Origin of the sequence: Streptomyces sp. NPDC029526 (assembly GCF_040637405.1) — a bacterium.
In the GTDB taxonomy this organism is placed as follows: Bacteria; Actinomycetota; Actinomycetes; order Streptomycetales; family Streptomycetaceae; genus Streptomyces.
The window spans coordinates 1-54458 of sequence record NZ_JBEZWE010000020.1; the positions used below are offsets into that span (position 1 = coordinate 1).

Annotated in this window: 58 protein-coding genes, 1 pseudogene and 1 CRISPR repeat array (1 of these 60 running past the window's edge); of the genes and pseudogenes, 24 read left to right on the forward strand and 35 right to left on the reverse strand. The window is 69.3% G+C overall.

Annotated features, from left to right (window positions below):
• The first annotated feature begins 530 nt into the window (after positions 1-530).
• The gene (locus AB0F01_RS27495) at positions 531-3059 is read left to right on the forward strand and encodes a Helicase associated domain protein (protein WP_362101138.1); all 2529 of its coding nucleotides are present in this window, start codon (positions 531-533) and stop codon (positions 3057-3059) included.
• Between the two features lie 59 nt (positions 3060-3118).
• Positions 3119-4183: a CRISPR direct-repeat array (repeat unit 29 nt; unit sequence CGGAACACCCCCGCGTCGGCGGGGAGGAC).
• Between the two features lie 944 nt (positions 4184-5127).
• Entirely contained in the window at positions 5128-5388 is a 261-nt protein-coding gene (locus tag AB0F01_RS27500; protein WP_192232483.1) for a hypothetical protein, read from the forward strand.
• A gap of 14 nt (positions 5389-5402) precedes the next feature.
• On the opposite strand, the gene AB0F01_RS27505 is transcribed toward AB0F01_RS27500, so the two are convergent.
• Entirely contained in the window at positions 5403-7244 is a 1842-nt protein-coding gene (locus tag AB0F01_RS27505; RefSeq protein WP_362101141.1) for a DEAD/DEAH box helicase family protein, read from the reverse strand.
• An 877-nt stretch (positions 7245-8121) separates the two neighbouring features.
• Here AB0F01_RS27505 and AB0F01_RS27510 point away from each other — a divergent pair.
• A complete protein-coding gene (locus AB0F01_RS27510; protein ID WP_318653232.1) occupies positions 8122-8895 on the forward strand; it encodes a hypothetical protein in 774 nt (257 codons plus the stop codon).
• Positions 8896-8952: 57 nt separating this feature from the next.
• On the opposite strand, the gene AB0F01_RS27515 is transcribed toward AB0F01_RS27510, so the two are convergent.
• From AB0F01_RS27515 to AB0F01_RS27525, 3 genes are read right to left on the reverse strand one after another with little or no spacing between them, the layout of a single operon-like run.
• Positions 8953-9771: a hypothetical protein gene (locus AB0F01_RS27515; RefSeq protein WP_192232485.1), complete on the reverse strand. Its 819-nt coding sequence runs from the start codon at positions 9769-9771 to the stop codon at positions 8953-8955.
• A complete protein-coding gene (locus tag AB0F01_RS27520; protein ID WP_362101145.1) occupies positions 9768-10670 on the reverse strand; it encodes a sigma-70 family RNA polymerase sigma factor in 903 nt (300 codons plus the stop codon). The genes AB0F01_RS27515 and AB0F01_RS27520 overlap by 4 nt, the downstream gene beginning before the upstream one ends.
• Positions 10667-10894, reverse strand: coding sequence for a hypothetical protein (locus tag AB0F01_RS27525; RefSeq protein WP_192232603.1), 228 nt, complete (start codon positions 10892-10894; stop codon positions 10667-10669). Before AB0F01_RS27525 ends, AB0F01_RS27520 begins: the two co-directional genes overlap by 4 nt.
• Before the next feature lie 1060 nt (positions 10895-11954).
• On the opposite strand from AB0F01_RS27525, the gene AB0F01_RS27530 reads away from it, so the two are divergent.
• Positions 11955-12416, forward strand: coding sequence for a hypothetical protein (locus AB0F01_RS27530; RefSeq protein WP_362101201.1), 462 nt, complete (start codon positions 11955-11957; stop codon positions 12414-12416).
• Here the strand turns inward: AB0F01_RS27530 and AB0F01_RS27535 are convergent.
• Both AB0F01_RS27535 and AB0F01_RS27540 read right to left on the reverse strand, forming a co-directional pair.
• On the reverse strand, positions 12361-13602 hold the full coding sequence (locus AB0F01_RS27535) for an MFS transporter (RefSeq protein ID WP_192232602.1): 1242 nt from the start codon (positions 13600-13602) through the stop codon (positions 12361-12363). The two genes, AB0F01_RS27530 and AB0F01_RS27535, sit on opposite strands and share 56 nt — an antisense overlap.
• A complete protein-coding gene (locus AB0F01_RS27540; RefSeq protein WP_192232601.1) occupies positions 13599-15005 on the reverse strand; it encodes an NAD(P)-binding domain-containing protein in 1407 nt (468 codons plus the stop codon). The genes AB0F01_RS27535 and AB0F01_RS27540 overlap by 4 nt, the downstream gene beginning before the upstream one ends.
• A gap of 109 nt (positions 15006-15114) precedes the next feature.
• Here AB0F01_RS27540 and AB0F01_RS27545 point away from each other — a divergent pair, with 109 nt between their 5' ends.
• The 3 genes and pseudogenes from AB0F01_RS27545 to AB0F01_RS27555 form a co-directional block, all read left to right on the forward strand.
• A complete protein-coding gene (locus AB0F01_RS27545; protein WP_192232600.1) occupies positions 15115-16176 on the forward strand; it encodes an NAD(P)/FAD-dependent oxidoreductase in 1062 nt (353 codons plus the stop codon).
• A gap of 41 nt (positions 16177-16217) precedes the next feature.
• Entirely contained in the window at positions 16218-16589 is a 372-nt protein-coding gene (locus AB0F01_RS27550; RefSeq protein ID WP_192232599.1) for a metalloregulator ArsR/SmtB family transcription factor, read from the forward strand.
• 23 nt (positions 16590-16612) lie between these two features.
• Positions 16613-16895, forward strand: a pseudogene (locus tag AB0F01_RS27555) (N-acetyltransferase); the annotation flags it as partial.
• 10 nt (positions 16896-16905) lie between these two features.
• Here AB0F01_RS27555 and AB0F01_RS27560 read toward each other — a convergent pair.
• The 5 genes from AB0F01_RS27560 to merB form a co-directional block, all read right to left on the reverse strand.
• Positions 16906-17853: a bile acid:sodium symporter gene (locus tag AB0F01_RS27560; RefSeq protein ID WP_192232604.1), complete on the reverse strand. Its 948-nt coding sequence runs from the start codon at positions 17851-17853 to the stop codon at positions 16906-16908.
• 100 nt (positions 17854-17953) lie between these two features.
• A complete protein-coding gene (locus tag AB0F01_RS27565; RefSeq protein WP_225611377.1) occupies positions 17954-18265 on the reverse strand; it encodes a hypothetical protein in 312 nt (103 codons plus the stop codon).
• Complete coding sequence (locus tag AB0F01_RS27570; protein ID WP_362101150.1) at positions 18246-18692, reverse strand: MerR family transcriptional regulator; 447 nt, start codon at positions 18690-18692, stop codon at positions 18246-18248. Before AB0F01_RS27570 ends, AB0F01_RS27565 begins: the two co-directional genes overlap by 20 nt.
• Positions 18689-19030, reverse strand: a complete 342-nt coding sequence (locus AB0F01_RS27575; RefSeq protein WP_192230469.1) for a hypothetical protein — start codon at positions 19028-19030, stop codon at positions 18689-18691. The genes AB0F01_RS27570 and AB0F01_RS27575 overlap by 4 nt, the downstream gene beginning before the upstream one ends.
• Before the next feature lie 102 nt (positions 19031-19132).
• Positions 19133-20110, reverse strand: coding sequence for an organomercurial lyase (gene merB, locus AB0F01_RS27580; RefSeq protein ID WP_192230468.1), 978 nt, complete (start codon positions 20108-20110; stop codon positions 19133-19135).
• Positions 20111-20200: 90 nt separating this feature from the next.
• On the opposite strand from merB, the gene AB0F01_RS27585 reads away from it, so the two are divergent.
• Positions 20201-20626 (forward strand): heavy metal-responsive transcriptional regulator, encoded by a 426-nt coding sequence (locus AB0F01_RS27585; protein WP_192230467.1) that lies wholly within the window; start codon positions 20201-20203, stop codon positions 20624-20626.
• Here AB0F01_RS27585 and AB0F01_RS27590 read toward each other — a convergent pair.
• From AB0F01_RS27590 to AB0F01_RS27605, 4 genes are all read right to left on the reverse strand, one after another.
• Positions 20586-20888: a hypothetical protein gene (locus AB0F01_RS27590; protein WP_225610751.1), complete on the reverse strand. Its 303-nt coding sequence runs from the start codon at positions 20886-20888 to the stop codon at positions 20586-20588. The genes AB0F01_RS27585 and AB0F01_RS27590 overlap by 41 nt on opposite strands.
• A 341-nt stretch (positions 20889-21229) precedes the next feature.
• Positions 21230-22291, reverse strand: coding sequence for an ArsO family NAD(P)H-dependent flavin-containing monooxygenase (locus tag AB0F01_RS27595; RefSeq protein ID WP_192230466.1), 1062 nt, complete (start codon positions 22289-22291; stop codon positions 21230-21232).
• The gene (arsB, locus tag AB0F01_RS27600) at positions 22288-23382 is read right to left on the reverse strand and encodes an ACR3 family arsenite efflux transporter (protein WP_192230465.1); all 1095 of its coding nucleotides are present in this window, start codon (positions 23380-23382) and stop codon (positions 22288-22290) included. The genes AB0F01_RS27595 and arsB overlap by 4 nt, the downstream gene beginning before the upstream one ends.
• Positions 23379-23687, reverse strand: coding sequence for a metalloregulator ArsR/SmtB family transcription factor (locus AB0F01_RS27605; protein WP_192230464.1), 309 nt, complete (start codon positions 23685-23687; stop codon positions 23379-23381). The genes arsB and AB0F01_RS27605 overlap by 4 nt, the downstream gene beginning before the upstream one ends.
• An 88-nt stretch (positions 23688-23775) precedes the next feature.
• Here AB0F01_RS27605 and AB0F01_RS27610 point away from each other — a divergent pair, with 88 nt between their 5' ends.
• The 4 genes from AB0F01_RS27610 (at position 23776) to AB0F01_RS27625 (ending at position 26600) form a co-directional block, all read left to right on the forward strand.
• Entirely contained in the window at positions 23776-24189 is a 414-nt protein-coding gene (locus tag AB0F01_RS27610) for an arsenate reductase ArsC (RefSeq protein WP_192230463.1), read from the forward strand.
• Positions 24186-25166, forward strand: a complete 981-nt coding sequence (trxB, locus tag AB0F01_RS27615) for a thioredoxin-disulfide reductase (RefSeq protein WP_192230462.1) — start codon at positions 24186-24188, stop codon at positions 25164-25166. The genes AB0F01_RS27610 and trxB overlap by 4 nt, the downstream gene beginning before the upstream one ends.
• Before the next feature lie 30 nt (positions 25167-25196).
• The gene (trxA, locus tag AB0F01_RS27620; RefSeq protein ID WP_192230461.1) at positions 25197-25520 is read left to right on the forward strand and encodes a thioredoxin; all 324 of its coding nucleotides are present in this window, start codon (positions 25197-25199) and stop codon (positions 25518-25520) included.
• Between the two features lie 462 nt (positions 25521-25982).
• Complete coding sequence (locus AB0F01_RS27625; protein ID WP_318653143.1) at positions 25983-26600, forward strand: HNH endonuclease family protein; 618 nt, start codon at positions 25983-25985, stop codon at positions 26598-26600.
• 21 nt (positions 26601-26621) lie between these two features.
• Here the strand turns inward: AB0F01_RS27625 and AB0F01_RS27630 are convergent, their stop codons facing one another.
• Together AB0F01_RS27630 and AB0F01_RS27635 are read right to left on the reverse strand one after the other, a co-directional pair.
• Entirely contained in the window at positions 26622-26852 is a 231-nt protein-coding gene (locus AB0F01_RS27630) for a DUF6207 family protein (RefSeq protein ID WP_225610750.1), read from the reverse strand.
• Positions 26853-26970: 118 nt separating this feature from the next.
• Complete coding sequence (locus AB0F01_RS27635; RefSeq protein ID WP_192230458.1) at positions 26971-27306, reverse strand: hypothetical protein; 336 nt, start codon at positions 27304-27306, stop codon at positions 26971-26973.
• Between AB0F01_RS27635 and AB0F01_RS27640 the strand changes: the two genes are divergently transcribed.
• Positions 27305-27751 carry a hypothetical protein gene (locus AB0F01_RS27640; protein ID WP_362101159.1) on the forward strand — a complete coding sequence of 149 codons (447 nt, stop codon included), beginning with the start codon at positions 27305-27307 and terminating at the stop codon, positions 27749-27751. The two genes, AB0F01_RS27635 and AB0F01_RS27640, sit on opposite strands and share 2 nt — an antisense overlap.
• A gap of 365 nt (positions 27752-28116) precedes the next feature.
• Here AB0F01_RS27640 and AB0F01_RS27645 read toward each other — a convergent pair whose 3' ends face one another.
• From AB0F01_RS27645 to AB0F01_RS27660, 4 genes are all read right to left on the reverse strand, one after another.
• Entirely contained in the window at positions 28117-28872 is a 756-nt protein-coding gene (locus AB0F01_RS27645; protein WP_192230456.1) for a cytochrome c biogenesis protein CcdA, read from the reverse strand.
• 3 nt (positions 28873-28875) lie between these two features.
• Positions 28876-29016 (reverse strand): hypothetical protein, encoded by a 141-nt coding sequence (locus tag AB0F01_RS27650; RefSeq protein WP_205076654.1) that lies wholly within the window; start codon positions 29014-29016, stop codon positions 28876-28878.
• A gap of 282 nt (positions 29017-29298) precedes the next feature.
• Positions 29299-30879, reverse strand: coding sequence for a multicopper oxidase family protein (locus tag AB0F01_RS27655; RefSeq protein ID WP_192230454.1), 1581 nt, complete (start codon positions 30877-30879; stop codon positions 29299-29301).
• Positions 30880-30960: 81 nt separating this feature from the next.
• Positions 30961-31341 carry a DUF6153 family protein gene (locus tag AB0F01_RS27660; RefSeq protein ID WP_239473550.1) on the reverse strand — a complete coding sequence of 127 codons (381 nt, stop codon included), beginning with the start codon at positions 31339-31341 and terminating at the stop codon, positions 30961-30963.
• A 419-nt stretch (positions 31342-31760) separates the two neighbouring features.
• On the opposite strand from AB0F01_RS27660, the gene AB0F01_RS27665 reads away from it, so the two are divergent.
• Together AB0F01_RS27665 and AB0F01_RS27670 are read left to right on the forward strand one after the other, a co-directional pair.
• On the forward strand, positions 31761-32150 hold the full coding sequence (locus tag AB0F01_RS27665; RefSeq protein WP_192230453.1) for a four-helix bundle copper-binding protein: 390 nt from the start codon (positions 31761-31763) through the stop codon (positions 32148-32150).
• Positions 32151-32469: 319 nt separating this feature from the next.
• Positions 32470-33348 (forward strand): F510_1955 family glycosylhydrolase, encoded by an 879-nt coding sequence (locus tag AB0F01_RS27670; protein ID WP_192230452.1) that lies wholly within the window; start codon positions 32470-32472, stop codon positions 33346-33348.
• Positions 33349-33451: 103 nt separating this feature from the next.
• On the opposite strand, the gene AB0F01_RS27675 is transcribed toward AB0F01_RS27670, so the two are convergent.
• On the reverse strand, positions 33452-34372 hold the full coding sequence (locus AB0F01_RS27675; protein WP_192230451.1) for a M56 family metallopeptidase: 921 nt from the start codon (positions 34370-34372) through the stop codon (positions 33452-33454).
• Positions 34369-34737 carry a BlaI/MecI/CopY family transcriptional regulator gene (locus tag AB0F01_RS27680; RefSeq protein ID WP_192230450.1) on the reverse strand — a complete coding sequence of 123 codons (369 nt, stop codon included), beginning with the start codon at positions 34735-34737 and terminating at the stop codon, positions 34369-34371. Before AB0F01_RS27680 ends, AB0F01_RS27675 begins: the two co-directional genes overlap by 4 nt.
• A 379-nt stretch (positions 34738-35116) precedes the next feature.
• On the opposite strand from AB0F01_RS27680, the gene AB0F01_RS27685 reads away from it, so the two are divergent.
• A complete protein-coding gene (locus AB0F01_RS27685) occupies positions 35117-36157 on the forward strand; it encodes an NlpC/P60 family protein (protein ID WP_192230449.1) in 1041 nt (346 codons plus the stop codon).
• Positions 36158-36288: 131 nt separating this feature from the next.
• Here AB0F01_RS27685 and AB0F01_RS27690 read toward each other — a convergent pair whose 3' ends face one another.
• From AB0F01_RS27690 to AB0F01_RS27705, 4 genes are all read right to left on the reverse strand, one after another.
• Complete coding sequence (locus tag AB0F01_RS27690) at positions 36289-37170, reverse strand: F510_1955 family glycosylhydrolase (protein ID WP_205076652.1); 882 nt, start codon at positions 37168-37170, stop codon at positions 36289-36291.
• Positions 37171-37253: 83 nt separating this feature from the next.
• Positions 37254-37892 carry a DUF305 domain-containing protein gene (locus AB0F01_RS27695; RefSeq protein WP_192235785.1) on the reverse strand — a complete coding sequence of 213 codons (639 nt, stop codon included), beginning with the start codon at positions 37890-37892 and terminating at the stop codon, positions 37254-37256.
• Between the two features lie 119 nt (positions 37893-38011).
• Complete coding sequence (locus tag AB0F01_RS27700; RefSeq protein ID WP_192235783.1) at positions 38012-38413, reverse strand: DUF6153 family protein; 402 nt, start codon at positions 38411-38413, stop codon at positions 38012-38014.
• Positions 38414-38900: 487 nt separating this feature from the next.
• The gene (locus AB0F01_RS27705) at positions 38901-40895 is read right to left on the reverse strand and encodes a heavy metal translocating P-type ATPase (protein WP_205076651.1); all 1995 of its coding nucleotides are present in this window, start codon (positions 40893-40895) and stop codon (positions 38901-38903) included.
• Positions 40896-40943: 48 nt separating this feature from the next.
• Between AB0F01_RS27705 and AB0F01_RS27710 the strand changes: the two genes are divergently transcribed.
• From AB0F01_RS27710 to AB0F01_RS27735, 6 genes are all read left to right on the forward strand, one after another.
• Complete coding sequence (locus AB0F01_RS27710; protein WP_362101169.1) at positions 40944-41225, forward strand: hypothetical protein; 282 nt, start codon at positions 40944-40946, stop codon at positions 41223-41225.
• Positions 41226-41728: 503 nt separating this feature from the next.
• Positions 41729-42040, forward strand: coding sequence for a hypothetical protein (locus tag AB0F01_RS27715; RefSeq protein ID WP_362101172.1), 312 nt, complete (start codon positions 41729-41731; stop codon positions 42038-42040).
• Between the two features lie 116 nt (positions 42041-42156).
• Entirely contained in the window at positions 42157-43311 is a 1155-nt protein-coding gene (locus AB0F01_RS27720; RefSeq protein WP_192229450.1) for a PLP-dependent cysteine synthase family protein, read from the forward strand.
• On the forward strand, positions 43308-44567 hold the full coding sequence (locus tag AB0F01_RS27725; RefSeq protein WP_192229451.1) for an MFS transporter: 1260 nt from the start codon (positions 43308-43310) through the stop codon (positions 44565-44567). Before AB0F01_RS27720 ends, AB0F01_RS27725 begins: the two co-directional genes overlap by 4 nt.
• A gap of 679 nt (positions 44568-45246) precedes the next feature.
• Positions 45247-45903 carry a DUF3105 domain-containing protein gene (locus AB0F01_RS27730; protein ID WP_192229452.1) on the forward strand — a complete coding sequence of 219 codons (657 nt, stop codon included), beginning with the start codon at positions 45247-45249 and terminating at the stop codon, positions 45901-45903.
• A 131-nt stretch (positions 45904-46034) separates the two neighbouring features.
• Positions 46035-46589, forward strand: coding sequence for a DUF305 domain-containing protein (locus AB0F01_RS27735; RefSeq protein ID WP_192229482.1), 555 nt, complete (start codon positions 46035-46037; stop codon positions 46587-46589).
• Positions 46590-47545: 956 nt separating this feature from the next.
• Here AB0F01_RS27735 and AB0F01_RS27740 read toward each other — a convergent pair.
• From AB0F01_RS27740 to AB0F01_RS27760, 5 genes are all read right to left on the reverse strand, one after another.
• The gene (locus tag AB0F01_RS27740; RefSeq protein ID WP_318653057.1) at positions 47546-48466 is read right to left on the reverse strand and encodes a nucleotidyl transferase AbiEii/AbiGii toxin family protein; all 921 of its coding nucleotides are present in this window, start codon (positions 48464-48466) and stop codon (positions 47546-47548) included.
• Positions 48467-48529: 63 nt separating this feature from the next.
• Positions 48530-49741, reverse strand: coding sequence for a type IV toxin-antitoxin system AbiEi family antitoxin domain-containing protein (locus AB0F01_RS27745; RefSeq protein WP_225610484.1), 1212 nt, complete (start codon positions 49739-49741; stop codon positions 48530-48532).
• Between the two features lie 92 nt (positions 49742-49833).
• Positions 49834-50082: a hypothetical protein gene (locus AB0F01_RS27750; protein ID WP_192229453.1), complete on the reverse strand. Its 249-nt coding sequence runs from the start codon at positions 50080-50082 to the stop codon at positions 49834-49836.
• A gap of 382 nt (positions 50083-50464) precedes the next feature.
• Positions 50465-50626, reverse strand: coding sequence for a hypothetical protein (locus AB0F01_RS27755; RefSeq protein WP_225610485.1), 162 nt, complete (start codon positions 50624-50626; stop codon positions 50465-50467).
• Between the two features lie 130 nt (positions 50627-50756).
• A complete protein-coding gene (locus AB0F01_RS27760) occupies positions 50757-50954 on the reverse strand; it encodes a hypothetical protein (protein ID WP_225610501.1) in 198 nt (65 codons plus the stop codon).
• Here AB0F01_RS27760 and AB0F01_RS27765 point away from each other — a divergent pair.
• Both AB0F01_RS27765 and AB0F01_RS27770 read left to right on the forward strand, forming a co-directional pair.
• Entirely contained in the window at positions 50866-51165 is a 300-nt protein-coding gene (locus tag AB0F01_RS27765; RefSeq protein ID WP_318653058.1) for a helicase associated domain-containing protein, read from the forward strand. The two genes, AB0F01_RS27760 and AB0F01_RS27765, sit on opposite strands and share 89 nt — an antisense overlap.
• The gene (locus AB0F01_RS27770) at positions 51162-51560 is read left to right on the forward strand and encodes a hypothetical protein (RefSeq protein ID WP_192229454.1); all 399 of its coding nucleotides are present in this window, start codon (positions 51162-51164) and stop codon (positions 51558-51560) included. Before AB0F01_RS27765 ends, AB0F01_RS27770 begins: the two co-directional genes overlap by 4 nt.
• Positions 51561-51865: 305 nt before the next feature.
• Here the strand turns inward: AB0F01_RS27770 and AB0F01_RS27775 are convergent, their stop codons facing one another.
• The 3 genes from AB0F01_RS27775 to AB0F01_RS27785 form a co-directional block, all read right to left on the reverse strand.
• Positions 51866-52816: a hypothetical protein gene (locus AB0F01_RS27775; RefSeq protein ID WP_362101179.1), complete on the reverse strand. Its 951-nt coding sequence runs from the start codon at positions 52814-52816 to the stop codon at positions 51866-51868.
• A 343-nt stretch (positions 52817-53159) separates the two neighbouring features.
• Positions 53160-53573, reverse strand: coding sequence for a hypothetical protein (locus tag AB0F01_RS27780; protein ID WP_192229456.1), 414 nt, complete (start codon positions 53571-53573; stop codon positions 53160-53162).
• Positions 53574-53657: 84 nt separating this feature from the next.
• Positions 53658-54458, reverse strand: the 3' portion of a protein-coding gene (locus AB0F01_RS27785; RefSeq protein WP_192229457.1) for a DUF6192 family protein. 69 nt of this gene lie beyond the right edge of the window; 801 of the gene's 870 nt are visible here — the last part of the coding sequence; its start codon lies beyond the right edge, outside the window; the stop codon is at positions 53658-53660.

A 54458-nucleotide genomic window follows, 5' to 3' on the forward strand; every position in this document is an offset into this window, starting at 1 on the left:
ACCCGCTCCGCGTGTTTTATGAAATGCGCTTCGCGCCTTTCATGTATTCACGCTTCGCGTGAATACGGATTTCCGCTGCGCTCCAATCCTTGGCGGTCCGGTTCCGCTGCGCTTCACCGGCCCGGGGCATCCGCTGCGCTCCTGCCCTATCGGCTGCGCCGGGCAGCAGCAAGCGGGGCGGGTGGCGGTGCATCAAGTCTGCTAACAGGTAGGATCCCGAACCAACCAGCACCACCGGCCAGAGGCCGGCCCACCCCCGGAACCACCACCAGGAGCAGGACGGCTGAGGCGGAGAAACCCCCGTGCAGGCCAACCGTCAGACGACCTACCGGGCGGCCTGCGCCCCAAATCCGCCACGCTGGCAAGGGTACCACTCGGACACGCCAGCACGAGCAGAAACCGGCCATCCGCCAACTGGATCAGAGATACATGAGGCGTCCGCCCCACGCATGATGCATCATGCGATTGCATCGGGTAGATTTCCGAACGAACACTCACTTCCTGATGAACCTGGAGAAAGGTTCCTGGTCATGGCCGAAAAAATCAAACTCCGCCCGCATCAGGAAGAGGCCGTGGAAGCCATTGTGTCCGGGCTCCATATCGGTCCGGGACAGCGGATCCCTGACGGTGGATTGCGCGGTCAGGTGCACGCCGCGTGCGGTACGGGAAAAACCTTCATCGCCGCCGCCGCTGCGCACCGTATTGCGCCTCATGGCCGTGTTCTGGTTCTGGTTCCGACTCTGGCTCTGCTTTCGCAGACGGTGCAGGAGTGGCGGGCGTTCGGACATTCGGGTCCGATGGTGGCGGTGTGCTCGATCGAGGACGATCCGCAGCTGTATTCGCTGGGGGTGCCGTCCACGACCAGCGCGCCGCAGCTGGCGCTGCACTGGGGCAAGGGGCCGGTGACGGTGTTCGCCACCTACGCCTCCCTGCCGGTTCTGATCGAGGCTCACGAGGGTTTGTACGGGCTCCCCATGGACGTGTGGGACCTGGTGGCAGTCGATGAGGCGCACCGGACCAGTGGGCATCTGGGGAAGGCGTGGGCGGCTGTGCATGATCAGGAGCTGGTGCCGGCGATGCGGCGGTTGTATCTGACGGCGACTCCGCGGATCTGGATGGAGCGGCCCCCGCGGCGTCGTTGGGAGCGTGAGGTCGAGGGGGCGGTGGCGCCGCGTGACCCGTTGCCGGAGGAGATGGCTTGTTCGATGGACGATGAGGCCATTTACGGGCCTGTTCTGTGGGCGATGGCGTTGTCGGAGGCGATCTCGCGGGGGCTGCTGGCGCGGTACCAGATCGTGGTGGTGGAACTGCGTGACCCTTCGCTTCCCTTGCAGAAGCTGTACGGCGAGGAGCGGTACGAGGAGCATGTGCGCGGTGAGCGGCTGGCGGTGCTTCAGGCCGCGTTGCTGGAGACGATGTGCGAGCACCGGCTGAGCCGGTGCATCACTTTCCACCACCGGACCATCGAGGCTCGTGCTTTCGCCGAGGGGCTCCCCCGTGTGGTGCGCCAGTTGCACGCCAGTGATCCGGAGCGGCACCCGAAGGCGGTGTGGTCGGGGTGGTTGTCGGGCGAGCAGGACCAGGAGGTGCGTGGCGAGCGGTTGCGGGTGTTCGGGGCGCGGGCGGGTCGTGCGGTGATGTCGAATTGCCGGGTTTTGGGTGAGGGCGTGGATGTGCCGAGCGTGGATTCGGTTGCGTTGATCGATCCGAAGGGGTCGGCGGTGGATATCGTCCAGGCCATTGGGCGCGCGTTGCGTCAGAAGCCGGATCAGGGGAAATTGGCGACGCTGATCGTGCCGATTTTCCTGGGTGAGGGTGAGACACCGGAGGATATGCCGTATTCGGCTTCTTATCGTCCGTTGGTGAGGGTGTTGTCCGGGTTGCGGGCGCATGATGAGCGTGCGGTGGAAATGCTGGCGGCGCCGCAGGAAAACTTGAATCGCAGCGAGCCGGTGCCGTCGTGGCTCGGTGAGGCGCCGGAGGGTGACGATGGTGAGGAGAACCGGCTGCTGCTGCGGTTCGGGACCCGTCGCGACCCGTCGCTCGTCGCCCGGTTCGTCAAGTACCAGCTGATCGAGCCGGAGCACGCCAACTGGAAGGCCGGTCACCGTGCGGCGGTCGCCTACCGCCAGCGCGAAGGCCACCTGGACGTCCCCTACAACCATGTCGAGGGCGGTCCGGCGGGTGCGCCGGCCGCGTTCAGGGGTGGTGGTTTCCCGCTCGGGCGGTGGCTGTCGGATCAGCGGCGGGCCATGCGTGCGGGGCGGCTGGCTGTCGAGCGGGCCGAGGATCTGGAGGAGCTGGGGATCGTGTGGGAGCCGGCCGATGAGGCGTGGGAGGAGAACCTGGGAGCGGCCCGTGCGTACTTCGATGTCTATGGCACGCTCGCGGCTCCGGTGACGGCGGCGATCCTGGACAGGCCGGTGGGGCAGTGGCTGGCCAACGCCCGCAAGAAGGGCGGGCTGGGCAAGGACCCGCAGCGGGCGGCCCGGCGGGCGGCGCTGCTGGCGGCGATCGATCCGGACTGGAAGCCCGACTGGCCGGTGGACTGGCAGCGCCACTACGCCACGCTGAAGAACCTGGTGGACGACGGTGTCGATCTCGCGTCGGTGCAACCGGGGACGGTCGTGCACGGCATGGACGTCGGCCGGTGGCTGGCCACCCAGCGGCAGGACTGGCCGCTCCTGAGCCACGGGCAACGCGACCGACTCGCCCGGCTGGGTGTAGAGCCGGCCGAGCAGACCGCACCGGCACAGGCAGGACCAGGAGACGCGGCGGCGGGCAGACGCCCGTCTGGGGGCCGTTCAGCGGCCTTCGCGCGGGGTGTTGCGGCGCTGGCGCAGTTCAAGGCTCGCACGGGCTCTCTGACGCCCTCCAGGGGGCATGAGGAGACCGTGGTGGTCGACGGCGTGGAACACGTCGTGAAACTGGGGGTGTTTCTGTCCAACCACAAGAGCCGCCGGACCAGGCTCACTGCGGACAAGCTGGCCGCACTCGCCGCCCTCGGACTCGACTGGGCCACCCCACCAACGGAACAGACGCCACACACAGCCACGTGACCGGACACCCCCGTCGGCAAGGAGCACGTGCGCCACATGACCAGCCGGTGCCCGTCGAAAGAAACACCCCCACGTCGGCGAAGAGGACCGACGGCGGCGGTCGGGTTGGTCATGGTGGTCCGGAACACCCCCGCGTCGGCGAGGAGGACCGCGACCTGGAGATCCACCAGAACCCCGAGGCCGGAACACCCCCGCGTCGGCGGAGAGGACTCCCCTAGACGTGCCGTGACGTACCGTGCATCGGAACACCCCCGCGTCGGCGGGGAGGACGTCGTTCAGGACGTGCTGGAGGAGTCCGGCCGCGGAACACCCCCGCGTCGGCGGGGAGGACCCGGTCCACAGGCCCCGCACCACGTCGCGGCCCGGAACACCCCCGCGTCGGCGGGGAGGACTCATGCAGCGTGGCCCGGGTGCCGAACCAGTCCGGAACACCCCCGCGTCGGCAGGGAGGACGACGCGCCACGGTAGGCGAGTTCCCGGAGCTGCGGAACACCCCCGCGTCGGCGGGGAGGACCTCGCCGGGCAAGCCACCCACGGCACGGAGGACGGAACACCCCCGCGTCGGCGGGGAGGACGATGACCCCAGCTTCGAGGTCCCCGTAGGTCTCGGAACACCCCCGCGTCGGCGGGGAGGACGGCGCCAGCAGCAGTACACCAACACGAACCGGCGGAACACCCCCGCGTCGGCGGGGAGGACGCGCAGCGCACGCTCGACCGCAGGCCAGGCGTCGGAACACCCCCGCGTCGGCGGGGAGGACGGATGCTGATAGACGCCCTTGATGCCCGGATACGGAACACCCCCGCGTCGGCGGGGAGGACCTCACCTCCGACCACCGCAAGATCCTCCGCAGCGGAACACCCCCGCGTCGGCGGGGAGGACATCCGGTCCAGGGCGGACGCGAACCCTTCCGCCGGAACACCCCCGCGTCGGCGGGGAGGACACCGGCACCGCCGACGACGACCCGGCCGAACCCGGAACACCCCCGCGTCGGCGGGGAGGACCCATACAGGCAGTCGATGGAGACGACGTCCTGCGGAACGCCCCCGCGTCGGCGGGGAGGACTCTCGGGCGATCCCCCGCGTCGCCCGAGAAGACGGAACACCCCCACGTCGGCGGGGAGGACCAGGGCGAACGTCGCGGTGCAACGCCGGCCTACAAACCGATGTCGTCGCGCCTCACGATGTAGTGCCGTTCCACGCGACCGACCGGACCGATGAGAGTGTCCTCTCCAACGAGTTGCCATTCCATCCAGTAGGTTCCGCCGCCATGATGTTCACCGCGGCAGGAGCAGGTGCAGTCGTCACCGGCTGCTGTCTGGCACTTGCGGTCGCATCGCTCCGTCGTAGAGAACTCAAGGTAGACGTGAGCCTCTCCGAACCGGTTGGCGAGAGCCGTCGTGAGCGTCCTCAGGTGCGGCTTCGCTATCTCCCACCGCCCGGGGCGCACCGTGTTATTCCATTCCGGACGAATACGATCGCCCAGCTCGCCGTGCAGCCATGCCCGATTGGTGGCGCCGAATGGCATCCGCATCCATAGGCGCATCTGGTCGTAACCGCGGCGTACCCAAGGTTCTCTCACAGTCTAATTCCCTTCGATACGAGGTCTTCCTAATTGCGCCAAATGGCAGACCTTTTCCGCATGCCGCATGCCGCATGCCGCATTGTTCACGATTTCTTAACCAGACATGGCTCACCAGCGCTTGCGTCGAGAAGCGCGTGCCTGCATTTGGAGAATTCGACGAGGTGAGGCACCGTCAGTAATCTAAATATCGGTAAGCAGCTTAATAAGCTCGCGAAGATGCGTTTCACTAAGGTTCTTCTTCAGGCTGCGCGCACATGCTTCTGGACGGGTTGCCGGGACTGAGAATGTTTTTGTCCGGAACCCCGCTTCGACCATTGCCGCATTTGCACTCAATTCACCCGAGATGACTTTCCTGTAAATCTCTGGCGCGTCTCTGTGTAGGCGTTTTAGCGCAGCTTGATGAGCCTTACTGAGCTGCCGCACTTCGTGACTGTCGCCTGCTGCGGCACTAGTGTTCGGGTCAGGGTTCTGCGTGTCTCTAAGGGCATGCTCGAACAGTTCACGAGCCACTGGGTCGTTAGCAACTATCCTCCGAACCAGTGCGACGTCTGCTCCCAGCCCCGCCGTTGGCGGGGCGAGGACAAAGTCCAAGAATTTCTCATGCCTGATGAGTTCACCTCGCGGAGTGGTGAACTCACGCCATGCCTCTTCCTGGAGGACACGAGTGAGGAGCGGGGGAACGTCTGCAAGACCGTTACTGAGGGAGCGAACGCCGCTACCGAGAGCATGGACAAGGACAGCGTTTGATTTCGGTGACTGTGTCATGCGCTTTGCAACCACTTATCGAGAATCAGGAGCCGCTTCTCCAGCGTTGCCAGCGTGGCCTGGTCGATCTTCCTCTCCTGGCATTCGCGGTTCAGTTCGGCGTGGATGTGACTATGGGGCTTACGAGTCAGGCGGCTGAGTCGTCCCACCTTCCGTGCGATGAGTTCGCGGAGTTCCTTCTTGCGCTCGGAGCGGGTCTGTTGAACAGGCGGCTCGGGGGCCGCCCCGGGCTGGGCGGATCCGCCGCTCAGCCGGAGGAGCCGAGCGATAGCAGAGGGCTCTGTCCCTACCGGAAGGCCAGCCTGCTGGCCCAGACGACGGGCATGGAGCAGCTCGGCTTCCTCGAAAGCCTCGCCGCTGTTGATCGTGAAGGCGTGGGCGGCTGCGGATGATCCAAGGACCTCGGTTGTCCTCGGCAGCATCCGAGGGTCGCTTTCGCCTTCTGCCATCTCACGGCGGACCTTGCTCTCCTCGTCGGCGAGGACAGCATCAACCGTGCGCTCGATTCCCGCTGCGATGGTCAGCAGTTGCGCAATGGACGGGATGAAGACGCGGGCACACATCTCATCCTCATCTCCCTGCTTGCGCACGCATCGGCCGACGACCTGGCGGAAAAACATCTCGGTACGGACGCGGGTGGCATAGACGATGACGCCAAGCCGGGGGATGTCCACGCCCTCGGAAACCATCTGGACGGCCACGATCCAGCGAGTGTCGCTGCGGGCGAAGTCGTCGATGACTTTGGAAGCGGCTGGATCATCGGAGACCGCGATCTTCACGTCCTCTCCGGTCTGATGCCGGAGAATATCTGCATAGGCATGCGCGGAGGCCTGGTCTGTCGCGACGACAAGCCCTCCGCAGTCGGGCTTGTCCTGGCGCATCAGAGTCAGTTCCTCATGCGCCCGCCTCAAGACCGAAGGGATCCACTGGCCGCCCGGGTCGAGGGCGGTCTTCAGTGCCGCAGCGATAGTGCTAGCGTCCGCCTCGGAGAGCCTTTGCGACATGGGGTGCTCGGAGGCGAAGCGCCAGCGTGCTTCACCATCCATGGCGGGGAAGGCTACCGGGCGCACGACCTCCTGGTCCTGCAGCGCCATACCGTAGTCGTAATTGATGTCTGCCACGACGCGACGGTCGGGACCGTAGTTGAGGAATGGGATGGGCTTGCCGTCGCTGCGGAAGGGCGTGCCCGACAGGGACAGACGGCGGTGGGCGTTCGAGAAGGCTTCGGAGAGCGCAGTTCCCCAGGCTAGGTGTTCGGCTTCGCCGGCGTGGTGGATTTCGTCGAAGATGACCAGCGATGGTCGGCGGGGGTTGCAGGAGAGCTTGCGCCACAGCAGCGGGTTTGCCGCCACGGACTGGTAGGTCGCAACGATGCCGTCGAAGTCGCTCGCCTTCTCCTGGCTGCGGTTGACGAACTCGGAGTCGAGCTGGATGCCTTCCCTGGCCGCAGCCCGGGCCCACTGGCCTCGCAGGTGGGCGGTAGGGACGATGACGAAGACGTTGGTGATCTCACTTCGGTCGATCATGGACTTCGCGGCAAGGATGGCGAACGTGGTCTTGCCCGCGCCGGGCGTAGCCACCGCGAGGAAGTCGTTCTGGGTGCCCAGGAACTTGCGGAGTCCGTCTTCCTGCCACTTACGAAGCCTCACGCCGTTGGAGCCCTTCTTGAGGTTGCAGGACGGGCATGCCGCCTGCCCGTTGAAGATGTCTGTGCGTCCGCCCTTGGACCAGGGCACTTCGTGATCGGCGTGCCATCCGGGCTGAAGCTCGGCGCCGCACATGGTGCAGCAACCGTCTGCGGCCAGGAACAGCGCTGTTCGTTCTGCCGCGGTGTACAAACGCTTCGGATCTCGGGCAGCGGGCAACGGCACCTCCGTCCACACAGATGGCCTAACCCGGCCATCGTCGACAGAATGCCACGTACCACTGACAACCCATGCTCGATCAACACCAATTGACGTCGATCCTTCGGCCCCCATCGGCTCTGGGGAGGGGCGCTGGCGGTCCACGTGCGTCAGCTGCCCTGCCTGCTTCCTCCCCCGGATGCTGCAACGGCATCACCGCGGCCGTTCTGGTCCTTCACCACGCGTCAGCGTGAGGTTGGTCGTACCGGCAACCGGGCGGTACGGCCTTCTCGCAGCCCTCATCCTGGGTGAAGCCGTCGAGCGCGCCGCCTCGCCCGGTCGGGGCGTCACCGCAGAATGGTGGACGAACACGGGGCAGCGCGTACGGCGTCCAGGCGGCGGCGTTGACCTCCGACAGCGCGTCAAGCCGGGGCCCGGCGGCCGCCCAGAGCGGCTGTGCGCGGTACCGGACCGGGTCGAGCCCCACCAGGTCCGCGCACGGCCTGGTCTTGATCTGGGGGACGCGCACTTCTCACGCGCTGGTGGTGCGGGTCATGCTTTGGGTGGCTGCCTGTATCGGGTGTCAGTGACCGGTGACGGTGCCGTCCAGAAGCGGGTTCAGGAACGCCTGGGCTGCCTGGGTGGCTTCGGCGAAAGGGCGGCAACCTTGCAGGCCGAGAACTAGGGCAGCCGCGCTGGGATACTTGTCGTTCCAGTCGGGCCTGGGGCGGCGAAGCCTTGAGGTAAGGCAACGCCCTGCTGCCGCAGGGCGCGGTGCGGCCAGTCATGATCTATTCACGCCTTCTCCCAGCCCGGGCGCTACGAGGTATTCCAGAATAGAGAGCTCTGTACCGCCACGGAGGGAGAGCCCGTGCACGGCCTCGGGTGGGAAGACTGGACGGCCGCGGGAGTGGACCCGAACCGTCTGCCGGCTGGCTGGGGCTGGAAGGTCACACGCCCTTCAGGTCGCGGTTTCGACGACGACCCGGTCGACTACGCCGCCTGCCTGCGCGACGGTCGCGGCGTCCTCATCGAGGAGACGCCCAGCGTGCCCCTGCGGCGCCGCAAGCAGCCATCGCCCCGCGCAGCACCACATGCATCAGGCGCAGACTACCTGCCGTTCACGACCGAGGTCCCGTTCGGGCTGTGGATCTTCACTCTGGTCCCGGGTGATGACGAGGAGCGGTCCGGACGGACCTGGAGCCAGAGGATACGGTTTCGGGTACCGGCATGGTGGGCGCTGGGTCCCCAGGGGCACACAGCAGCAGCACTGCTCACCCGACTGAACAAGCTCACCTGGGACGAAATCCTCACCCTGCGCCGCTCCTACAACAAGGCGTGGCCGACCGATCGCGAAGACCCCGCTTGGTACGAGGCGCAGGACCTCGCCACGGCCGCCAACCGGGCACAGCTGAAGAACGCCCTAATCAAGCACACTGAAGCAGGACTGGCCCGAGCAGCCCGCTCCTACGGCAAACGCGTACGAGACTTCTCGGACGAACAGAAAACCGTCTGCTTCGCCGCCGCGGCCCTCGCCATCGAGGACCTCTCCCCCGGCCTCGCTCACCGCCTCCTCGGTCCGCTCCGTCTCGCCCTCGGCGACGTCCACACCTACCCCGTCCCTGCATGGGCCGACAGCATGTAACACGGGGCCGTCCCACGACGTGCGCCACTACGTACCAGGTGTCAGGAAACGGAGCCCTCACCGTTTCGCGGTCTCTCCCAGCATTTGCGGCGCTGCCTCCTCAGCATCATGAGCGGTGGAGTGGGTTGCCGGTTCACCTGCTTCAGGCCGGATGGCTGGTGTGTTGATCAGCTCCTGGACGCGTTGGGCGAAGCCGTCTCCAGGAACGGGAAGTTCGGCTTCGGGTTCGCGGAGGTAGCCGGTGGTGACCGCCCGGGGGATGTAGGTCATCAGCTTGAGGACTGTCGCTGACCTTGAGCGGGTGGTGTTCGCGGAGAGGTGGCGCAGGACTCGGAGGATGGTGGTGGTGGATGTGTCGGTGATGGAGTGGTTGGCGGGGTGCCAGCGCCGGGGGCAGGACGGCTCGGGGCCAACGTCCTGAGCCGGGTCTGCTGATCCGGATAGGGCTTGGACGTCGTCGGTCTGGTGGTGCCACCAGTCGGCAGTGTCGCTCTCTCCTTGGGCAAGGTGGTGGAGGTAGAGGCAGTAGGCGGCGGCGGCTTGCCCGGCGCCGGCGGCGTACTGCCACCAGAACCGTGCCCCTTCGTCAGTGTCGGACAGTTGCAAGATGCAGGCGAGGGCGAGGGCGCTGCGAGGTTCGGGGACCTGGTCGGTGAGGAAGTCAGCGACGGCGGTGGGTGGGGTGTGAGTGAGGAGGGTTTCGCATAGGGCGCGCAGGTCTTCGGCCGCCTCGGTGAGCGGGCCATCCGAGGCCGGAGTGTGTCCGGGTTGGCGTGTGCTGGTCGTGCCTGGCGTGGCGTGGGGGGTGGTCTCTCGGGGGATGGTGCGGTTGCGGATGAGGAGGGCTCTGGAGAGGCGTTCTTCGATGTGGCTCACGGGGCGGTCCCTTCGGTGCTGGGCGGCGGGATGACGCTGTCCAGGAAGCGGGTGGCGTGGCGTTCGTCGGAGCGGATGGTGGCCAGGGAGGTGCCCAGGAGGGCGGAGGCGGCCTCGTGGGTGAAGCCGCACAGGCGGCGCAGGACGATGACGTCGAGTTGGCGGTCGGGCAGACGGCTGATCGCGGTGAAGAGTTCGAGGGTTTCGGTGAGCTGCTGGGCGTAGTGGGCCGGGTCGGTGAGGTTCTGCAGGGTGACGGTGTCGAAGGCGGCGTGGCCGAGTTCGGGCCGGCCGTCGCGGTGGGGGGTGCGGGCCATGACGGTGGTGCGCAGGACGTTCCAGGCGTAGCGGCGGAGGTCGTGGCTGGCGAGGGCCTGGTTCCAGGACAGCCAGAGGCGGTCGAAGGTGTCGGCGACGGCGTTGTCGCGCTGGTTATCGTCGAGGAAGACCTGGGCGTAGAGGGAGTAGTCGTTCTCGACAAGTTCACGGAAGGCGCCGTGGTCCAAGGGCGGGGTGGTGTGGGTTGCGGTCACGGTGATGCGGTCGGTGCAGCCGTTGATCCATTCGCTGCTCTTGTGGGCTTCCAGGGCTGCCTGGCTCCACAGCCGGTACAGGGGCCAGTTCGGCATGCCCAGCTCGGTGGCGAGCAGGAGGACGATCTCCCAGCGGGGGTAGAGGCCGACGCCGCGCAGCAGTTCGGAGATCTTCGACTTGGCGAAGCGGACGCGGATGCTGAGCTCGTTCAGGGTCAGGCCGCTGGCCAGGTAGGAGGTGCGCATCGGGTCGAGCCAGGCGCGGTGGGCGCTGCCGACGTTGTCGGCGACGGGGCCGAGCTTGCGTCCGGGGCGGGCGGGTGCGGATCTGCCGGGTGGTACTGGGGGTTCGGTCGGTGTCGTCACGGGGCGTCGTCCTCCTTGTCCGCACTGGCGTCCAGGCGGGCGGAGCCGGGCGTGGGTGCGGGGCGGGTGCGGACGGTGTGGACGATCTGCTGCACGGTCAGGGCGAGGGCCGGGGCGAGCGCGGCCACCGCGGCTGTCTCGCCGGCGGCCACCATCACCACGCTCCAGGCGAACACGGTCGCCGTGACCGTGACCGTGGTGACCGTTATCTGCCGAGGCTTCATACGGGGTACTCCCCTTGTTCGTCGTCGGGTCAGCCATGTGAGCCCGGCGGCCCCATCCGGGAGGGCACGCCGGCGCCCCGCGCAGACGGGTGCCGAGGCCGCCGCGCTGGGGAGGGCAACCAGCATGACCAGATGGGGAGTTGTTACGCCATGTGATCAGGGAATCGCGGAACAATAGCGATCACGGCCGTTTCCGGCACGGCTGGGGAGAGTAGCGGCGTCTGAGGGGGCAAGTCGGCGCGCTGACGGGTGGAAGTTCCCGGTTCTCCTTGCAATTGCAGGCCGAAGCGACGTCAATGGAACGTGACGCCGTTGGTGTCGGCCTTCCATCCGGAAGGGCCCGTCCCCGTGCCGAAACAATGGGGGAAGCGGGCATCCGCTCTCGCCTGGCCGCCCATAGAGGCCAGGCGAGAGCACATCCCCGCACAGGGGGCACGACGACCGTAGACCACAGCACTGACACTCCCCGGCAGCCTGCCCACGCACACGGTCCTGTCCAGCACCATCCGAGAGCAGGCCAACGGATCAGCCGCACGTCCCTTGATGCAAGTCTTCCCCACGGCCGGCCCGATGGGCATCCCGTCAACCGTCTCGCTGTATCAGCTCCCGCCCGGGCACCGCGACCGGCATCCCGGAGGGCAGACCAGCGCACCCCTCACCCCGCAAGGCCCATCACTCCGGGACCCGCCTTGGCCGCGACATCACGGTCCTCCTCGGCAGTTCCACGATGACGAGAAACCCCCGCCCCAGCTGTGACAGCCGGATGGTCGGCCTTGGGCTCTGGTAGAGCCGTCACTGCTGGCGGCGAGGGTCGGTCCGAAGGGGGGCGGCGGGAGAAGCACCCACGTCGGCGGATAGTGGACGCGATCTTCTACGTGGTGCGGACCGGGTGCGCCAACTGTCGCGGGGCTTCCCGCCCTGGCCCACCGTGTACTGGTACTTCACCTGGTGGCACGATGACGGCACCGTCGAGCAGGTCCACGATACGTTGCGCAGCCGGGTCCGTGAGGCCGACGGCCGTAACGCGGAACCGAGCGCCGGGCTGATCGACTCGCAGTCCGTGCGCACGGCCGATACGGTCCCCGCCGAGCCCCGGGGCTTCGACGCGGGCAAGAAGGTCAAGGGCCGCAAACGGTTCATCGTCACGGACACCCTGGGCCTGCTGCCGGCGGTTCACGTGGTCGCGGCGGCGCGAAGCGTTCGTTGCTGTGGATCCGCCTGGACCATCCGGGCGTGCAGAAGATCTGGGCGGACCAGGGCTTCGCCGGCCGCCTCGTGGAGTGGTCACGCACGATCCTCGGCCGCGAGCTGGAGATCGTGCGCAAGGCCCCAGGCCGGCGCGGATTCCAGATCCAGCCCAAGAAAAGGGCGATCGAGCGCACCTTCTCGTGGCTCACCGCCCACCACCGCCTCGCGCGCGAACAGTCCCAGAGACAAGACCTCAGAGCCCCTGACGCCACCGACTGTCAGAGTCCGTGGCGATCGGCGGCGTGCGGCGCTGTGGCTGTCCACGGTGCGATGAGCGCGGCGGCCACGGAGACGGTGGCCAGGAGGCAGAAGAGTGGTCCGTAGCCGCCGAGGGGCACGGCCAGGGCGGCGCCGGCGAACGGCGCGAGGGCTGCCGCTGTAGTGGCCGGTGCCGCAAGCACTCCGGAGAGGCGGCCGTAGTGGGTGGTGCCCCAGCGGTCGGTGATGGCGGTGGCCTGGAGCAGGGTGAGGTTGCCGCGGGCCATGCCGGCCACAATCGACACGGCGATGAGCAGGGCGTACGGACCGGGGACGGCGGCGAAGGCGGCGGTGGTCAGCCCGCCGAGCGCGACCAGGAGCGCTGTGCGGACGGTGGCGGTGGTGCGGCGGGCGAAGGCGGCGTACAGAGTGCGGCCGAGGGTCTGTCCGGCGCCGCCGATGCCAAGGGCCCAGGCGGCCTGGCTGGTGGTGTACCCGCGTTCCAACAGGAGCGGGACGAGGGCGACGACGACGGCGTACATCGCGAAGCTGGACAGGGTGAAGACGGCGGCGAGCAGCAGGAACGGTCGGCTGCGCCTGACCTGGGCAGCGCCTGCGGCCGCGTGCGTGGGGCTGGTTGGGGTGCCGGGCCACGGTGCGCGCAGGGCCAGGGCGTGGGTGGGGATGGTGACGGTGGCGAGGATGCCGGCGAGCACGAGGTAAGTGTGGCGCCAGGACAGGGGGTCGGCGAGGGCCGCGGTCAGGGGTGCGAAGACGGTGGAGGCGAGCCCGCCGGCGAGGGTGACGATGGTCAGGGCCCGCACGTGGTCGGGTGCCCACCAGCGGGTGAGGGCGGCGAACGCGGGTTGGTAGAAGGTGGCGGCCATCGCGAACCCGGCCAGCATCCAACCAGCGGTGAAAACCGCGAGGTTGGGGGCTGCGGCCACGATCAGTAGGCTGATGACGCCGATCACGGAACCGGCGGTCATGACGGCACGTGGGCCGCGTCGGTCGAGGATGCGCCCGACGCGGATCCCGGCGAGGGCGGAGACGACGAGAGCGAGGGAGAACGCCGCGGTGGTTGCCCCGGCCGGCCAGCCGGTCGCGGTAGTGATCTGGGGGTTGAGGACGGGGAAGGCGTAGTAGACGATGCCCCAGCTCACGATCTGCGTGGCGCAAAGGGCGGGCAGGGCGGCGCGGGGCCGCGACCGGTCCCCTGTTCCGGTCGCGGCCCCGCGGGCTGGGGTGTTGAGGTCGGTCACGAGCCGCAGCAGCCGCCCGCCGGGGACTCAGCAGCGACTGCCGACGCCGCCACAGGGGCGCCGAGCTGAACGAGCTGGGGCGCGGGCGCGCAGCAGCCACCGCCGTCGGCCTCAGCGGCGTCGGGAACATCGAACAGGCCGGCGCCGCCGCAGACTCCGGTCTCGGGCAGGGTCAGTTCCACGCGGTCGGCCGCCTCCAGGTCGCCGGCGATCGCCGCGGCCACGGAACGGACTTGCTCGTAGCCGGTCATCGCCAGGAACGTCGGGGCGCGGCCGTAGGACTTCATCCCGACCAGGTACACGCCCTGCTCGGGGTGGGACAGCTCGCGGTGGCCGTGCGGGTAGACGGTGCCGCAGGAGTGCTGGTTGGGGTCGATCAGCGGAGCCAGGGCGAGGGGTGCCTGCAGGCGCTCGTCGAGCCCGAGGCGCAGCTCGTTCAGGAAGGACAGGTCGGGGCGGAAGCCGGTCAGGACGATGGCTTCGTCGACCGGGTCCAGACGGCGGCCGTCCTCGCCGGCCAGGATCAGGCGGCCGTCGGTGTCGCGTTCGATCGCCTCGGTGCGGAAGCCGGTGACCGCGTGCGCGTGGCCGGCGTCGACGGCGGCCTTCGCGGCCAGGCCCAGGGCGCCGCGCGCGGGGAGCTGGTCGGTTCCGCCGCCGCCGAAGGTGGAGCCGGAGATGCCGCGGCGCAGGATCCACACGGCCTTCGTTCCCGCGCCGTCGTCGGACGTGGCGAGGTCGGCCAGGTGGGCGAGGGCGGTGAAGGCGGAGGCGCCGGAGCCGATCACGGCGGTGCGCCTGCCCGCGTACCGGGCGCGGACGGCGGGGTCCTTCAGGTCCGGGACGCGGTAGGTGATCCGGTCCGCGGCGGCCCTCTCGCCGAGCGCGGGCAGTCCGCTGCCGCCGGCCGGGGAGGGCGTGGCCCAGGTGCCGGAGGCGTCGATGACGGCCCGGGCCAGGAGGCGTTCCTCGCGCCCGCCGGCGTGGGTGATGTGCACGACGAACGGCTGGGTCGCGCGGCCGGCGTCGACGATCCGGTCCCGGCCGGTGCGGGAGACGCCGGTAACGGTGGCGGCGTAGCGGACGCGGTCGCCGAGGACGTCGGCGAGCGGCTGCAGGTAGAGGTCGGCCCAGTCACCGCCGGACGGGTACGTCGCCGGGTCGGGGCGCGTCCAGCCGGTGGGCGCGAGGAGCTTCACGGCGGCAGGGTCGACGATCTCGCCCCAGGTGGAGAACAGGCGCACGTGTGACCAGTCGCGCACCGCGGTGCCGGCGGTGGGCCCGGCTTCCAGGACCAGGGGCTCGATGCCCTGATCGATGAGGTGGGCGGCGGCGGCCAGACCGGCGGGGCCGGCTCCGATCACGACGACGGGCAACTCGGCTGTGGCGGCGGGCGCATTCACGACGACTCCTTGCATGGTTCGACATCTGTCGATGGCTTGCGCGGTCCAGCATGACACCTGTATTGATGAGCGTCAACATAGACATTATTCGAAACCAAGGAGTGCGCTGATGGAGCACGTCGACGTCGTCGTGATCGGAGGAGGTCAGTCGGGCCTCGCCGCCGCCCACGCGCTGCTGCGGCGCGGCCTGCGGCCGGTGGTACTGGAGGCGTCCGACCGGGCGGCCGGGTCGTGGCCTCGGTACTACGACAGCCTCACGCTGTTCTCCCCCGCCCGGTACAGCTCCCTGCCCGGGATGCCGTTCCCCGGCGCCGATCCGGATCACTATCCGCACCGCGACGAGGTCGTCGCCTACCTCACCGCGTACGCAAACCGCCTGGACGCCGAGATCCGCACCGGCCACCGAGTCGCCGCGGTCCACCGCACCGGCGACTCCTTCGAGGTGGAGCTGGAGGGCGGCGGCTGGCTGTCCGCGCGGGCCGTCGTGGCGGCCTCCGGCTCGTTCGGGCGCCCGCACCGGCCGGCGCTGCCGGGCCTGGAGGAGTTCACCGGCCAGGTACTGCACGCCGCCGACTACCGCAGCCCGGCCCCGTTCGACGGCCGCCGGGTGGTGGTCGTGGGTGCGGGAAACTCCGCGGTACAGATCGCCGCCGAACTCGCCCAGGCCGCCCGCGTCACGCTCGCCAGCCGGAGGCCGGTGAAGTTCGCGGCTCAGCGCCTCCTCGGCCGCGATCTGCACTTCTGGCTGACGCGCACCGGCCTGGACGCCGCCCCGCTCGGCCGGCTCCTGCCTCGCCCGCCGTCGCAGCCGGTTCTCGACGACGGCCGATACCGGGCCGCCCTGGCCGCCGGACGGCCGGAGCACCGGCCGCTGTTCACCGGCGCCGACGGAGCCAACCTCCTCTGGCCGGACGGCGCGCGGGAGGAGGTCGACGCGCTCGTGCTCGCTACCGGCTACCGCCCCGACCTGCCCTACCTTGCCCGCCTCGACGGCGCCCTCGACTCATCGGGCAGCCCGCGGCACCGCGGAGGGCTCGCGGTCGGTGTGCCGGGGCTGGCGTTCGTCGGGCTGGAGTGGCAGCGCGGCCTGTCGTCGAACTCGCTGCGCGGCGTGGGCCGGGACGCGGACCGGATCGCCCGACGCCTGGCCGCCCACCTCGCGCGCTCCTGACGGCCCTCCCGCATTGGTTCGACATGTGTCAACATAGATGCATGTCACATACGAAGGTGCTGCCGCTGCTCGAGCCCGACACCGACGGTGTGGTGCCGTGCTGCCCGCCGCTGACCGAGCGGCCGTTCACTGCTGAGGAGGCCGAGACGGCCGCCCGGATGTTCAAGGCGCTGGGTGACCCGGTCCGCCTGCGGCTGTTCTCCGCCGTGGCCTCCCACGAGGACGGGGAGGCGTGCGTGTGCGACATCTCCGACGTCGGCGTCTCCCAGCCCACCGTCTCCCACCACCTGAAGAAGCTCAAGGAGGCCGGACTGCTGACCTCCGAGCGGCGCGGCACCTGGGTGTACTACCGCGTGGAGCCTTCGGTGCTGGCCGCGATGGGCAAGCTCCTCACACTGCCGGCCGCGGCCTGAAACCGGGGGCGGATAAGCAGGGCATGGTGAGCAGCAGCTCCGTGGTGGCGCCCATGACGGCAAAGCACGCTGAGCAGGTCCTGGCCATTTACCCGGACGGGATCGCCGAAGGGAACGCCACCCGAGACGGCGCTCGCCACGGCCCAGCCGGCGTGGTCGAGCACTCCGTCTGCGTCCGAGAACACCGCCAGCCTCACCCTCCACGAGCCGGCCGGGTTCCGCACCATCGGCACCCGTGAGCGCATCGGCCGGCACCGTGGCGGCTGGCGGGATGTGGTGCTGCTGGAGCGCCGCAGCCCGCTGGTGGATGAGCCGGTCAGCGGATGGTGGCTGGGACGAGGCGGGGGATCGCGCGGACGTAGAGGACCATCCCGACGACTTCGACCAGGGTCTGGGTGACCACAACGACGGCGGCCACGGCCAGCTCGTCCGGCAGGGCGAGGGCGAGCGGCAGGACGACCAGGGAGTTGCGGGTGGCGCCGGTGAAGACGATCGCCCGGCTGTCAGGGGCATCCAGGCGGAAGAGACGGGCGACGGCGAGCCCGGCGAAGGCCATCACGGCGAGGAATACGGCGTAGACGGGCACGACCTCGGCGACGTCGCCGAGGCTGCCGCCGAGCTTGGGCACCTGGGAGGCGACGACCGTGAACAGGGTGGCGGCCATCAGCGGCACCATGGCCACGCTCGCGGCGTCGGAGGTCTTCTGCCCGGCCGGGTGGCGGGCGGCCCAGCCCTGGGTGAGCCAGGCCAGCGCGAGCGGGATCACGATCAGGAAGACGAACGCCTCCAGAAACGGACCGGCCTCCACGACGTCGCCCAGGTCCGGGCCCATGAACAGCCACAGCAGCGGCGGCAGGAGCAGCATCTGTGCGAGGAGCAGCAGCGGGGTCGCGGCAAGCAACCGCTGGCTGCTGCCGCCGGCCAGGCCGCTGAAGACGATCACGTAGTCCACGCACGGCGCGAGCAGCACCAGCAGCACCCCGATCCGCACCGCCTGGTCGTCCGGCAGGAACGCGAACAGGCCCGCGACGACGGCGGGGACCACCACGAAGTTCACCACCAGGGCGGCGGCCAAGAACCGGCCCGCGCGCAGCGAGCGCAGCAGCTCGGCGGCCGGGACCTGGAGGAAGGTGACGTACAGCAGGGCGGCGAGGACGGGGTTGATGGCGTGTTTCAGGCTCGGCCCGGCCGACAGGGCGGCCAGGCCGACCACGGCCCCCGCAGCCATCGCGGCCAGGTAGACGGCGACCTGGTGCCGCTCCATCGCCGCCACCAGGCCCTCGTCCTGCTGTTGTGTCACTACTGCCTTCTCCACACGATCCCTCTTCCGTCCCACCGGCCCGGCCGACTCGGGCGCATCGACCCTATGTGTCCGACGACGACCGGACCGTCGCGAGGACGGACGCCTTGGCACAACCGCAGCCTGGACCGCTGGCGCTGGTGGTGCAGGAACAGGACCGGCGGCGCTGGCCGGCCCACCAGGTGCCGGCCGCGAGGGCCGCCAGGGCCATGGCCAGGGCGGGCAGCCAGTCCACTACCGCGGCGGCCCCGGCGCCGAGGACACCCGCGGCGATCAGCGCGGGCAGCGCGCAGCAGGCGACGCAGGCCAGCCCCGCCAAGGACGCAAGAGCCTTCGAGGCCCGGCGGGGGCGGGGGTCAGCAGCAGGGGCCGGCATGGCGGTTCTCCTCGGCGAGGTCGGTGAAGGGGATCGGGCAGCAGGGGCTGGCGGCGCAAACGGTCAGGTCGTCGCAGCCGGCCTCCACCGCAGCGACCAGCGCGGCGCGGATGGTGGTGAGGTCGGCGATCTTCGCGTCGACCTCGGCGAGCTTGGCGGCCGCGCGCTCCTGCAGACCGGGCACGGGGCGGCCGTGGCGGTGCCGGCCGGCCTCCAGCAGCTCGGCGACCTCGTCCAGGGTGAAGCCCAGCCGCTGGGCGGCCTTGATCACCCGCAGCACGGTCACGGCCTCCTCGCCGTACAGGCGGTGCCCGCCCGCGCTGCGGTCCGGTTCCGCAAGGAGCCCGCGCCGCTCGTAGTAGCGCAGGGTCTGGATGTTCACCCCGGCAGCCTCGGCAACCTGCCCGCTGCGCAGCCCCGCGCTCACCGCGCACCCCCACCACGTGCCGAGTCCGCCCGCGCCGCCAGGGCCTCAAGGACCGGCTCGTGGGCCGGGTCCACCGCCACCTCCAGCGTCACGGCGCCAGGCTCGGCGGTGACGGTGAAGGCGAAGAACGAGCAGCAGCCGCTCTCCCGCTCGGCGAGGTCCCGCACGCGGTCCTTCACGCCGGGCCCGTGGGCCAGCTCCAGCCGTACCAGCCGCGGATCCATGCGCGTGACCTGCCGCAGCCGTTCGGCGAACAGTGTGTCCCACTCCTCCACCCGCAGCGGGCGTTCGGCGGTGGGCAGCGTGCACGACTGCGGCACCCAGTCCAGTCCGGTCATGACCCTCGCTCCCGTCGTCACGCCCCGGCGGTCCCGGGGACGTCTTCGACGGTAAACCTGTACCTGGGTACCGGATGCAAGTCCCGGTCCTCGTGGCCGCCGTCAGGAGGCGAGCAGAGGGCCGAACGTCTGCCGGGCGATCTCCTCGGCCTGGGTCTGGCTCACCACGCGGCCGGGCACCTCCGGGTGCGCCCGCATCCAGGTGCGCGCGGTCTTGTCGCCGGTGAAGAAGTTCAGCGCGTCGCAGCAGGCGGTGGCCGCCGGGCCTTCCCCGGGCCGCTGGCCGACGAACACCACCATGCCCGCGGGCTCCCAATGCAGGACTCCGGCCGTCGCCGTGACGGTGACAGGCTCTTTGGTCACCGGGTCGGTGGAGGAGATCACCGCGTCCGCCTCGAGCATCGGGGGGATGCCGAGCGCGTCGATCGCGCACATCGACCACACCTGCGCACCGCCCCTGATGCGGACCCGGTGACGGGTGGGGACGGCGGAGAACGGGTACGCCGCACGGATCCGCCCGGTGCCGTCCAGGGTGAGGAAGTCCTCGTCCGCCAGCTCGGCCAGCACCTCGCCGGCACTCCGGCCGGCCGCCGAAGCCACCGCCTCGACGGCTGCCGGCGCGGGCGCGGTGCCGGTGGCCACGAAGGTGCGCAGCACCAGCTGGTGCACCACCCGCAGGCCCCGCTCATCGGGTGCGCGCCGTCCCCGGCCAGCCCTGCCGACCACATCCAGGGCCTGCGGAGCACAGCAGTCCGACCCCGCGCAGTCCTGTCCGCTGCGGGTCGCCCCGGCCAGGGCCTGACGCAAGGCGGCCTCGCTCGGCGCCCCGGAGACGGTGCCGTCCGCGTCCCGGTACAGGCGGCAGGACAGGCTCGGCACCACGCCGGGCGGCGCGAACGGGTCGGTGCCGTCGATCAGGACCGTCGGTGAACCGTACATGCCCCGCCGGGCGGCCTCCGCCTCGTCCGTCACCTCGATCACCTCGACCCGCGCCGGCCGGCCGTCCAGGGCGGCGGTGACCCGTTCCAGGGCGATCCCGGCGTTCGGGCAGTCCGCCACCGTCAGCACCGTGATCCGCATGTCTCGCATTCCTCCCGGACCTTCGCCTCGCATACACGGCGACCGTAGACCTTCCAGTGCGCTGGAAGGTCAAGGGCTAGCCTGGGAGGTATGCGCATCGGCGACCTCGCCGCCCGCAGCGGGCTGACGACCAAGACCATCCGCTTCTACGAGGACAGCGGCCTGCTGCCACCACCGCCCCGCACCCCCGGCGGCTACCGCGACTACCCCGACCACACCGTCACCCGTCTGGCGTTCATCCGCGACGCCCAGCGTGCCGGCCTCACCCTCGCTGAAATCCGCTCGGTCCTGGCCCTGCGCGACGACGGCTACGCCCCCTGCACTCACGTCACGGCGCTGATCGACGAGCACCTGGCAGACATCGACCGGCGCATGGCCGAACTCACCGCCACCCGTGAGGCCGTGCAGGCCCTCGCCGGCCGCGCCGCCACCACCGACCCGGCCGCCTGCAGAGCGGATGACATCTGCACCATCCTCACCCCTGCGTGGTCTCGGACAGAGGGGGCGGCAGAGTGAGCTGGCGCCGGTGGAAGTCGAAGTGCCGGGCCGGATAGCGGTAGAGGTCGGCGACGATCATGACGTCCCGGAAGAACGGGTCCCACCGGCACGGGTAGTGCATCCGCCGCGCCAGGTGGGCCGGCGACTCCGCCTCGACCCGCCGGTGCAGGTCGGCGATGACGCGGTCGAACAGCCCCCGCCATGCGGCGGCGCCCGAGCAGCCGCGCCCCGCCGACCGGGCCCACATAATTGACCAGGTCGAACGGGCCGGTCGCGGCATCCAGCAGCCGTGCAAAAAGGCGGCTCGCGCTCAGCGGCAGCCGCCCGAACACAGCGAAGACGAGCAGCAGGGGGCGGACGAGGAGATAGCCGAACAGCATGTGAAACAGTAGCTGTTCGTCGGTCCACCGCGTTCCCTCGCTGGCCCGTAACAGATCCGCGTGGGTGGCCGACTCGAGCAGTTGACGGAACTCGATGCGCACCCGCTCCAGCTCGTCGTGGACCGCGCGCCGGTCGAACGCCATGTTCCTTGCTGTCTCCACGTGTCCTCCCCGGCATGACCAGACGGGCAGCGCGACATCCCCTTCAAGGCCCGGCACGTCAGAGTAGCCGGGCGGGGTGTCAGATCAGCAGGTCGCGGATCTGGCGGGCCGCCTCACGTGCCGGGCGGCCGACGCCGATCAGGGTGGCGGAGGCCGGGCCGGTCCAGTCGCCGTAGCCGAGCAGGTGCAGCCGCGGTTCACCGACCGCGCGGGTGCCGTCGGTGGCGATGTGCCCGCGCTCGTCGCGCAGGTTCAGCGGGGCGAGGTGCGCCAGGGCGGGCCGGAAGCCGGTGCACCAGACGATCGCGTCCGCGTCCGACCGGCTGCCGTCGGCCCACCGGATGCCGGTGGCGGTGAGCCGGGGGAACATCGGCCTCGCGGTCAGGAGTCCGGCGTCGCGGGCGGCGCGGACCGGCGGGACGGCGACGATGTCGCCGAGGGAGGCGACCCCGCCGGTGTCGCCGCGGCCCTCGTCCAGGGCGCGGCGGCGGGCGGTGGCGACGTCGAACAGGATGCGGCCGTCGATGTCGTCGGGCAGGAAGCGGGGCGGGCGCCGGGTCGCCCACGTCACCTCGACGTGGCCGTCCAGGGCGAGGTCGGCGGCGATCTGGGCGCCGGAGTTGCCGCCGCCGACCACGACGACGCGCTGTCCGGCGAAGTCGGCCGGGCGGCGGTAGTTGACCGTGTGCAGCTGCCGCCCGGCGAAGAGGTGGCGGCCGGGGACGGCGGGAAGGAAGGGCCGCGACCAGCTGCCGGTCGCGCTGACCACTGCCCGGGCCCGCCAGGTGCCGGTGTCGGCCTCGACCAGGAGCCGGTCGCCGTCACGGCGCACAGCGCCCACGCGGGTGCCGTGCTGGACGGGCAGGTCGTAGCGCTTCTCGTAGTCGACGAGGTAGTCCACCACGTGCCCGGCATCCGGGTAGGTCTCGCCGGGCTGGGTGGGCATGAGCCGGCCGGGCAGCGAGGAGTGGTCGGCCGGGGAGAACAGGTGCAGCGAGTCCCACATGTGCTGCCAGGCACCGCCCGGCGCCGGATCGGCGCCGAGGACAGTGAAGTCGAGGCCCTGGCGGCGCAGGTGGTAGCCGGCGGCGAGCCCTGCCTGGCCGCCGCCGACTACCACCACATCCGTGCTCTGCGTCATGAACCCGGCTGCGCGGTGGTGAACTTCTTGCGCCAGGCCAGGGACACGTAGATCAGGCCGACCAGGATCGGCACCTCGATCAGCGGGCCGACCACGCCGGACAGGGCCTGGCCAGAGGTGACGCCGAAGGTGGCGATGGCGACCGCGATGGCGAGCTCGAAGTTGTTGCCGGCGGCGGTGAACGCGAGCGTGGTGGTGCGCTCGTAGGTCAGGCCGATCGCCTTGCCCAGGGCGAAGGTGCCGAACCACATCGCGGCAAAGTAGACCAGCAGCGGCAGCGCGATGCGGGCGACGTCCAGCGGCTGGGAGGTGATGGTCTTGCCCTGCAGGGCGAAGAGGATGACGATTGTGAACAGCAGGCCGTACAGCCCCCAGGGGCCGATCTTCGGCAGGAAGCCGTCCTCGTACCGCTCACGGCCCATCTTCTTCTCGCCGATCCGGCGGGTGAGGAAGCCGGCCAGCAGCGGCACGCCCAGGAAGACGATGACATTGAGGGCGATCTCCCACATGGAGATGTCGAGGCGCTCGCCGTTGCCCAGGCCCAGCCAGCCGGGCAGCAGGTCGAGGTAGAACCAGCCGAGCAGGCCGAACGCCAGGACCTGGAAGACCGAGTTCAGCGCCACGAGCACGGCGGCGGCCTCGCGGTCGCCGCAGGCCAGGTCGTTCCAGATGATGACCATGGCGATGCAGCGGGCCAGCCCGACGATGATCAGGCCGGTGCGGTACTCGGGCAGGTCCGGCAGGAAGATCCAGGCCAGGGCGAACATCACCGCCGGGCCGACGAGCCAGTTGACGACCAGCGAGGAGACCATCAGCTTGCGGTCGCCGGTGACCGCGTCCAGCCTGTCGTAGCGGACCTTGGCGAGCACCGGGTACATCATGATCAGCAGGCCGATGGCGATCGGCAGGGAGATGCCGCCGATCTCCACCTTGGCCAGGGCGTCGTTCAGTCCGGGGATCATCCGCCCGAGCCCGAGGCCGACGGCCATAGCGAGCAGGATCCATACGGCCAGGAAGCGGTCGAGGGTCGACATCTTCGCGGCGATCGACGTCTCCACGCCGGTGGTCGCGGATGCTTCGGTGCGGGTCACGGACAGGCCCTCTTGTTCTCGGCGGCGGTACGGGCGGACTCGGCCAGGTCGGCGAACCGGCCGGCAAGCTGGGCGAGGACGTCGGGGCGCACCTTGTAGTACGTGTACCGGCCGCACGGCTCGGTCTCCACCACCCCGGCCTCGCGCAGCACCCTCAGGTGGTTGGACAGGTTGGTCTGCCGGGCGCCGGTCTCCTCCACCAGGTGGGTGGTGCAGAGCGTCTCTTGGGCCAGCAGGGTCACGATTCGGAGCCTGAGCGGGTCGGCCAGCACCCGAATCAGGTCAGTGTCGACTGACGTCATCATGGGCTGATACTCTCACATCAGTGGTGGCTGACACCATCGGGTGCTGACCTCACGTGCACCTGATCCCATGCGACAAGAGAGACCTCTGATGTCCGACAAGCCCTCCGTGCTCTTCGTCTGTGTCCACAACGCGGGCCGCTCCCAGATGGCCGCCGCGTGGCTGAGCCACCTGGCCGGGGACCGCGTCGAGGTCCGCTCCGCCGGTTCCGCGCCCGCCGACCAGGTCAACCCGGCCGCCGTCGAGGCCATGCGCGAGGTCGGCATCGACATCTCCGCCGAGACCCCGAAGGTCCTGACCATCGACGCGGTCAAGGAGTCGGACGTCTGCATCACCATGGGCTGCGGCGACACCTGCCCGGTCTTCCCCGGCAAGCGCTACCTGGACTGGACGTTGGACGACCCGGCCGGCCAAGGCGTCGAGGCCGTCCGCCCGATCCGTGACGAGATCAAGAAGCTGGTCGAGGGCCTGGTCGAGGAGATCGCGCCGGGGAAGACGGCATGAACAACGCTGAAGTGCGCGACGTCATCGTCATCGGCTCCGGCCCCGCCGGATACACCGCCGCCCTCTACACCGCCCGCGCGAGCCTCGAGCCGCTCGTCTTCGGCGGCGCCGTCTCTGTCGGCGGCTCCCTCACCACGACCACCGAGGTCGAGAACTTTCCCGGCTTCCCTGAGGGCATCGACGGCCCCGATCTCATGCAGAACATGCGGGCGCAGGCCGAAAGGTTCGGTGCCGAGATCGTCGAGGACGACATCGTCGCCGTCGGCCTGACCGGCGACCTCAAGACCGTCACCGACACCGTCGGGACCGTGCACCGGGCGCGCACGGTGATCGTCGCGACCGGTTCCGGGTACCGCAAGCTCGGCCTGCCGAACGAGGAAACGCTGTCCGGGCGGGGTGTGTCCTGGTGCGCCACCTGCGATGGCTTCTTTTTCCGCGACCGCGACATCGTGGTCGTCGGCGGCGGCGACACCGCGATGGAAGAAGCCACCTTCCTCACCCGCTTCGCCAGGTCCGTGACGATCGTGCACCGCCGGTCCACCTTGCGCGCCTCTCAGGTGATGCAGAACCGCGCCTTCTCCGACGACAAGATCTCCTTCCTGTTCGACAGCGAGGTCGCCGAACTCCACGAGGAGAACGGCATGCTGTCTGGCCTGAGCGTGCGCGACACCGTCACCGGCCGGACCCGCGAGGTGGCCGCGACCGGCCTGTTCGTCGCGATCGGCCACGACCCTCGGACCGAGCTGTTCAAGGGCCAACTGGAACTGGACGACGAGGGCTACCTCAAGGTCGAGGCCCCCTCGACGCGGACGAACATCCCCGGCGTCTTCGGCGCGGGTGACGTCGTCGACCACACATACCGCCAGGCCGTCACCGCTGCCGGCTCCGGCTGCGCGGCCGCGCTGGACGCCGAGCGGTACCTGGCGGCCCTCGCCGACGTGCCCGCACCGGTCGAGGCCGTGGCCGTCGCCGTCTGAGGCATCCGCCCCACGCGCAGGAGGAAAGACATGGCTCTCAAGAACGTCACCGACGACTCCTTCGACCAGGACGTCCTGAAGAGCGACAAGCCCGTGCTCGTCGACTTCTGGGCTGCCTGGTGCGGTCCCTGCCGGCAGCTCGCCCCCTCCCTGGAGGCGATCGCCGCCGAGCACGGCGACAAGATCGAGATCGTCAAGCTGAACATCGACGAGAATCCGGGCACCGCCGCGAGGTACGGCGTGATGTCCATCCCCACGATGAACGTCTACGTCGGCGGCGAGGTCGCCCGGACCATCGTCGGCGCCAAGCCGAAAGCCGCGCTGGAGCGCGACCTGGCCGACTATCTCGGCTGAGCTGTCAACCGCGCATGACGAGGGACCGGCCCCCGCAGGGGCCGGTCCCTCGTCATGGGCTTGGTGCGGGTGCGGGGTTACACCCGGTCGAGGGCGTCCGCCGCAGGGCGCCGACCGCCGAGTACAGGATCGCGCGCACCTGTTCAGGCCGCCGTAGTTCACCGAGTCAGGGGCTGCGGCGCCCGAAGAAGCCGTCCATACGGAAGCCTCCGCACCCCGGGCACACGGTAGGAATGTGAGCCCTTGTGCACCATGCAGGACCAGTCGGAGCCGTCACGTTCGAGTGCTGGGCCGCTGGTCTGACTTTTCAGACCCCGGAGTGAACCCCAGGCGGATCTGCCTCCTGGTCAGGCGTCCTCCCACTACGAAGATCACGACTCGTCTCGTCGGATCTTCCGGAAGGACCCCGCTGTGCGCGCCCTCATCTCCATCGCAGCCGCTGCCGCTGCCGTAGCCGCTCCCATCACACCTGCCTACGCCGACGGCCCGCTCGGCAAGAAGGGCGACACCCTGACCCTGCCGCTGGCCGACGCCATCACCGCGCTGCCCGTCGCAGCGGAAAGCCGCGCCGGCTACCAGCGCAGCGCATTCAAGCACTGGGTCGACGCCGACCGGGACGGCTGCAACACCCGCAACGAGGTACTGAAGGTCGAAGCGGTCATCGCTCCGGAGCAGGCCGCGGGCTGCAAGCTGTCCGGCGGCCAGTGGTACAGCGCCTACAGCAACACCTACGTCAACTCCCCCGGCGCCCTTGACCTCGACCACCTGGTCCCGCTGGCGGAGAGCTGGGACTCCGGCGCCTCCACCTGGACAACTGCCGAGCGTGAGGCCTACGCCAACGACCTCGGAGACGACCGCTCCCTGATCGCGGTCACCGCGGCCACCAACCGCTCCAAGGCCGACAAGGACCCGGCTGAGTGGCTGCCCCCGTACCAGCCGTACCACTGCCAGTACCTCACCGACTGGATCGCCACCAAACTGCGCTGGCAGCTCACCGCCGACGAGACCGAACGCGACACCCTGACCCGGGCCACCACGAACTGCCCGAACCAGCCCGTCACGATCACCCTCGCCCGGTAGCCCTTCCCGCCCGGCGCACCGTCAGGGCCCGCCCGTCCCGGCGGGTTCCGTCACAGGCTGACGCAGGTCGAGGTAGCAGCGCAGTCGCACACCCGCCTGGCCGGCATCCCTGGTAGTGCGCTCCACCGACGTCGTCGCCCACCGCGCGGACAGGGCCGCGTGAAACGCGAACGCGGTCTCGTCGTCGGCTGCGGCGACATCGACCACAACCAGACCCGGCTCGGACACATGCACATCGTTGATCGCTTCCATGACCGGCACGACGCACCCAGCCCGGACCAAGTTCTCTCCCGAGGTCGAATTCACCCGAGCGAGACCCCGGAAAGCGGAAAGGTGCACGCGGCGCGGCCGGAACAGCTGCCGTGTTAGCTCAGGCGGCAGCCGAGGAGGGCAAGCCCGGCGGCCGCGGTGCCGTGCTGGTAGGCGCGCAGTCCGTGAGCACCGGGAGTGCGGGCTGGCGGGCGTTGCGGTGCCAGTGGCCAGTGAGCGCGGCGAGGAACGCGGTGGTAGTGGCGGGGCGGCTGGCGTCGGCGGGCTGGTCGCGGAGCAGGCGGGCGACGTCTGCGGGCAGGTGTCCGGCGAGGATGCTCTGCGGGGCTAGGAAGGCGGCGCCGATGCAGGCCGGGCCGGAGGTGACGTGTGCCCAGTCCACGAAGATCACGCCAAGGTAGTGGTCGAACCATGCTGTCGGCCCGCAGGTCGCCATGGACAATGCGATCAGCCGCCAGCTCGTTCCTTCTCGATCGCATTCATCCTGCGGACCATGTCGATCTGCGCGCGGACATCGTCAATCAGGGCAACCGGACCGCCGTCGGGACGAAAGTGGTCTGGCGGCCTTTCTCCACTGCCACCCACAGAACACCCGGGCCCAGGGGCAGCTCCACAGCATGATCGAGGGCCTGCTGGCCGACGGTGCACGCTACGGCAGCGTCCGCGACGACGTCCCGCCTGGCGAACTCGCGAGCTTCTGTCTGCACGCCCTCACCGCGGCCGGCGGCCTGTCGTCCCAGGCTGCGGCACTCCGCCTCGTCACGGTCGCCCTGGCCGGACTTCGTCCCCGCGCCGCCTCGGAACACGAGCCGCGCGGGGAGGCCTCCGATCATCCGCCGCACCGCTCCGGGCACCGGCGGGCCCCGGCCTCGCCACCATGACTGAAATTCCAAGATCCGCTGCCGGGTGCGGCATTGGCGTCCTCTTCGCCGCCGGGGCCTTTACTCCGCTGGGGGTTCTGCTCCTGAGCCCGGTCATCGCCTCCGTCCAGAGGAACTTCGACGGGCAGTCGCACAGGATGCTGTCGGGATTGTGCCAGGCTTCCTGGTGGGCGGGGAGTCACCACCAAGAGGAACGCGGTGCACGCTTGGTGCGTCGAGAAGGCAGGAGACGGGCTCGAGGAGGTCGTGGGGGCATCGAGCAGACGTAAGAGGCTCAGTCGCGTGCACGTTCCTCACCTCGACCACGGTCCTTCCCGCCGATCGGATAGGAGCGGCTGCGGTCGTACTGGCACACCCGGTGGGGTTCAGATGCCGATGGTGTAGTCGGCCGTCCAGGACTGCATATAGCTGATGAAGTAGCCCCAGATGCCGGTGACCATCAACACACCGGTGGCGACCATCATGCCGCCACCAGCCCACATGACCCACCGGTAGTGGGCCTTGACCCAGGCAAAGACGCCCATCGCCTTGCGGAAAGCCAGCCCCGCCACCAGAAACGGCACGCCCAGCCCCAGACAGTACGCCACTGTCAAAAGTGCCCCTCGCTCGGCGCTCGCCTCGCTGAACGCCAAGGCTTGCACGGCGGCCAGGGTCGGGCCGATGCACGGGGTCCAGCCGATCCCGAACAGCACTCCCAGCATCGGCGCGCCCACCAGCCCGGCAGCCGGCCTGGTGTGAATGCGGAACTCCCGCCGGGTCAGCCACGGTATGACGCCCATGAAGGCCAGGCCCATCAGGATGGTCACCGCACCCAGCACCCGGATGAGAATGTCCTGGTGTTCCAGCAGGGCATTCCCGGCGTAGCCGAAGGCGGCGCCGAAGGAGACGAACACGGCGGTGAACCCGGCCAGGAACAGCAGCGTGCCGACCAGGATGCGGCCGCGCCGGGTCTCGGCGAGGTCTGCCCCGGTCATGCCGGTGACGTAGGACAGGTAGCCGGGCACCAGCGGCAGCACGCAGGGGGAGAAGAAGGACACCAGCCCGGCCAGCGCGGCGATCGGGATGGCCAGCAGCACCGAACCGCTCAGTACGGTGCCGTTGAGATCGAGAGCCAGCAGCATGCCTCAGCCTTCCTTGAGGACCGGGTCGTCCGATGAACCTCGCACGTTGGTTCCCAGGGGCTTGCCGCAGTGTTCGGGGTGACTGATCGGCTTGCCGGTCGGCGTCTCGCGCCGACGTTCCAGCACCACCGTGCGGTCTTCCACCGCCGGCTGCGTCAGGCGCTGGCTGTTGCGGGATGCGGCCGTCGGGGCGGCAACGGCGGTGCACCGTGGTATGCCGGAACAGCCGGAAACGAGTGGGAAATGCGGCACAGCAGGCACCTCTGCAGATTCGGTGGGAGAGAAGACAGGAAGCGGACGGTCGCTAAGGCCCGGCGCGGCAGTCGCCACCCTGTGGCGGAGGGCTGCCACCGAGGTGGCGTGACGCAGCCGGGCCGGGCCGGGGCAGGCCGGTGGGCGGGTGCGCAGATACCGTCCGGGGCGTCGCTACCTTCGGTAGCCGAGGACGGTCATCATGCCTGCCTCGGCGTGGTAGACGTTGTGGCAGTGGACCATCCACAGGCCGGGGTTGTCCGCGTCGAAGTCGACGGTGAGAGTCTCGTCCGGCAGGACGATGGCGGTGTCCTTGCGGGGGCCGCCGCCTGCGAGGGCGAATGTGTGGCCGTGCAGGTGGACGGGGTGCCACATCGTCGTGGTGTTGGTGAAGACCAGGCGGACCCGCTCGCCGGCGCGGACCGGGTGGCGGTGTGAGGGGTCATACTTCTTGCCGTTGAAGCCCCAGTCGTACTTCGCCATGCCACCCGTCAGGCTCAGCTTCACCGTCCGGTCCGGCTTGCGCTCGGACAGGCGCACGCTTTTGTCGGCCGTGAGCCGGTCGGCCGTGAGCACCTTGCCGAACAGTTCGGCCGGGCGGACGGAGGGCTCCGGTGCGGAGCCGCCGCCGGTGCGCAGCAGGGCCATCGCCGTCTTCTTCTTGCCCTCGGCGAGGGCGACCAGCGGGAAGACGCCGTCCTGGGCGGTGACCAGGACGTCGTAGCGTTCGCCCATGCCGAGCAGCAGTGCGTCTGTCGTCGCGTGCTCGATGGGGAAGCCGTCGGTGTGCGTCACGGTCATCTCGTGGCCGCCGAGCGCGACCCGGAACGCCGTGTCGCCGCCCGCGTTGATGATCCGGATCCGGATGCGGTCACCGGGCTTGGCGCGGAAGCTCTCCGGGGCCTCGGCAGTACGGCCGTTGACCAGGTAGTACGGGTATGCGACATCGCCCGCGTCCTCTCCCAGCAGATCGCTGTGCGAGCCCATCAGCATCCGAGATGGGCCGGAGGCTCCGGGGGACGGCGACTTCTCGCCGGATGCTGACATACCGCTCGTGCCATGGCTGTCATGGCCGCCGTGGTCCATGTCGCCCATGCCCTGGCTGAGCTCGGCGAGCACGGCGTCCGGGGTGCTGCCGTCCACCCCGTCGACCCAGTCGTCCAGGACGACGACCCACTCCTTGTCGTACCGCAGCGGCTCTCTGGGGTCCTCCACGATCAGTGGCGCGTACAGCCCGCGGTCCTGCTGCACGCCGGAGTGCGGGTGGAACCAGTGGGTGCCCGGGTGCGGGACGGCGAAGCGGTACTCGAAGGAGGCCCCGGCCTTGATCGGCCGCTGCGTCAGGTCGGGGACGCCGTCCATGTCGTTGCGCAGCGCCAGCCCGTGCCAGTGCACGGAGGTCGGCTCGGGCAGGTGGTTGGCGAGGGTGAGGGCGAGGGTGTCCCCGGCGGTGACGCGGACCTCCCGCCCCGGCAGCCGGTCGCCGTAGGCCCAGGTGCCGACCGTGCGACCGCCCAGGTCGATCCGGGTGCGGGCCGCGGTGAGCTTCACCTTCCGTTCGGGGCCGGGGTTCCGCATGGCCTCGGCGTCGGCGACCTCCCGGTCGTCCGGCGAGACGTAGTCGCCCCCGGGCCCGGACGAGGGCTTGGTATCGCGGCCAGCCTGGTTGGAGGAGCCGGCGCAGGCGGTGAGCAGGCCGCTGCCGGCCATGGCGATTCCTGCGCCGAGCACAGCGCGGCGGGTGGTTGTACGCATGAGTGAGTGCACCTCGTGTCGATGTCGATACGTGAGGAGGAAACGGTGGCCGCCCCATATGGGGAGCGGCGGGGCGCGCTCCTACAGGCGCAATACCGACAACCGGGCGAGGAGTATCCGGCCTCCGGGGGGAGGTACCGGCCACAGGGCACGCAGGAGGCTCCGCCGGGCAGCGCCCAGACGGTCGACGGCCCGGCGCGAGAGGCATACGGCGGTCAACAGGGCGGCGGTCCACACAGCGAGCACGGCCAGGCACACCGACAGCGGGTCCAGCACCGTGCCGGGGGATGAGTCATCCGTTGTCGGCATGCCGACGGAGGTGTTCGGTGTGGCATGGGCGACGTGGTCGGCGGAGATGTCGGACACCGGCTCAGCGGAAGACGCGCTGCTGTGCGAGGAGGGCGGCTGGGTGGGGTGGCCGAAGGAGTGCATCGTGACGACGCCGAACAGTACGGCGAACAACAGGGCCAGACGGACGGCCCAGGCTACGCACCTTCGCCTCCCCGTCCTCACTGCGTGCCTCCCTGTCTGCGGACCTTGCCCGGAGGATACCCCGGCGGGGTAACCGAGTTGCGGGCTGGTCATGGTTGTGCCTGGTAGAAGCTCTGATCTGTCTTCTGGCCCGCGGGCGGTGCCTGCGGCCTCCCAGGCGGGCTCGCGTTCACGCATTTAACCGCGACGGCGGGACAGGAGGCTGATCACCAAGTTGCACTACCGCGGGAAGGGCCACGCATCACGCGTGTGGGGCGGCGCCAAGAAGGTCCACGGCCGCGCAGCGTTTTGTGGCCGGCTTCGGCGGCTAACAGCCGTCGCTCCGACTGTGGTTCTCGTTCTCGCTGTGCACCGACCAACCGCTGTCCTCGCCCTACGGGTGTGGCGACATGCTGCGGATCTATCCGGCTGACCTTGGCGGCGTCAACCGCGAGGTACTCGAACGCTGCATCACCGCATGCTTCGACTGTGCGCAGGCCTGCACGGCCTGCGCGGACGCCTGCCTGTCAGAAGCCATGATCGCCGAATTGCGCAAATGTATCCGCACCAACCTGGACTGTTCGGACCTCTGCGAGGTCACCGGCAGGATCCTCTCCCGGCACACCGGCTACGACGCCAACATCTCCCGTGCCCAGCTCCAGGCCTGCGCCATGGTCTGCAAGTCCTGTGCGGAGGAATGCGAGCGTCACGCTGACATGCACGAGCACTGCCGGATCTGCGCCGAGGCGTGCCGTCGCTGTGAGCAGGCGTGCAACGAACTTCTCGCCGTCCTGGGCTGATCTCTTGCTGGCCACGGATTCAGCAGTGGGGGGTGAGCTGCCGCGACGGAGGCGTTGCGGCAGCTCACCCCGTGGCCATGGCGGCGGTCCGAGCCGAAGCGTCGTCGAACTGAGCAGCCCGGCGAGGGCAGGGCATCGATCCCTGCAGTGGCCACGACGGGACGTCCTCCCGTGACGGGGATCCAGTGGCCATCTGCGCACCCTTGCACAGACCAGGACAACGAGCCGTCTAGGTTGGCTTCGGACGCGAGCCCGCCCCGACCCGGCCATTACCAGCCTGGCTCGGCCGGTCTCACACCGCACCAACGCGAGGATCTTGATGTCTGTCCGCTTCCGTTCCACGATCGCTGCGGCGACCCTGCTGGCGGCCGTCCTGACCGGCTGCTCCGCCGGCTCGGACACCCCCGAAGGCTCCTCCACCGAGCAGTCCCCCACGTCCGGCATCGAGATCAGCCACGTCCACGGGCTGGGCATCAACCCCGGCGACGAAAAGCTCTACATCGCCTCCCACCACGGCATCATCGCCGTGGACGGCAACGGATCGGCCAAGCGCATGGGGGACAGCGCCGACTACATGGGCTTCACCGTCACCGGGGCCGACACCTTCCTCGGCAGCGGCCACCCCGCCTCGGGCAGCGGCGACCACGCCAACCGCGGCCTGATCAAGAGCACCGACGCCGGGAAGACCTGGCAGACCCTCTCCCTCGCCGGCCAGGCCGACTTCCACGCCTTGGAGTGGGCGCACGGCACCATCTACGGCTACGACAGCACCAATGGACTGCTGCGCGTCAGCAAGGACGGCAAGAACTGGGAGGATGGCGCCGAACTGGCCGCCCTGGACATCGCCGTCAGCCCCGAGTCTCCCGGCACCGTTCTGGCCACCACCGAGAACGGCGTCGCGCAGAGCACTGACGGCGGCAAAACCTTCACAGACGGCGCCAGGCCGGTCATGGCTTTCCTGTCCTGGGCCGAGCAGGGCGAGCTGTACGGGGTAGACCTCGACGGCGCGCTGCACCGTAGCCCTGACGGCGGCAAGAGCTGGACCAAGACCGGCACCGTGCCGGGCGGGCAGCCCCAGGCTCTGACCGCGGTCGGCTCCGACCATGTTCTGGCAGCCACCGCCGGCGGCGTCTACGAGTCCGAGGATGGCGGCAAGACCTTCACCCGGCGCCTTGCGATGTCGGACAGCGGCCACTAACCCTGCGCCAGGCGGGTGCCCGTCACCCGGCTCGCTCTACGGCAGCCGTGGGGGTCGGAGGAAGCGAACGGCACCGGTCCGCCGCACGACCTCGATGCCGCTGTTAGCCCACAAGCAGACCACAGGCGATGAGCAGCGGTAGCAGGGGGGCTGCGACGGCGCAGCCGACGATGGCCAGCCGCGTCGCACGGTGCGGCGTGGCTTCCGGGGTGAGGAGGCGGTGCAGCCGAACGGCCGCACTGGGCCCGCCTGCGCCGAAGGCAGCCCGGGGCGTCTGACCTGCTGCCACCTCGCACATCGCGGTAGCCAGGGTTTCTCGGGAGTGGGTGCGCAGCGCCTGGTCGTCTGCGGCCATCTCCAGCAGCAGGGCGGTCTGCTCGCGGGCGTGCCGTGCGAGCGGCAGTTTCGGGAAGGCGTGTGCGAATGCCTCGACGGCCGCGTGGCACAGATGGTGCCGACCAGTGATGTGGGCTCGCTCGTGTGCGAGCACGGCCCTCAGCTGTTCGTGGGAGAGAGTGTTGATCGCTCCTTTGGTCACGACCACCTGGCGAGAGCGTCCGGGCAGGCAGTAGACGGCCGGGGTGTCGTGGTCGACGACGACGGCATTGTGCTCGATGGAAGGACGTCCCACCATGGCGAGCATGGCCAGGTGGCGTCGCTGGGCGCGCCGGGTGCGCCAGACCGTGCGCAGGAACCAGCCGGCAGGGAGCAGTACGGCGAGGGCCGGCAGCAGCAGGGCGGCAGGCTCGGGGGCGGTGTGCGGTGCTGGACCGAAGAGTGCGGCGCCCGGGAGCAGACCGCAGGCGGTGAGCAGGCCGAGCAGCCCGTCGTGGACGTGCGGTTCCTTCAGGGCGACGTGATAGAGGGTCAGTGCAATGGTGATGACGAACGTCGCCATCAGTCCGTGCCAGGCAAGGATCGCCAGTTGGGGGGCGTGGTGGGCCCACCGGGCCCGAGCCAGCGCGGTGGGGGCGACGGCACCGATCAGGAGGGCGTAACCGGCGAGCACCAGGGCCGCTGTCACGTCGGGTTTCTCCGCTGGGCCACCCGCAGGGCCGAGCGGAGCGCCTCCACCTCGTCCGGTGACATCCGCTCAACGAAGCTCAGAAGTGTGCCGGCGGGGTCGGGGTTGTCGCCCAGCGCGTCGCGCATCAGCGCTGCGGTGTACTGCTGGCGGGTGCCGGTGGGCTCATACCGCCAGGCCCGTCCTTCTTTCTGTCGTCGGAGCATGCCCTTGCGGTACAGGATCTCGGCGACCGTCTTGACGGTGCTGTAGGCGAGGGGGCGGGTCCTGGTGAGGTCCGCGAGAAGGTCTCGTGCGGTGGCCGGGCGACCCCAGGCCCACAGGCGGGTCATGATCTCCGCCTCCAGCTCACCCAGTGGCCGCACGTGTTTTCCTCCGCCCTGGACTGCCGACGGTGCCGGACCGGCACGGGTTCATCGTAGTAGCCCGGTCCTGGTGGCCGTGGTTGTCCTGCGAGGGACCATGATCGACACATAGCTAAGTACCTTAGCTATGTGCCGAAGGCTGGGAACCTCATCAGGGTGCCGATTTCAGGGGGATAGCCGCCTATTAACACCTTGCCGCGTTCTGGCAGCCCACTGGATTGCAGCTAAGTTGTTTAGCTGGCTAGTATCCGTCTCCGAGCCTTCGCACGGTCGGCCGCCCATCCGGGGTGGCGGCGGGGGTACCGCCGAGTCCGTGGAGGTCACGCGGAGCCGGGAATCCATGTCCGGCAGGCGGCCGAGGAAGAAGGAGCTCGCCCTCGTGGCGTCCCACCGTCGTCCCAAGCAGCCCACCCGCGCCCGCACGACCGTGCTCACTACTGCCGCCGCTGCGGTAGTAGCCCTCACCGCGCAGTCGGCCCAGGCCGATCCCCTGCCGGACCCCAACAAGAAAGGGGTGAAGGCGGAGGTCGACCGGCTCTACGAGCAGGCCACCCAGGCGACCGAGAAGTACAACGGCGCCAAAGAGAAGCACGACAAACTTCAGAAGCAGATCGACAACCTGCAGGACACAGTGGCCCGCGGCCAGGACGAGCTGAACACACTGCGGGACGATCTGGGGTCGCTCGCCACCGCGCAGTACCGCAGCGGCGGGGTGGACCCCTCCGTGCAGCTCTTCCTCTCTTCCGACCCCGACAGTTTCCTGGACAAAGCGTCTGTCCTGGACCAGCTCAGCAGTCGGCAGCTCAGCACGCTCAAGAAGATTCAGGCCAAGCAGCGAACGCTCTTCCAGCAGCGCGAGGAGGCCTCAAAGAAGCTCGCGGATCTTGGGAGCACACGCAAGGAGCTCACGGAAAAGAAGGAGGAGATCCAGGGCAAGCTCTCCCAGGCCCAAAAGCTCCTCAACACGCTGACGGCGAAGGAGCGCGCGAAGATCGCCGCCGAAGAGGAGCGGGCGAACCGTGCCAGCGAGCGGGTCGAACTGGGTAACGAGGCCAGCGGTTCGCAGCGCGCGGCCGCCGCCTTCGCGGCGGCCAAGTCCCGGGTCGGCATGCCCTATGTCTGGGGCGCCACGGGGCCGAACTCCTTCGACTGCTCCGGGCTGACCTCCTGGGCCTTCAATCAGGCGGGCGTCTCCATCCCTCGAACTTCCCAGGCCCAGGCCAGCATCGGCACCCGGATCAACTCCCTGAGCGAACTGAAACCTGGCGACCTCATCATCATGCGCACTGACCTCAGCCACGTCGGCTTCTACGCGGGCAACGGGCAGATTCTCCACGCCCCCAAGCCGGGCGCCGTCGTGCGCTATGAGGCGATCAGTACCAGCGGCATGCCATTCATGTGGGGCGTGCGGGTCGGCTGAGCCGGGCCTTGGTGACGCAGCAGCCCGCTCCAGCACCGCGAAGGCACCCCCTACGAGAGGACCGCCACGTTCTACCTGGCCGGACTCCACACCCCAGCCAGCCGCGTCACCAACCTGTCCGGACAGCACACCTAGCTGTACGGCCGGTGGAGCGTGGTCCAGGTGTGACCACCATCGGTGGATTCGTAGATGATGTCGGTGCTGTCGGCGGCGAGCAGATGGAGGGGGGTTGCGGCGGTGAGCACCGTTGGCTCACCCCTGGTGGGCAGGCGTCCCTGTTCGGTCCATGTCTGGCCGCCTCGGCTGGTGACCAGGCGGCCGTCCACGGTCAGTGCGACCAGCAGCCCGGACTCCGGTTCGTCGACCGCCACCAGAGCCGGGGCCCCGGGGACGGATTGGAATGTGCGTGCGCCGTCGGTGCTGTGGACAAGGCCCTTGCCGGTGGCCGCCCACACCGTCGCGGAGCTGTCGGCATGGACGGCAAGGTCGAGCAACGGCAGGCTGGCGCGTATGTCCCAGGTGCGGCCGTCGTCGGTGCTGGCCCACACCTTTCCGCTCTGGCTGTCGAAACCGTAGAGCGTGTCACCGGCCTGCTGGAGGGCGTGGAAATCGGCCTGTCCCTCGGCGGAGAGGGTCTGCCATGTCCTGCCGGCATCCGTGCTGCGGATCAGGCCCAGGTGCGGGGGGCGGGCGTCGGGGTCGGCCGGGGCGGGATGGCCGCTGGCCAGGAAGGTGGACGGACCGGTGACGGTGAAGCCCATGGTGTCCTGGTAGCGGTCGGCCACCCGGGTCGTGGTCCCGCCCTCGAGGCGGAAGACACCGTGGTGGCCGGCGGCGTAGACGGCGTCGTCAGCCGGGTCGACGCCCAGGCCGTGCAGGTGGCCGGTTCCCGGATCGGGCACTGTCTGCTGCTGGTTCGTGGCGGGGGTGGAGCAGGCCGCCAGCAACAGCCCGGTGGCAGCTAGGAAGTACGCGGCGTGCCGGGCCCGGCGCCGTATGTGTGCGCAAGTCATTGGTGGTGTCCAAGCCGGAGGAAGATGGTCGGGCGGGGCGGGCGCGTTGTTTGGCGCCCGCCCCGTCGCGGTCAGGGAGCAGGTCAGTTCTTGCCGAGCAGCTCGTTCATCTGCTCGATCTCCGCGCTCTGCGAGGCGATGATCTCCTCGGCCATCTTCTTGGCCGGAGCGTAGGCGCCGTCGGCCTGCTCGGTCTTCGCCATCTCGACCGCGCCTTCGTGGTGCTTGATCATCATCTCCATGAAGGCGGTGTCGAACGCCTTGCCCGAGGCGTTCTCGAGCTCGGTCATCTCCTCGGCCGTCATCATTCCGTCCATGCCGTGCATGGAGTGATCCATGGCGCCCTCGGCGGGTACCTCCTCGCCCCAGGAGGTCAGCCACCCGGACAGCTTCTTGATCTCCGGGTCCTGGGCCTTCTTGATGTCGGCGGCGAGCTTCTTCACCTCGGCCGACTGAGCCCTGTCAGGTGCGAGGTCGGCCATCTCGACGGCCTGGCGGTGGTGGGGAATCATCCCCTTCGCGAAGGCCACGTCGGCCGCGTTGTGCTTCCCCTGCGACGTCGGCGCCGATGCGGACGAGGAAGCGGTGGTGTTGTGGTCGCCGTGCCCGGCAGCCGAGCTGCCCTCGTCGTCGGTGCCGCCGCAGGCGGCCAGGACGAGCGCTGCCGCACCGGCGGCGGCGAGGGTGGCAGTGCGGCGGATGAGCGAACGCTTACGGATCATGGTGGTGCAACTCCTTGACGCGCCGTTTACGGCGCGCGGGTCACGGATGGGGGGCGTGCGACAGCACGGCACCCGTCACCGGTCATCACCGGGCACAAGGGGGTGCCGAGCGGGCCTCTCTATATCCGCAGAAGTTGCAGCTCGGACAGGTCGGGCGGGGCCCGGCCATCAGGGAGCGAGCCGGTGATCGCCACCGTGGGGGAAAGGGCTGCGGGGGCGTCCAGCACCGTGCCAGCGAGCGCCGGAGGGGTGTACGCCGAACTCGTGCCGGCGGCCGCACACGTTCCGTCGGCGTGATCGATGTGGCCTGCCCCGCCGTCCGTGTGCGTGCATCCCCCGTCCGCGTGCGGCACCTCGTGCGCAACTGCCGCCGCCATCTCGTGACCGGCCACTGTCTGCGGGGCCAGACCCCCGCCGGGCGCCAAGCCGTGCATGCCCAGCACACCGGCCAGCACCGCCAAGACCAGCAGCACGAACAGCCGCCCGGAGGGGCGGCTGTCTGAACGGGTGCTTCCGGTCACGGCCCCATCGTACGAGACATCCCCCACTGGCGTTTGAGTTCCTCACAGGGGAGCCGAGTCCGGCGGTCGCGGGTTTCACGAGCGATCGAAGGGGATCCTGCTGCTGGTTCACGAGGGCCGTCTGGCCGACGCGGCCGCTTGTTGCCGGGTCGCGGCCGGCGCTGCCTCAGAGGCCAGGGCGTCGCGCAGGCCGGAGGTGCTTTCCGTGGAAGAGAAGTTCGGCGACGTGTTGTCCTGCACCGAGTAAAACAGGGCATGGACCCGGCCACACGATCGGCAGGTCCGTGCGGAAGGTCCCCCTCTTCGCGGCCCCGGGCCCCCACGTCGTCCCCACCCAAGCACGCCGCGGCCGCTGCCGCACTCCCCCGGCCACGGCGGCCCTCGCCCTTAGCAGAACAGATGAGGCGAAACCGCCGTCGCCGGGCGCTCACTTCGCGTGGCACGGTGCTCGCCTGCCTGACCGACGGCCAGAAGGGCGACCCCCGGCTCAGTGGTGCACGAGGGCTGGCTCCTCCCGGTCGATGCGCTCGCCACGCACGGGCGGGGCGTCGCGCACGGCGCTGACACTGGCCTGGGGGCTGAGATCGAGACGCCGCAGAAGCTGGGCGTTCATCGCCACCACGACGGTGGACAGTGACATCAGCAGCGCACCCACAGCCATGGGCATGACGAAACCGATGGGAGCGAGCACACCGACGGCCAGGGGCACGGAGACAAGGTTGTACCCGGCGGCCCACCACAGGTTCTGCTTCATCTTGCGGTACGAGGCGCGGGAGAGCTGGATGACCGACAGCACGGACCGCGGGTCGTCGGAGGCGAGGATGACCCCGGCGGAGGCGATCGCGACATCCGTGCCGGCGCCGATGGCGATGCCGACATCAGCCTGGGCCAGTGCCGGGGCGTCGTTGACGCCGTCACCGACCATGGCCACGACCCGGCCCTGGCGCTGGAGCTCGGCGACCTTCTCGCTCTTGTGCTCCGGCCGGACCTGGGCGAAGACCTGATCGATGCCGAGCCGGTCGGCCACAGCGCGGGCGACCGGTTCGGCGTCGCCGGTGATCATCACCACGTGCGCGCCGAGCTGGTGGAGGGCGTCGACGGCCTCGCGGGATTCGGGCCGGATCTCGTCGTCCAGGGCCAGTGCGCCGGCGACGTCGCCGTCGACGAGAACGTGCAGCACCGTGGCGCCGCGCGCGGACCATTCTCCTGTGGCCGGCAGCGCGTCCCGGTCGGACTCGGTCAGCAGGGCAGGGCCGCCCACGGCGACGGTGCGGCCGTCGACTGTGGCGCGCACGCCGACGGCAGCTGAGGCGTGGAAGTCCGCGGCCGGCGGGACGGTGAGACCTCGTTCGGCTGCGGCCTCGCGGATGGCGCGGGCGAGCGGGTGCTCGCTGTCGGACTCGGCGGAGGCGGCCAGGGCCAGCAGTTCGTCCTCGCCGCGGGCTCCGGTCGTGGTGATGCCGGTGAGGGCGGGCCGGCCGGCGGTCAGGGTGCCGGTCTTGTCGAAGAGGACGGCGTCGACGGTGCGCATCTGCTCCAGCGCCAGCCGGTCCTTGACCAGCACCCCGCCCTTGGCGGCGCGCTCCGTGGCGATGGAGACCACCAGCGGGATCGCCAGGCCCAGGGCGTGGGGGCAGGCGATGACCAGCACCGTGATCACGCGGATCCATGCCTGTTCGGGCGTGCCGAGGAGCAGCCAGGCGGTCAGGGCGATCACTGCGGCGCCGAGGGCGAACCAGAACAGCCAGCCGGCGGCCTTGTCGGCCAGGCGCTGGGCGCGGGTGGAGGAGGACTGCGCCTGGGCGACCAGGCGCTGGATGCCCGCGAGGGCGGTGTCGTTCCCGACGGCGGTGATCCGCACCCGCAGCGCGTTGTCGGTGGCGACCGTGCCGGCGACGACCTGGTCGCCGGTCTCGCGCCGCACCGGCTTGGACTCGCCGGTGATCATCGATTCGTCGACGTCGGCTCCTCCGTCGACCACTTCGCCGTCGGCCGGGACACGGCCGCCGGGGCGGACGATGACGATGTCACCGAGCTGGAGTTCCGAGGGGGCGAGGGTGACGACGGTGTTGCCGTCGACCTTCTCCGCCTCGTCGGGCAGAAGGGCGGCGAGGGAGTCCAGTGCGGAGGAGGTCTGGGCGAGGGAGCGCATCTCGATCCAGTGACCGAGCAGCATGATCACGACCAGGAGAGCGAGCTCCCACCAGAACTCCAGCTCATGGGACAGGACGTCCAGCGTGGCGCCCCAGGAAGCGAGGAAGGCCACGGTGATGGCCATGCCGATCAGCAGCATCATCCCGGGTTTGCGGGCCTTGAGTTCGCTGACGGCTCCGGTCAGGAACGGCCGGCCGCCCCAGACGTAGATCACGGTACCCAGGACTGGCGAGACCCAGGTGAGCCCGGGAACATCCGGCAGGTCATAGTCCAGGAGCATGGCGAACATCGGACTGAGCAGCACCGTGGGAACCGCGAGGACGAGCATGATCCAGAAAAGCCGGCGGAACTGCCCGATGTGGTCACCGTGGTCGGCATGACCGGTGTGAGCCGTGCCGTGACCGGCGTGCTGGTCCTGGCCTGTGTGCCCGCCGTGAGTGTGATCACGCAGGGCATCGGTGTCGACCCCGCCGTGCCGGTCGTGCTCGGGCACCTGACCGTGCGCAGCTTCCCTTGCGTGATCGTGTTGCCCACCCCGCATGCCTGGGTCCGTTCCATGGTCGAAATGGGGCGTGCTCATCGCTTCCTCTCTGGGCGGCCCTGCGGCCGGGACACCCTGCTAATACCCCTGGGGGGTATTAGTCTAAAGCGTGCGTGAACGGCTCGCATTCCCTACTGGGTCTCAAATCATTCCGCCCTCTCTCAGGGGCGGAGGGTGGATGCAGCTCGTGGGCCGGTCGCCCCCGGGGGCACTCCGCGCAAGCCCACGAGAGCCTGGACAGGCCGACCCGCCGGGCGACGGTGGACAGCCAGCAGTCAACCGACGCCCCACAGGGGGATCTGATTCGGCGACCGGACCCTCCGGGGTCACTCGATGCGGTGATCCTCAACGACGGGAGATGCCCCTCCCGCACGCATCCAAGGCGCGTACGTTCCAGGCGGCGCGGGGCTCCTCACAGCCAGGGGCATGGCAGCCGTGGCGTCGACCCAACCGCCTCGAAGGAACGTTGAGTGCATGAGTGGCTACTCTTTGCGTTTATGCGGCCTGGCTCGACGTCTCAGAGCAGCCGCTCCGCAGCTTGTACCGGAGCGGCGCTTCTGGTGATCCTGGCCGCGCTTGTGCACGTGCTGGCGTGCGCGCACGGGCCGACAGCCGGTGCAGTGGGACGCGCAGATTCCCTGCTGCTGGCCTCCACCACGTACGGGCAGGTGCATGAGCCGGCACAGATGACGGATCAGCAGACAGCTCCGGCGCACAACAGCGGTGCGCACTGCTGCGGGATGGACGAGCCGACGGCCCAGGCCACACGAGTGATCGCCGTTGCCGTGCCCGCGGTCCACGACGCCCCGGCCGCCGAGCACCTCGGCGCTCAACTACCACCGGAAGCTCCCGCCCTGCAGTTCTTGGCCCTCGTGCCCGGCCTGCCATCCACCGGGCAGACGCGGGCCTGCTTCGGCGTGTGGCGGACCTGATCGGACCCGTGGCCGAGCCATCCCCCATGGTTCCGGCCCAGCACCCGGCCAGGTCTCTTTCCCTCACGTAGGACCGACTGCCGCCCCGGCGGCTGCGGTCGCAGGAGAAGCACGCCATGAACGACGTCACTCACCCCGCTGTTCTCACTTCCCCCGCCCAGCTGCTCGCCGACGCCAAGCGCCCGATGCACACGCCCGCCGGGCTGGTCGGCGACACCCCCGTGCTGTGGATCGGTGAACCCTTCACCGCCGCCGGACGCGGCTTCTGGGCCAAGCTCGAAGGACACAACCCCGGCGGCATCAAGGATCGCACCGCCCTGCACATGGTCCGCGCCGCCCTGGAGCGCGGACAACTGCTGCCCGGCGCACGGATCGTCGAGTCCACCTCCGGCACCCTGGGCCTGGGCCTGGCGCTCGCCGGTGCCACCTACGGCCACCCGGTCACCGTCGTCACCGACCCCGGCATGGAACCCCTCATGACCGGGCTCCTCACCGCATACGGCGCCGAGGTCGAAACCGTCGACGCCCCTCACCCCACCGGTGGCTGGCAACAAGCACGCCGCCATCGCGTCGAGGAGATCCTCGCGCAACACCCGGATGCCTGGTGTCCGGACCAGTACAACAACCCGGACAACGTGGCTGCCTACGCCCCGCTGGCCCACGAGCTCATCGCCCAACTCGGCCGGATCGACACGCTCGTCGTCTCCGTGGGCACCGGCGGCCACTCCGCCGGCATCGCCTCCGTGCTGCGCGGCTTCTTCCCTCACCTCCGAGTGGTGGGTGTCGACACCACCGGATCGACCATCTTCGGCCAGCCCGCCTCCCCACGTCTGATGCGCGGTCTGGGCAGCAGCATCTACCCCGGCAACGTCGCGTACCACCTGTTCGACGAGGTGCATTGGGTCGCCGCCCCCGAGGCCGTGTGGGCGGCTCGGCGACTGGCCCGTGACCACTACGCCACCGGTGGCTGGAGTGTCGGGGCGGTAGCTCTCGTGGCTCGCTGGCTGTCCCGCACGCTGCCCGCCGAGGACAGGATCGTCGCCGTCTTCCCTGACGGCCCGCAACGCTACGTCGGCACCGTCTTCAACAACGTCTACTGCCACGAGCAGCGCATCCTCGGCCAACTGCCCGCCGACGAGCCGGAGGAAATCGCCCACCCCGGCGACCGGATCGTCACCCGCTGGACCCGCTGCACCGACGTCACGAACCCTCTCACCGCGACCGGTCAGAAACAGCCGGTCGGGCAGGCCTTTGCGGGGGCTTCCCGATGATGACCCTGTTGCGGCAGACCCGCTCCTTCTCGCCCGCAGCCCGATTGCTGATGGTCAACCAGTTCGCCATCAACCTGGCCTTCTACATGCTCATGCCCTACCTCGCCGCCCATCTGTCCGGTGGGCTCGGACTGGCGGCCTGGGCCGTTGGCCTCGTCCTGGGCGTGCGCAACTTCTCCCAGCAGGGCATGTTCCTGATCGGCGGCACCATCGCCGACCGTTTCGGCTACAAGGCTCCCATCATGGCGGGCTGCCTGTTGCGCACCGTTGGCTTCGGTCTGCTCGGCTGGGTCGACAACCTGCCCGCCCTGATCGCCGCCTCAGCGGCCACCGGCTTCGCCGGCGCGCTGTTCAATCCGGCCGTTCGTGCCTATCTCGCCGCTGAGGCCGGTGACCGGCGCGTGGACGCCTTCGCCACCTTCAACGTCTACTACCAGGCTGGCATGCTGCTCGGACCGCTGGTGGGCATCGCCCTCCTGGCTGCCGACTTCCGCCTCGTGTGCACGGTAGCCGCTGCCGTCTTCGCCGCACTGACCGTGCTGCAGGGGCGGGCACTGCCCGTACGCCGCGGCGACAGCGCCGAGGCCACGGCCGCGCCAAGAGGTGTGCTCTCGCAGTGGGGCACCGTCGTGACCAACCGGCCCTTCCTGCTCTTCTCCACGGCGATGATCGGCTCGTACGTGCTGACCTTCCAGGTCTACCTCGCCCTGCCCCTGGCCGCGCAGAGTGCGCTGGGCTCACAGGGCACGTGGGTGACCAGCGGACTGTTCGTGGTCTCCGCGGCCGTCGCGGTCGGCGGCCAGCTACGGCTGACCGGCTGGGCGAAGAAGCGATGGAGTCCCGCCCAGGCATTGGTACGCGGGCTAACCGCGATGGGCCTGGCTTTCCTGCCCCTGGCTCTCACTCCGTCAGGCGCTACAGCCGCCGTCCTGGCCGCCCTCGTGATGGCGGTGGCACTGCTCGCAGCCGGCAGCTCGGTGGTCTATCCGTTCGAGATGGACACCGTCGTCACGCTCGCCGGTAACCGTCTCGTCGCCACGCACTACGGCCTGTACAACACCGTCTCCGGTGTGGGTATCACCCTGGGCAACCTCGCCACCGGCGCCCTCTGGGATTTCGCCGCCGGCCATGACGCCCTCTGGCTGACCTGGTGCGCTTTGACCGTCACCGGGCTGGCGTGCGCGTCATCCGTCGCAGCGCTCGCCCGCAGTGGGCGCCTGGCCGTACGCCAGGAACCGCAACTCGCGCCCGCCTGACCCGTGGTCAGCTTCGACGCCGTCTGGCTGGGGACCAATTACACGGCCCAGCTCAACGCTGTTCCGACCCGGACCGCCCCATCACCCACAGGAACCGCTTAGCATCTCTCCTGATGAAGAGCCGGGCGCCGCTGGCGCAGCGAAACAACCGCGGAGCATGGTGGACCACGCCTCCCGCGGCCCTCGGCCCTGCTCTGGCTTTGCTGCTCGCCGCGCTGGTCATGTGCCTGGGGTACGGGGCGCACAGTAGCGCCGGCAGCCACACAAGCCCCACGACGGCCATGACCAGCGTTTCGTCCGGACAGGCGACGCCAGCAGGCATCCCGGCCGGGCACCACGCCCTGGCGTCCGCGCAGCAGCAGGAATGCCCTGCCGGTGACGTGTGCTGTGCTCCCACCGTCCACTTCGGCGGCGCAGTGTCCGCCACCCCCGTACAGTCCGCGCCGGCAATCTTGCCCCGCGCACCGGGTCTTCCCGAACCACCGGATAGCCCCACACTTCTCGCCGCGCGCCCCCTGCCCGACGAGGCTCCGGATCTCCACGTCCTGCAGGTGCAGCGGACCTGATCGGTTGCCTGGGCCCCGCACGCTCCCGCGTACCTGGGCACCGAGCACCATCCGTCTCCCGTCGCACCCACCGCCGCACGTCCACACCAAGGCGGAGAAGAGGACATTCAGTCATGAGCAAGACCAGCAAGAAGGCCACCGCCGCCAGCCGGAAGGAGCGCATCGAGGCGATGCGTCGCGCCGAGCGAGCCCGGGAGCGCCGCAACCGTACCCTCACCATCTCGCTCAGCACGGTCATCGTCGCCGGGCTGGTCGGGTGGGGCGGATACGCCCTCAACAGCGCCAACGAGAAGAGCGAGCAGCAGGCGGCCGAGGCGAAGAAGCCTGTCGAGGGTGAGAAGACCTGGGAGGCGAAGAAGCTCACCCGCAACCACGTCCCCGGCACCGTGAAGTACGCGATGAGCCCGCCGGTCGGCGGCGATCACAGCCAGGCGTGGATGACCTGCGAAGGCACCGTCTACACCAAGGCCATACCGAATGAGAACGCTGTCCACTCCCTCGAGCACGGCGCGGTCTGGGTCACCTACAACGCCAAGACCCCCGACGCCGACATCAAGGCTCTCGGGGACAAGGTCTCCAAAACTCCATACAGTCTGATGAGTCCGGTCCAGGATCAAGCCGGGGCGATCACGCTGTCGGCCTGGGGGCGCCAGCTCACCGTGGACAAGGCATCGGACCCGCGGATCGACCGGTTCTTCACCAAGTACGTCCAAGGGCCCCAGACCCCCGAGCCGGGAGCCGCCTGCTCGGGTGGCCTGATGCCGTCGTGACCGGCACGCTCACGACGGAACCAGCCACGGGCCTGGGAGAGTCGTCCGGCGCACGGCCCGGCCTCGCCCGTGGGCTGACCGTCGGCGCGGCGGCCCTGGTCGCCGTGGTCGTGGCCCTGTCGGTCCTGGTGATGGTGGGCGGGGAGGACGAGCGCGCGGCCGGTGTTCCGGCCGCGGACTCCGCCGATGCCGGGTTCGCTCGCGACATGGCCATCCACCACCAGCAGGCGGTGGAGATGTCGTATATCGTCCGTGACCGCACGGGCGACGAGGACATCCGGCGCCTCGCGTACGACATCGCGCAGACCCAGGCCAACCAGCGCGGCATGATGCTCGGCTGGCTCGAACTGTGGGAACTGCCGAAGGTCTCGCCCGACGGGTACATGGCGTGGATGCCTGGTGGCCGCGAGGGCCACGGGCCGAAGGGCGGTGCCCTGATGCCGGGGATGGCCACGGCGGCGGAACTCGACCGGCTCGGTGAGCTCGAGGACGATCAGGCGGAGATCCTCTACCTCCAGCTCATGATCGACCACCATCTGAGCGGCGTCGACATGGCCCGTGCCTGTGTCTCGCAGTGCGAGGTGGACACCGAGCGGAAGCTGGCGCAGAGGATGGTCGAGGGCCAGCAGTCGGAGGTGGAGCTGATGACCGCCTTGCTGAAGGAGCGCGGGGCCGCACCGAGGTAACCCTGCCTCAGCTCGTGGGACCTTCCCCCCGGGCGGGGAGGTCCCACGGTCCCGTTCGATCCGCTCTCACACGGTTCCGGGCAAGGCCATCCAGCCCTGGGCGTACGAGTGGAGCGACCAATCATGATCAAGGCCCCAACGGGGACCGTCGGCCCCACCGTCGGTGGTTCCACCGCCTCCGCAATCAGGGCTTCGGCGCGTGTGTTGCAGTTGTCCGAGAGGCAGGCGTCGGTGTTCTCGTTGCGGCAGGCACCCGGTCATCACCTTCACGGCCCCTCCCCCGTGACCAGCAGACGGGCGGCGGCTTGTCTGTGGAAGGGTCTTCGCGGCCCGGTCGGGCGTGAAGACGGTGAACGGAATGACTGCAGGGGAAGCAATGGCCAGCCGGCACAGCACAGACGTGAGCGTGGATCGGCGGTATCTGCCCCGTGTGGGGGCGGTACCGGAAATCTGAGGAGCGCGCCGCCCGTGCGGGCGCAACGGTCGTACCGAGACAGGCGCTGCACGGCTGGCCAGCAGGTTGGTCAGACGCAACTCCAGGCGGACACGGTCACCGTCGTGGCCATGGTGGCCGCCATCTGCCGAGGATTCATACGGGGTACGCCCCCTTCTCGTCGTCGGCCATGTGAGCCCGGCGGACTCATCCCGGAGGGCACGCCGACACCCCGAGCAGACGGGTGTCGAGGCCGCCGTGCTGGGAGGACAACCAGGATGACCAGGCAGGACGTTGCTACTCCTCGTGATCAAGGATTCGCGGGACGATAGCGATCACGGCAGTATCCGGCACGGCTGGGAGAGCATTCGCGCGCTGATGGGTGGAGGTTCCCGGTTCGGCCAGGCGAGAGCACAACCCCCCGCACAGGGGGCACGACGACCGTAGATCACAGCATTGACACTCCCCGCTGTCCGTGCCAGCGGTCCTGTCGACCGCATGGCCTCCGGGAGCGGCCTGCAGATCAGGCCCACGTCCTTCGGTGAGGGTTCCATGTGCCGTGTGCCGTGCTGCTGAGTATGGGGTTGATGAAGGCTTCGGCTGCCGTGGCCGCTTCGGCGAAGCTGCTGCAGCCCTGCAAGCCGAGCACGATGGCAGCTTGCTGAGGGTATCCGTCGTTCCAGTCGGGGCCAGGGGCCTCGAACGCAGTGGGAAGTATGACTCGGGTCCCGAGGCTGCGCCGGCGCTCTGCTTCCCGCTGGAGAGCGTGGCAGACGGCTTCGCCGGACACGGCTTCCTGCTGGCTGATCAGGAGAAGGTCGGCCAGGTCGCGGTATCGGTTGGATCCGTGTTGGCCGTCCTTGCCGTGACGCTCGTACATGGCGCAGATTTTGTCTGCGATGTGGTCGATGACGGGGTAAAGGCGGACTTCGGGCCAGTCGACGGGCCAGGCAATGTCGACGGCGGACTGCAGGGTGCGGGTTTCGGGGGTGCCGGCCAGGGTGCGGCCGACGACGAGGTCGACCTTGAGGGTGTCCACCAGGCCAGTGCCGAGGTAGACCTGGAAGTACTGGGCGCCGCCGCGGCCCTCGTCGCTGTGTCCGAGGAACTTGCCGGCGACGTAGCGCAGGTGGTCGTTCAGGTCGGTGGAGGCTGCCTCGATGATGAGTTGTCTGGCTTCTTCGGCACTGCAGTCCGGTTGGGTGTTCTGCAGGTCGATGTCCTGGCTGAGTCGTGCGGCTCCCTGGTAGCGGACGAGCAGGGCCTGGCCACCTTTGATGAGCCAGCCGTCAGGTTCCGCGGTGAAGACGCGGGCAGTGAGGCGGTTGAAGTAGAAGATCTTCAAGAGATCCGGAACGCTGATACCGGCCTGTCTCGACATTTTCCTGGCTGCCTGCGTCAGCGCTGACTTGAACGCTGCCGGACTCGCATAGGTCTTGGCCACGCGCGGCTCTCCCCCACCCTGCTCTCCTGGATTCGCTGACTCTAGCCGGGTGGGTGCCTGCCCTCAGTCTCTTTGGTCGCCATCCTCCGGTGCGGAATCGTCCTGTGCGTCGGGTGTGTCTTCGCTGCCGGATGCTTTCGCTTCCGTCTGCTGCCGCACGCGGGCGGCCTGGCCCGTCGCGGTTTCCGCCGCGTCCGGCAGTGCCTGCGGGGCTTCAGGTGAGGGGATGCCAGGTGTCTTGTGGGCTGACATGGCGCTGCCTGGCCCTGTGGCCCGTTGTAGGGCTGCCGCGAGCCGTGAGGAAGGCGTGGCGTTCTTGAGTGCTTCAGCAAGGGGTGACGATGTCTCTTGCCGGAGGGCACGCAGCATCTTGAGGTGGGGGATGATCCGGGGCGTGGTGCCAGCGAATGCCGTCCGGATCCCGAGTTGTTGTTGCGCGAAGATGTCGCGGAACAACGGTGCGAGGGCTTCTGCCGCTATGGAGTGTCCGAGGGGTTTGCCAGCGTTGGTATGGGGCTGGGTGTTGAGGTAGCGCACCAGGATGTCGGAACCGCTGAGAGCGCCGATTTCTGCGCCGAGGGCGAGGCCTTCCTCGCCTGCGCGAGCCACTTCCTGCGAGTGCAGCAGCCGCCCTGCCTGGCCGGCCAGGTGCTCGATGAGTTCGTGGCCTGTGGCCGCTGCGGGCAGACCGTACTTGCGGGCATACGGCTGGACCGCGGCCGCCAGCTCGTCGAGGTCCACGAGGTCGCGGCGTTCCGCGTCGGCGATCACACCGCCGACGTGCCCGCCGTCGGCTTTGGCGTGCAGGAGGTCGATGATGGTGCGGGCCGCGGTGGTGACCGGCAGCCCGTCCACGACCGTAATGTCCGCGGCGTCCAGGGACGCAGTGCGCAGCCGGACGAAGGATTCCGTGGTGGTGCGGCGGCGGGGGACACTGATCTCGACCTCGGGGGCGGGGATGTCGCCGAGGCCGTGCAGCTGGCAGGCTGAGGCGTGGGAGACAACTCCGGAGTCCCGGCCGCCCAAGGGCCGTTCCCAGGCGGGAACGCCGGGTTGCAGGCGCAGCCAGGCCACCTTGATCTCCACGTGCTGTGGCATGCCGACGGCCGACAGGACGTAAACGCCCCGGCCGACGTTCTCCAGCAGACCGGCCTCGGTCAGGCGCATGAGCTGGACACCGCTGAGGCCCAGGTTCTTTACCTGCGCCGCGGTGACCAGCCCCCATTGATCAGCAGCCATTCCCGCTACGAGCGTCAGCTGCTCAGCCCGGTTCATACAGAGAAGATTACCCAATCTCGCAGACTTTCTTACGTCCAGAACGTAACAAGCTCTGCATGCCTCGCGGATTAATGTAACTTACTCTGCGTTCATGCTGCCCAATCGACGCGCCGGCGATGGAGGCGCGCATGGGTAACCCAGGCTGGGGCGACCTCCAGCGCCCGGGGCATCAGCTCCAGGCCGACCACGGCAATGACGATGCCGGTGGCCAGGTGCAGCGCGACACTGAGGATCTGCCCGGACCACGGCACAACCTCCGACAGCAGCCCTCCGAGGAAGCTGGCCACGGCGGGAGTCAGAGCCAGCAGCACGGTGGTCAGCCATGGTGACCAGCCCATGGTCGAAGCGAGGGCCGGAAGCGATCTCCGATACCTTGGCCTTGACCTCGTTGGCGCCCTCTGGCTTGGCCTCCCCCACAACCCCTTCGGGCACACGATGGTGACCCGCGCCAGGCCCGCGGCCTTGCTGAGGCGCTCGTCATGCCCTGCTGGGACTGGGTTCAGCCGGTCAGCATCAGGGCAGAAACGATCGCGTCGGCCTCGGCCAGGCGCTGTACAGGAGATCAGGGGCATTTTCACCCCGACATCCTCGAGTCGGACCGTGAGCCGATATCGCGCTGGGAAGATTTCGGCTGAAATGCCACCGTCGGACCGGGAATGACTCACGCAGCAGGCGGAAGAGGCCCGGGTGCGGCTATGCGAGCGGGCGCAGCGAGTCGGGTCAGAGGTCTTGGACGGCGCGCAGGGCGGCGTCGACGCGGGCCATGGCTGCGGCGTCGACGGGGCCGATGAGTTTGGCGCCGTCGAAGCGTTCGGTGCGCAGCTGGACGATGTTGACGGCGACGGCTGTGCAGGGGAGCGGGTCGCCGATGACGACGGACATGGCTGTGTCGGGTAGCGGCCGCTGTCGTGGAGGACGATGGCCAGGACGGCGCCGTATGCCTCTTCGAGTCCGGTCAGGCTGATGATCAGGATGTTGCGGCCGTCGGGGAGTGTCCAGATGTCTCCGCGGTTCACAGGGTGTCGCCCTCACCCGCGAGGGTGTCGGCGAGGCCGAGGGCAGCGAGCTGCTTGGCGGCGTCGAGGGTCGCGGCGAGGAGCAGCAGCGGCGGAGCGCTGGGCGTGAAACCCGCCGAACGGCCCGTACCGGCCCCGACGGCCAGGTGCGGAGGGAAGACGTCGGCCTTCCAACGCGGTCTGGCGGCCCTCACGCAGTGGATCCAGCGCGAGGGCGTCCAGAAGGCAGTACCGCGCGGTCACGTCGAATGCATCGTCATCGGCGGCCAGAAGCACCAGCACAAGCTCGGCGTATGGATCTCCAACACCAAGTCGAGGCGGGACAAGCTCGGCCCCGAGCAGCGGGCCGCACTCGCCGGACTCGGGCTGGAGTGGGCAGCAGCCACAGAAGAAGCGGTGCGATGAGCGCGAACGGTCAGGAGGCCGCGGAGCAGCGGGTGCAGGACGCCGTCCGGCGGCACGCCCGCACCAGGGCCTTCGCGGGGGCGGAGGACGTCATCTCGACTGTGCTGTCCGACCCGGGGGTACAGGCGGCGCGGAACCGGGTGGAGGCGGCGGAGACGGAGCTGGGCATGGAGCTGTGCGCCCGCCTCCAGCGGTTCCAGGACCGCTACGACCATGCGGTGGCGGAAGGCGACACGGCCCAGCTCGCCGGGCTCTGTGCGGGCAGGCACGGCCGCTGGGGACGGATCTGCGTCCTGCCCGACAGACACGAGACCTCGATGGAAGAACCGCACTGGGGCCACAACAGCGAAGGCCAGCCGGTCGCGTGGGTGGGCAGCGCACCTGACGACTGGTGAGCAGTGACGGCGAGACCGGCGAAGGCCCCCGAGCGCACGGGCATTCGGGGGCCTTCGCTGTCCGGGGCCAGCGGCACCGCTCCACATTGGGGATGCCCGAGGGCTGAGCCGCGAGCATCGCACTGTGTAGGTCCTGGGATCTTCGGGGTGCTCCCCGACCGTCATCCTGACGCCCACGGCGGACGACGACGTCCCGGTATGGCCGGGCCGGGCCGCCGCCGTGGGCGCCGGGATCGGAGTGGGTCTGGCGTGGAGGGCGCGGACGGCCCCAGCGTGGATTCGGACGCAGTTGGAACCGTCGGCTTCTATCCGCCGAAGACTGTGCTGTATGCCTGCTGACCTTGCTGGATGGTCGTGGTCAGGGCGGCCGACGCGGTTCCGATCTGGGTCAGTCGGCCCATAACGGTGTCGTACGCGGTGCGGAGGCGTCCGGGCTGGGCGGTCTCGCTGTCGGCCTCCTCACCGAGGAGCTCGGCATCGTGGATGAGTTCGGCCTGCTGTGCAGGTTCGAGGCCGTAGGTCGGGGCGAGCTGCTGGACTAGGGCCGCGAACTCGCGCATGGCGGTGGGGTCGAAGGCGTTGTTGTGGTTGTGCTGCTCGACCTTGGCCTGGGAACCGGCGACCACGTTGGTGCCGGTGATGCTGTAGTAGTCGCCAGGGCGGGTGCGGTTGAGGTAGTCGCTCACGGTCGCTCCAGAAAGTACGCAGTCGATGCCGTCGAGAGTGATGGCGACGGTTTTGGGCTGGGTGCCGACGTCGACGATGAGTCCGGGGTTCGTCAGGCGCGCCAGCGCGTAGTCGAGCTCAGTTTCCGACAAAGCGCTGCCGGCGAAGTACGACTCGGTAGTCCCCAGGAAGACGGCTGGGTCCGTGGGGCGCTGGTCGTGCGCGGTGGCGTAGAGCCAGCGCAGGAAGCCATCCGTGGCGTAGCGGTGTCGGGCGGCGGGTGCGCTGCGCAGTTGGGAGAGCCGCCGCAGTTCCACGCGTCCGTCGTTGGTGATCCTGTGGGAGTCGGGGGAGCCGAAGGAGCCCATGGAGTCGATCAGGCCGTCCCGCTCCAGCTCGGCGGCAAGGACCGCAACGTCTTCCAGGGGCGTACCAGAGTGCTCGGCGTAGTCGGCTTGTTCTCCGAACCGGTTTTGAGGCAACTCACCGAGCCAGATCAGGTAGCGGACCAGCTGTGGGTCCTCCTCGATGCCCACCCCCAGGCCGGTGGCCCCGGCGGAGGCAGCGAAACTCCTGCTGCCCAGGGGCACAGTGATCGGGTACTTCTTGAAGGCCCGCCCGTAGGCTTTGTTGATCTCCTTCACGTGCTTCTCGATCGCGCGCTGATCGATCTTGGTGCCAGCCATTTCGTCCCCTTCACGACGTACTGGCTGAAGCGTAATGAGGGGTACTGACATCAAGCGGCCTGATCTGAGCGTTGGTCCAGCCGATGTAGGGCGTGGACAGCCGCTGCTGAGCTGCTCGCCGACACCCACCACACGGCAGTCCATTTGGAGATGCGCGACCTGTACGCCGTAGGCGACGAGACGGACGACTACGGGCCAGCGTCCCGGAACGGTGCCCCACGGTTGGCGCGGATCACGGGTGGAGGGGTCAGGTCGGTTCGAGCAGATCGTGGCTCTCGTCGACGACCAGTTCCAGGTGGCGGCGCAGCATGCGCACCGCCCGTCCCCGGCTGTTCTTGGTGTGCGGGATGACCGTGCCCGAGAGGATGCGGTAGCTGCGGGTGCACTCGCCGGCGATGCGCATGAGTTCGTATGCCTCGACGACGTCCGCTATGAACGCCGTGCGGTACAGGTGGCCGTGCGGGTCGTAGGAGAAGATCGCCGAACTGCCTTTGAGCCCTGGTATCGCTTCCTTCAGGTAGGCAAGACCTGCCCGGGTCTGGGAGACGGTCATTCCGGTTGTGTCGGTGAGTTCGGAAAGAGTCATGCCGCGTTCACCGGCACGGTCCAAGGCGTCGGCGACCCTGCGTGCGCTCTCCTCCCTCTTCAGATGCGAAGTCATGGGACAGTGCCTCCTTGTCCCCCTCGTTGATGCCTGGGCAGGTCGGGCTGCTGCCCGCTCCGGGCCGGCGTCGGTCCGGAGCGCTTAGCCTTCGCCCGCTATCAGGCGCTCCAGCGCCTCGTCCATGTCCGTCCTGCCGGTTTCCAGCACATGCTCGGTCCAGCCCACTGCTGCGGTGACCCGCTCCAGTCCTTCGCGGACCGAGTCCTTCGCCTCATCGGACAGCTCGGCCAGGTGAAGACCGGGCAGAGCCCGCCCGATGCCGTGGGCGAACGAGTGACACAGCCCCAGCACGGTCAGGACTTCGGCTTCCTCATTGATGCGCTGCACCTCGGGAAGCCGGCGGGTCTCCTCGTGAGCGGTGCGCATTTCCTCCACCTGGGCTCGGTTGAAGGCTTCCCGCACCGGCTGACGCTGTGCGACGCGTCGCAGCACCGGCTCCCGCTGCATGACCCGTTCCACCGCGACGGCGGCTACCTGTTCATCGGCCAGCAGGTCCTCGACCTGGCGCAGCTTGTCCTCATCGGTGTCCCGCTCGCCCGACGACCAGCCCATCGCTTTGCGTGCCGCGTCACAGGTCCAGCGCCGCTGTCCTGATTTCCGGTAGAGCGGCGGATTGTTGATCATGATGAAGCGGTCCGGGTGCCGGGCCAACGTGGCGTGGACCGTCCAGCACACCTGGCGGTTGCGCCTGGGCTTCGGCCAGGCACCCGCCACCAGCCGGTACTCCTCGAACCGCTCACGCGGCTGGCCTATCTCCTCGGCGAAGTCGGCCAGCAGCTTGTACGCCTTCATCGGCAGCCGCTTGCCCTTCGGCGGCAAGGGAGCCAGGGAAAGCCCCAGATCGCCGAGACGGAACTGGACGGACCCTTCGGAGCCAGTCAG

Bases quoted from the DNA above. Each gene is read 5' to 3' on its own strand.
- AB0F01_RS27695 (WP_192235785.1), bottom strand. From the start codon at position 37,892: ATGATCCGTAAGCGTTCGCTCATCCGCCGCACTGCCACCCTCGCCGCC.
- AB0F01_RS27495 (WP_362101138.1), top strand. From the start codon at position 531: ATGGCCGAAAAAATCAAACTCCGCCCGCATCAGGAAGAGGCCGTGGAA.
- AB0F01_RS27630 (WP_225610750.1), bottom strand. From the start codon at position 26,852: ATGGAAGCGATCAACGATGTGCATGTGTCCGAGCCGGGTCTGGTTGTG.
- AB0F01_RS27575 (WP_192230469.1), bottom strand. From the start codon at position 19,030: ATGACCGGACTGGACTGGGTGCCGCAGTCGTGCACGCTGCCCACCGCC.
- AB0F01_RS27755 (WP_225610485.1), bottom strand. From the start codon at position 50,626: ATGTCCGTCGTCATCGGCGACCCGCTCCCCTGCACAGCCGTCGCCGTC.
- AB0F01_RS27730 (WP_192229452.1), top strand. From the start codon at position 45,247: ATGAGCAAGACCAGCAAGAAGGCCACCGCCGCCAGCCGGAAGGAGCGC.
- merB (WP_192230468.1), bottom strand. From the start codon at position 20,110: ATGCGGATCACGGTGCTGACGGTGGCGGACTGCCCGAACGCCGGGATC.
- AB0F01_RS27595 (WP_192230466.1), bottom strand. From the start codon at position 22,291: ATGACGCAGAGCACGGATGTGGTGGTAGTCGGCGGCGGCCAGGCAGGG.
- AB0F01_RS27590 (WP_225610751.1), bottom strand. From the start codon at position 20,888: ATGCCGCGACCGGCCCGTTCGACCTGGTCAATTATGTGGGCCCGGTCG.
- AB0F01_RS27690 (WP_205076652.1), bottom strand. From the start codon at position 37,170: ATGACTTGCGCACACATACGGCGCCGGGCCCGGCACGCCGCGTACTTC.
- AB0F01_RS27720 (WP_192229450.1), top strand. From the start codon at position 42,157: ATGAACGACGTCACTCACCCCGCTGTTCTCACTTCCCCCGCCCAGCTG.
- AB0F01_RS27725 (WP_192229451.1), top strand. From the start codon at position 43,308: ATGATGACCCTGTTGCGGCAGACCCGCTCCTTCTCGCCCGCAGCCCGA.
- AB0F01_RS27550 (WP_192232599.1), top strand. From the start codon at position 16,218: ATGTCACATACGAAGGTGCTGCCGCTGCTCGAGCCCGACACCGACGGT.
- AB0F01_RS27610 (WP_192230463.1), top strand. From the start codon at position 23,776: ATGTCCGACAAGCCCTCCGTGCTCTTCGTCTGTGTCCACAACGCGGGC.
- AB0F01_RS27645 (WP_192230456.1), bottom strand. From the start codon at position 28,872: ATGCTGCTGGCTCTCGATCTCAACGGCACCGTACTGAGCGGTTCGGTG.
- AB0F01_RS27705 (WP_205076651.1), bottom strand. From the start codon at position 40,895: ATGCTCGTCCTCGCGGTTCCCACGGTGCTGCTCAGTCCGATGTTCGCC.
- AB0F01_RS27745 (WP_225610484.1), bottom strand. From the start codon at position 49,741: ATGAACCGGGCTGAGCAGCTGACGCTCGTAGCGGGAATGGCTGCTGAT.
- AB0F01_RS27635 (WP_192230458.1), bottom strand. From the start codon at position 27,306: ATGGCGACCTGCGGGCCGACAGCATGGTTCGACCACTACCTTGGCGTG.
- AB0F01_RS27545 (WP_192232600.1), top strand. From the start codon at position 15,115: ATGGAGCACGTCGACGTCGTCGTGATCGGAGGAGGTCAGTCGGGCCTC.
- AB0F01_RS27665 (WP_192230453.1), top strand. From the start codon at position 31,761: ATGCTGCGGATCTATCCGGCTGACCTTGGCGGCGTCAACCGCGAGGTA.
- AB0F01_RS27565 (WP_225611377.1), bottom strand. From the start codon at position 18,265: ATGCCGGCCCCTGCTGCTGACCCCCGCCCCCGCCGGGCCTCGAAGGCT.
- AB0F01_RS27640 (WP_362101159.1), top strand. From the start codon at position 27,305: ATGGACAATGCGATCAGCCGCCAGCTCGTTCCTTCTCGATCGCATTCA.
- AB0F01_RS27500 (WP_192232483.1), top strand. From the start codon at position 5,128: ATGCTCGAACAGTTCACGAGCCACTGGGTCGTTAGCAACTATCCTCCG.
- AB0F01_RS27710 (WP_362101169.1), top strand. From the start codon at position 40,944: ATGACCGGTGTGAGCCGTGCCGTGACCGGCGTGCTGGTCCTGGCCTGT.
- AB0F01_RS27770 (WP_192229454.1), top strand. From the start codon at position 51,162: ATGAGCGCGAACGGTCAGGAGGCCGCGGAGCAGCGGGTGCAGGACGCC.
- trxA (WP_192230461.1), top strand. From the start codon at position 25,197: ATGGCTCTCAAGAACGTCACCGACGACTCCTTCGACCAGGACGTCCTG.
- AB0F01_RS27525 (WP_192232603.1), bottom strand. From the start codon at position 10,894: ATGAAGCCTCGGCAGATAACGGTCACCACGGTCACGGTCACGGCGACC.
- trxB (WP_192230462.1), top strand. From the start codon at position 24,186: ATGAACAACGCTGAAGTGCGCGACGTCATCGTCATCGGCTCCGGCCCC.
- AB0F01_RS27560 (WP_192232604.1), bottom strand. From the start codon at position 17,853: ATGGAGCGGCACCAGGTCGCCGTCTACCTGGCCGCGATGGCTGCGGGG.
- AB0F01_RS27735 (WP_192229482.1), top strand. From the start codon at position 46,035: ATGGTGGGCGGGGAGGACGAGCGCGCGGCCGGTGTTCCGGCCGCGGAC.
- AB0F01_RS27670 (WP_192230452.1), top strand. From the start codon at position 32,470: ATGTCTGTCCGCTTCCGTTCCACGATCGCTGCGGCGACCCTGCTGGCG.
- AB0F01_RS27585 (WP_192230467.1), top strand. From the start codon at position 20,201: ATGCGCATCGGCGACCTCGCCGCCCGCAGCGGGCTGACGACCAAGACC.
- AB0F01_RS27780 (WP_192229456.1), bottom strand. From the start codon at position 53,573: ATGACTTCGCATCTGAAGAGGGAGGAGAGCGCACGCAGGGTCGCCGAC.
- AB0F01_RS27655 (WP_192230454.1), bottom strand. From the start codon at position 30,879: ATGCGTACAACCACCCGCCGCGCTGTGCTCGGCGCAGGAATCGCCATG.
- AB0F01_RS27605 (WP_192230464.1), bottom strand. From the start codon at position 23,687: ATGATGACGTCAGTCGACACTGACCTGATTCGGGTGCTGGCCGACCCG.
- AB0F01_RS27750 (WP_192229453.1), bottom strand. From the start codon at position 50,082: ATGGGCTGGTCACCATGGCTGACCACCGTGCTGCTGGCTCTGACTCCC.